Annotated in this window: 57 protein-coding genes, 2 pseudogenes and 2 riboswitches (2 of these 61 running past the window's edge); of the genes and pseudogenes, 38 read left to right on the forward strand and 21 right to left on the reverse strand. The window is 71.5% G+C overall.

The features are described from left to right. Window positions 1-2,560: the 5' portion of a LuxR C-terminal-related transcriptional regulator gene (locus BLS43_RS26700; protein ID WP_143030236.1), read on the reverse strand. Its footprint begins 119 nt before the window's first position; 2,560 of the gene's 2,679 nt are visible here — the first part of the coding sequence; its start codon is at window positions 2,558-2,560; its stop codon lies off the left edge, out of view. 171 nt (window positions 2,561-2,731) lie between these two features. Beyond that, window positions 2,732-5,431 (reverse strand): ATP-binding protein, encoded by a 2,700-nt coding sequence (locus tag BLS43_RS26705; RefSeq protein WP_093089474.1) that lies wholly within the window; start codon window positions 5,429-5,431, stop codon window positions 2,732-2,734. Between the two features lie 411 nt (window positions 5,432-5,842). On the opposite strand from BLS43_RS26705, the gene BLS43_RS26710 reads away from it, so the two are divergent. The 7 genes from BLS43_RS26710 to BLS43_RS26740 all read left to right on the forward strand — a co-directional run bounded on the left by BLS43_RS26710 (window position 5,843) and on the right by BLS43_RS26740 (window position 13,735). Further along, complete coding sequence (locus BLS43_RS26710) at window positions 5,843-7,465, forward strand: ABC transporter substrate-binding protein (RefSeq protein WP_093089475.1); 1,623 nt, start codon at window positions 5,843-5,845, stop codon at window positions 7,463-7,465. A gap of 68 nt (window positions 7,466-7,533) precedes the next feature. Then, the gene (locus BLS43_RS26715) at window positions 7,534-8,502 is read left to right on the forward strand and encodes an ABC transporter permease (protein WP_093089476.1); all 969 of its coding nucleotides are present in this window, start codon (window positions 7,534-7,536) and stop codon (window positions 8,500-8,502) included. Further along, entirely contained in the window at window positions 8,499-9,356 is an 858-nt protein-coding gene (locus BLS43_RS26720; RefSeq protein ID WP_093089477.1) for an ABC transporter permease, read from the forward strand. Before BLS43_RS26715 ends, BLS43_RS26720 begins: the two co-directional genes overlap by 4 nt. Next, a complete protein-coding gene (locus tag BLS43_RS26725) occupies window positions 9,353-10,963 on the forward strand; it encodes a dipeptide ABC transporter ATP-binding protein (protein WP_093089478.1) in 1,611 nt (536 codons plus the stop codon). The genes BLS43_RS26720 and BLS43_RS26725 overlap by 4 nt, the downstream gene beginning before the upstream one ends. Before the next feature lie 11 nt (window positions 10,964-10,974). Continuing rightward, window positions 10,975-11,862: an acyl-CoA dehydrogenase family protein gene (locus BLS43_RS26730; protein WP_093089479.1), complete on the forward strand. Its 888-nt coding sequence runs from the start codon at window positions 10,975-10,977 to the stop codon at window positions 11,860-11,862. Further along, window positions 11,859-12,833 (forward strand): MsnO8 family LLM class oxidoreductase, encoded by a 975-nt coding sequence (locus BLS43_RS26735; RefSeq protein ID WP_093089480.1) that lies wholly within the window; start codon window positions 11,859-11,861, stop codon window positions 12,831-12,833. The genes BLS43_RS26730 and BLS43_RS26735 overlap by 4 nt, the downstream gene beginning before the upstream one ends. Further along, complete coding sequence (locus BLS43_RS26740; RefSeq protein WP_093089481.1) at window positions 12,830-13,735, forward strand: shikimate dehydrogenase; 906 nt, start codon at window positions 12,830-12,832, stop codon at window positions 13,733-13,735. Before BLS43_RS26735 ends, BLS43_RS26740 begins: the two co-directional genes overlap by 4 nt. Window positions 13,736-13,739: 4 nt before the next feature. On the opposite strand, the gene BLS43_RS26745 is transcribed toward BLS43_RS26740, so the two are convergent. Beyond that, window positions 13,740-14,105, reverse strand: coding sequence for a winged helix-turn-helix transcriptional regulator (locus tag BLS43_RS26745; protein ID WP_245707855.1), 366 nt, complete (start codon window positions 14,103-14,105; stop codon window positions 13,740-13,742). Between the two features lie 163 nt (window positions 14,106-14,268). Between BLS43_RS26745 and BLS43_RS30260 the strand changes: the two genes are divergently transcribed. The 3 genes from BLS43_RS30260 to BLS43_RS26755 all read left to right on the forward strand — a co-directional run bounded on the left by BLS43_RS30260 (window position 14,269) and on the right by BLS43_RS26755 (window position 16,558). Then, window positions 14,269-14,412 (forward strand): hypothetical protein, encoded by a 144-nt coding sequence (locus tag BLS43_RS30260; RefSeq protein ID WP_176921568.1) that lies wholly within the window; start codon window positions 14,269-14,271, stop codon window positions 14,410-14,412. Then, window positions 14,409-15,452, forward strand: coding sequence for an LLM class flavin-dependent oxidoreductase (locus BLS43_RS26750; protein ID WP_093089483.1), 1,044 nt, complete (start codon window positions 14,409-14,411; stop codon window positions 15,450-15,452). The genes BLS43_RS30260 and BLS43_RS26750 overlap by 4 nt, the downstream gene beginning before the upstream one ends. Before the next feature lie 170 nt (window positions 15,453-15,622). Further along, window positions 15,623-16,558 (forward strand): TIGR03564 family F420-dependent LLM class oxidoreductase, encoded by a 936-nt coding sequence (locus BLS43_RS26755; RefSeq protein ID WP_093089484.1) that lies wholly within the window; start codon window positions 15,623-15,625, stop codon window positions 16,556-16,558. Window positions 16,559-16,733: 175 nt separating this feature from the next. Here BLS43_RS26755 and BLS43_RS31395 read toward each other — a convergent pair whose 3' ends face one another. Then, on the reverse strand, window positions 16,734-17,162 hold the full coding sequence (locus BLS43_RS31395; RefSeq protein ID WP_245707858.1) for a hypothetical protein: 429 nt from the start codon (window positions 17,160-17,162) through the stop codon (window positions 16,734-16,736). On the opposite strand from BLS43_RS31395, the pseudogene BLS43_RS31400 reads away from it, so the two are divergent. Continuing rightward, window positions 17,067-17,738 (forward strand): annotated as a pseudogene (locus BLS43_RS31400) (ROK family protein); the annotation flags it as partial. The gene BLS43_RS31395 and the pseudogene BLS43_RS31400 sit on opposite strands and share 96 nt — an antisense overlap. A 304-nt stretch (window positions 17,739-18,042) precedes the next feature. Then, complete coding sequence (locus tag BLS43_RS31405) at window positions 18,043-18,309, forward strand: hypothetical protein (RefSeq protein WP_245707859.1); 267 nt, start codon at window positions 18,043-18,045, stop codon at window positions 18,307-18,309. A gap of 381 nt (window positions 18,310-18,690) precedes the next feature. On the opposite strand, the gene BLS43_RS26770 is transcribed toward BLS43_RS31405, so the two are convergent. The 3 genes from BLS43_RS26770 to BLS43_RS26785 all read right to left on the reverse strand — a co-directional run bounded on the left by BLS43_RS26770 (window position 18,691) and on the right by BLS43_RS26785 (window position 23,183). Further along, on the reverse strand, window positions 18,691-20,019 hold the full coding sequence (locus BLS43_RS26770; RefSeq protein ID WP_093089485.1) for an NtaA/DmoA family FMN-dependent monooxygenase: 1,329 nt from the start codon (window positions 20,017-20,019) through the stop codon (window positions 18,691-18,693). Further along, window positions 20,016-21,623 (reverse strand): ABC transporter substrate-binding protein, encoded by a 1,608-nt coding sequence (locus tag BLS43_RS26775; protein ID WP_093089486.1) that lies wholly within the window; start codon window positions 21,621-21,623, stop codon window positions 20,016-20,018. Before BLS43_RS26775 ends, BLS43_RS26770 begins: the two co-directional genes overlap by 4 nt. A gap of 112 nt (window positions 21,624-21,735) precedes the next feature. Next, window positions 21,736-21,828: riboswitch (SAM riboswitch) on the reverse strand. A 212-nt stretch (window positions 21,829-22,040) separates the two neighbouring features. Beyond that, entirely contained in the window at window positions 22,041-23,183 is a 1,143-nt protein-coding gene (locus BLS43_RS26785) for an aminoglycoside phosphotransferase family protein (RefSeq protein ID WP_342741209.1), read from the reverse strand. Window positions 23,184-23,276: 93 nt separating this feature from the next. Between BLS43_RS26785 and BLS43_RS26790 the strand changes: the two genes are divergently transcribed. Continuing rightward, entirely contained in the window at window positions 23,277-23,870 is a 594-nt protein-coding gene (locus tag BLS43_RS26790; RefSeq protein ID WP_093089488.1) for a nucleotidyltransferase family protein, read from the forward strand. A gap of 173 nt (window positions 23,871-24,043) precedes the next feature. Here the strand turns inward: BLS43_RS26790 and BLS43_RS26795 are convergent, their stop codons facing one another. From BLS43_RS26795 to BLS43_RS32190, 9 genes are all read right to left on the reverse strand, one after another. Further along, entirely contained in the window at window positions 24,044-25,165 is a 1,122-nt protein-coding gene (locus tag BLS43_RS26795; RefSeq protein WP_093089489.1) for an LLM class flavin-dependent oxidoreductase, read from the reverse strand. Then, the gene (locus BLS43_RS30265; RefSeq protein WP_176921569.1) at window positions 25,158-25,331 is read right to left on the reverse strand and encodes a hypothetical protein; all 174 of its coding nucleotides are present in this window, start codon (window positions 25,329-25,331) and stop codon (window positions 25,158-25,160) included. The genes BLS43_RS26795 and BLS43_RS30265 overlap by 8 nt, the downstream gene beginning before the upstream one ends. Continuing rightward, window positions 25,328-26,611: an NtaA/DmoA family FMN-dependent monooxygenase gene (locus tag BLS43_RS26800; protein WP_093089490.1), complete on the reverse strand. Its 1,284-nt coding sequence runs from the start codon at window positions 26,609-26,611 to the stop codon at window positions 25,328-25,330. The genes BLS43_RS30265 and BLS43_RS26800 overlap by 4 nt, the downstream gene beginning before the upstream one ends. Continuing rightward, window positions 26,608-27,669: an LLM class flavin-dependent oxidoreductase gene (locus BLS43_RS26805; RefSeq protein ID WP_093089491.1), complete on the reverse strand. Its 1,062-nt coding sequence runs from the start codon at window positions 27,667-27,669 to the stop codon at window positions 26,608-26,610. Before BLS43_RS26805 ends, BLS43_RS26800 begins: the two co-directional genes overlap by 4 nt. Beyond that, window positions 27,666-28,691, reverse strand: coding sequence for an NAD(P)/FAD-dependent oxidoreductase (locus BLS43_RS26810; RefSeq protein ID WP_176921570.1), 1,026 nt, complete (start codon window positions 28,689-28,691; stop codon window positions 27,666-27,668). Before BLS43_RS26810 ends, BLS43_RS26805 begins: the two co-directional genes overlap by 4 nt. A gap of 142 nt (window positions 28,692-28,833) precedes the next feature. Continuing rightward, window positions 28,834-28,925, reverse strand: a riboswitch (SAM riboswitch). 268 nt (window positions 28,926-29,193) lie between these two features. Then, on the reverse strand, window positions 29,194-30,585 hold the full coding sequence (locus BLS43_RS26815) for an MFS transporter (RefSeq protein WP_143030238.1): 1,392 nt from the start codon (window positions 30,583-30,585) through the stop codon (window positions 29,194-29,196). A gap of 29 nt (window positions 30,586-30,614) precedes the next feature. Further along, complete coding sequence (locus BLS43_RS26820) at window positions 30,615-30,809, reverse strand: hypothetical protein (RefSeq protein ID WP_143030239.1); 195 nt, start codon at window positions 30,807-30,809, stop codon at window positions 30,615-30,617. 218 nt (window positions 30,810-31,027) lie between these two features. Then, the gene (locus BLS43_RS26825) at window positions 31,028-31,510 is read right to left on the reverse strand and encodes an OsmC family protein (protein WP_093089495.1); all 483 of its coding nucleotides are present in this window, start codon (window positions 31,508-31,510) and stop codon (window positions 31,028-31,030) included. Window positions 31,511-31,560: 50 nt separating this feature from the next. Then, window positions 31,561-31,656: a putative leader peptide gene (locus tag BLS43_RS32190; RefSeq protein WP_425438579.1), complete on the reverse strand. Its 96-nt coding sequence runs from the start codon at window positions 31,654-31,656 to the stop codon at window positions 31,561-31,563. On the opposite strand from BLS43_RS32190, the gene BLS43_RS26830 reads away from it, so the two are divergent. The 10 genes from BLS43_RS26830 (at window position 31,634) to BLS43_RS26870 (ending at window position 40,539) form a co-directional block, all read left to right on the forward strand. Next, window positions 31,634-32,119: a hypothetical protein gene (locus BLS43_RS26830; protein WP_143030240.1), complete on the forward strand. Its 486-nt coding sequence runs from the start codon at window positions 31,634-31,636 to the stop codon at window positions 32,117-32,119. The genes BLS43_RS32190 and BLS43_RS26830 overlap by 23 nt on opposite strands. Window positions 32,120-32,230: 111 nt before the next feature. After that, entirely contained in the window at window positions 32,231-32,752 is a 522-nt protein-coding gene (locus tag BLS43_RS26835) for a hypothetical protein (protein ID WP_093089497.1), read from the forward strand. Next, a complete protein-coding gene (locus BLS43_RS26840) occupies window positions 32,749-33,018 on the forward strand; it encodes a hypothetical protein (protein WP_093089498.1) in 270 nt (89 codons plus the stop codon). The genes BLS43_RS26835 and BLS43_RS26840 overlap by 4 nt, the downstream gene beginning before the upstream one ends. Beyond that, entirely contained in the window at window positions 33,018-33,182 is a 165-nt protein-coding gene (locus BLS43_RS30270; protein ID WP_176921571.1) for a hypothetical protein, read from the forward strand. The genes BLS43_RS26840 and BLS43_RS30270 overlap by 1 nt, the downstream gene beginning before the upstream one ends. After that, entirely contained in the window at window positions 33,179-34,261 is a 1,083-nt protein-coding gene (locus BLS43_RS26845; protein ID WP_143030241.1) for a TrbL/VirB6 family protein, read from the forward strand. The genes BLS43_RS30270 and BLS43_RS26845 overlap by 4 nt, the downstream gene beginning before the upstream one ends. Beyond that, entirely contained in the window at window positions 34,258-35,718 is a 1,461-nt protein-coding gene (locus tag BLS43_RS26850) for an SCO6880 family protein (protein WP_093089500.1), read from the forward strand. The genes BLS43_RS26845 and BLS43_RS26850 overlap by 4 nt, the downstream gene beginning before the upstream one ends. Window positions 35,719-35,731: 13 nt before the next feature. Further along, window positions 35,732-37,138, forward strand: coding sequence for an ATP-binding protein (locus BLS43_RS26855; protein WP_093089501.1), 1,407 nt, complete (start codon window positions 35,732-35,734; stop codon window positions 37,136-37,138). Then, window positions 37,135-38,931: a type IV secretory system conjugative DNA transfer family protein gene (locus BLS43_RS26860; RefSeq protein WP_093089502.1), complete on the forward strand. Its 1,797-nt coding sequence runs from the start codon at window positions 37,135-37,137 to the stop codon at window positions 38,929-38,931. Before BLS43_RS26855 ends, BLS43_RS26860 begins: the two co-directional genes overlap by 4 nt. Next, window positions 38,924-39,409 carry a DUF4913 domain-containing protein gene (locus tag BLS43_RS26865; protein WP_218130026.1) on the forward strand — a complete coding sequence of 162 codons (486 nt, stop codon included), beginning with the start codon at window positions 38,924-38,926 and terminating at the stop codon, window positions 39,407-39,409. Before BLS43_RS26860 ends, BLS43_RS26865 begins: the two co-directional genes overlap by 8 nt. 41 nt (window positions 39,410-39,450) lie before the next feature. Further along, complete coding sequence (locus tag BLS43_RS26870) at window positions 39,451-40,539, forward strand: VldE C-terminal domain-containing protein (protein ID WP_143030242.1); 1,089 nt, start codon at window positions 39,451-39,453, stop codon at window positions 40,537-40,539. Between the two features lie 189 nt (window positions 40,540-40,728). Here BLS43_RS26870 and BLS43_RS26875 read toward each other — a convergent pair. After that, window positions 40,729-41,642, reverse strand: a pseudogene (locus BLS43_RS26875) (IS256 family transposase). Between the two features lie 923 nt (window positions 41,643-42,565). Between BLS43_RS26875 and BLS43_RS26880 the strand changes: the two are divergent. After that, window positions 42,566-44,893 (forward strand): tetratricopeptide repeat protein, encoded by a 2,328-nt coding sequence (locus tag BLS43_RS26880; protein ID WP_176921572.1) that lies wholly within the window; start codon window positions 42,566-42,568, stop codon window positions 44,891-44,893. A 220-nt stretch (window positions 44,894-45,113) separates the two neighbouring features. Here BLS43_RS26880 and BLS43_RS32195 read toward each other — a convergent pair whose 3' ends face one another. Together BLS43_RS32195 and BLS43_RS30275 are read right to left on the reverse strand one after the other, a co-directional pair. Continuing rightward, on the reverse strand, window positions 45,114-45,215 hold the full coding sequence (locus BLS43_RS32195; protein ID WP_218130031.1) for a tyrosine-type recombinase/integrase: 102 nt from the start codon (window positions 45,213-45,215) through the stop codon (window positions 45,114-45,116). Window positions 45,216-45,559: 344 nt separating this feature from the next. Next, on the reverse strand, window positions 45,560-45,859 hold the full coding sequence (locus tag BLS43_RS30275; protein ID WP_176921573.1) for a hypothetical protein: 300 nt from the start codon (window positions 45,857-45,859) through the stop codon (window positions 45,560-45,562). Window positions 45,860-45,984: 125 nt separating this feature from the next. Here BLS43_RS30275 and BLS43_RS26895 point away from each other — a divergent pair, with 125 nt between their 5' ends. Together BLS43_RS26895 and BLS43_RS26900 are read left to right on the forward strand one after the other, a co-directional pair. Next, a complete protein-coding gene (locus BLS43_RS26895; protein ID WP_093089504.1) occupies window positions 45,985-46,605 on the forward strand; it encodes a hypothetical protein in 621 nt (206 codons plus the stop codon). A gap of 79 nt (window positions 46,606-46,684) precedes the next feature. After that, on the forward strand, window positions 46,685-46,960 hold the full coding sequence (locus BLS43_RS26900) for a hypothetical protein (RefSeq protein ID WP_143030243.1): 276 nt from the start codon (window positions 46,685-46,687) through the stop codon (window positions 46,958-46,960). On the opposite strand, the gene terL is transcribed toward BLS43_RS26900, so the two are convergent. Together terL and BLS43_RS30285 are read right to left on the reverse strand one after the other, a co-directional pair. Further along, window positions 46,961-47,575 (reverse strand): phage terminase large subunit, encoded by a 615-nt coding sequence (gene terL / locus BLS43_RS30280; protein ID WP_342741210.1) that lies wholly within the window; start codon window positions 47,573-47,575, stop codon window positions 46,961-46,963. Next, a complete protein-coding gene (locus BLS43_RS30285) occupies window positions 47,572-48,084 on the reverse strand; it encodes a hypothetical protein (protein WP_176921575.1) in 513 nt (170 codons plus the stop codon). The genes terL and BLS43_RS30285 overlap by 4 nt, the downstream gene beginning before the upstream one ends. 504 nt (window positions 48,085-48,588) lie before the next feature. On the opposite strand from BLS43_RS30285, the gene BLS43_RS26910 reads away from it, so the two are divergent. The 12 genes in view from BLS43_RS26910 to BLS43_RS26965 are tightly spaced (at most 38 nt apart) and all read left to right on the forward strand, a layout consistent with a single transcriptional unit that may run on beyond the window. After that, entirely contained in the window at window positions 48,589-48,978 is a 390-nt protein-coding gene (locus BLS43_RS26910; protein ID WP_093089507.1) for a hypothetical protein, read from the forward strand. After that, window positions 48,972-49,829, forward strand: a complete 858-nt coding sequence (locus BLS43_RS29675; RefSeq protein WP_143030245.1) for a hypothetical protein — start codon at window positions 48,972-48,974, stop codon at window positions 49,827-49,829. Before BLS43_RS26910 ends, BLS43_RS29675 begins: the two co-directional genes overlap by 7 nt. Then, complete coding sequence (locus BLS43_RS26920) at window positions 49,826-50,452, forward strand: SAF domain-containing protein (protein WP_093089509.1); 627 nt, start codon at window positions 49,826-49,828, stop codon at window positions 50,450-50,452. Before BLS43_RS29675 ends, BLS43_RS26920 begins: the two co-directional genes overlap by 4 nt. A 38-nt stretch (window positions 50,453-50,490) precedes the next feature. Then, the gene (locus BLS43_RS26925; RefSeq protein WP_143030246.1) at window positions 50,491-51,177 is read left to right on the forward strand and encodes a CpaE/TadZ family protein; all 687 of its coding nucleotides are present in this window, start codon (window positions 50,491-50,493) and stop codon (window positions 51,175-51,177) included. After that, window positions 51,174-52,526, forward strand: coding sequence for a TadA family conjugal transfer-associated ATPase (locus tag BLS43_RS26930; RefSeq protein WP_093089511.1), 1,353 nt, complete (start codon window positions 51,174-51,176; stop codon window positions 52,524-52,526). Before BLS43_RS26925 ends, BLS43_RS26930 begins: the two co-directional genes overlap by 4 nt. Further along, entirely contained in the window at window positions 52,523-53,416 is an 894-nt protein-coding gene (locus BLS43_RS30290) for a type II secretion system F family protein (protein ID WP_093089512.1), read from the forward strand. Before BLS43_RS26930 ends, BLS43_RS30290 begins: the two co-directional genes overlap by 4 nt. Further along, window positions 53,413-54,288 carry a type II secretion system F family protein gene (locus BLS43_RS26940; RefSeq protein WP_143030248.1) on the forward strand — a complete coding sequence of 292 codons (876 nt, stop codon included), beginning with the start codon at window positions 53,413-53,415 and terminating at the stop codon, window positions 54,286-54,288. Before BLS43_RS30290 ends, BLS43_RS26940 begins: the two co-directional genes overlap by 4 nt. Before the next feature lie 17 nt (window positions 54,289-54,305). After that, window positions 54,306-54,509: a hypothetical protein gene (locus BLS43_RS26945; RefSeq protein WP_093089514.1), complete on the forward strand. Its 204-nt coding sequence runs from the start codon at window positions 54,306-54,308 to the stop codon at window positions 54,507-54,509. Continuing rightward, complete coding sequence (locus BLS43_RS26950; protein ID WP_143030249.1) at window positions 54,506-54,892, forward strand: hypothetical protein; 387 nt, start codon at window positions 54,506-54,508, stop codon at window positions 54,890-54,892. The genes BLS43_RS26945 and BLS43_RS26950 overlap by 4 nt, the downstream gene beginning before the upstream one ends. 35 nt (window positions 54,893-54,927) lie before the next feature. Then, complete coding sequence (locus BLS43_RS26955) at window positions 54,928-55,296, forward strand: hypothetical protein (RefSeq protein ID WP_093089516.1); 369 nt, start codon at window positions 54,928-54,930, stop codon at window positions 55,294-55,296. Beyond that, on the forward strand, window positions 55,293-55,718 hold the full coding sequence (locus BLS43_RS26960; RefSeq protein WP_093089517.1) for a hypothetical protein: 426 nt from the start codon (window positions 55,293-55,295) through the stop codon (window positions 55,716-55,718). The genes BLS43_RS26955 and BLS43_RS26960 overlap by 4 nt, the downstream gene beginning before the upstream one ends. Before the next feature lie 32 nt (window positions 55,719-55,750). After that, window positions 55,751-56,580, forward strand: the 5' portion of a protein-coding gene (locus BLS43_RS26965; RefSeq protein WP_176921576.1) for a LysM peptidoglycan-binding domain-containing protein. Its footprint extends 2,218 nt past the window's final position; 830 of the gene's 3,048 nt are visible here — the first part of the coding sequence; it begins with the start codon at window positions 55,751-55,753; the stop codon falls past the right edge of the window.

Here is a 56,580-nt window from a genome sequence, read left to right on the forward strand (position 1 = left end):
GGCGCGCTCCGATCTCCCGGTTCGAGTAGCCCCGGACGGCCAGACCCGCGACCCGCCGCTCCGACTCCGAGAGGGTTGCGGCCACGGCCCCCGGCGCGTCGGCGTCGGCCTGCTCCGACCCGACGGCGTGCTCCAGCTCCCGCACCAGGGGGGTGACGTGGGCGACCCGGGCGAGGTGCAGGGCACGGCGTGAGGTCAGCCGGGCGGTGCGGATCTCCTCCGCCGCGCGGTAGGCCTCGCTGAGGTCCGACAGGACGAAGGCCTGCCCGGCGATGTCACCCGCCGACTCGAGCAGCTCCAGGGCCTCGGTGAGCATGCCGATCCGACGGTCCGGTGCGGTGGCGGCGGCGAGCACCCGCAACGCGGACGCGCGCGTCCGGGGCTTCCTGGTCGAGGCCAGCTCCTGCGCGATCCGACGCGCCTCGGCGACCTCCCCCAGCTGCAGCCGGGCCGTCGCCGTGCCGAGACGCCACGCGACGGCCTCGTCCGCGACGTCGCGGCCCCAGCGCGCGAGCATGGCGCCGCACTCGGTGAAGTCCGCCAGGGCGGCCGCGGGATGGCCGGTGGCCATCCGGAAGCGGGCGCGGCCCTGGCGGTAGCGCAGTCCCGCGAGACCCACGTCCATGGCCGCGGGGACGGTCGTCACCAGCCATTGCGCCGCCACGTCGAGGCTGCCGGTGCCGACGAGCGCGTCCACCAGCACGCCCAGTGGTGCTCCGATCTCGATCCCCCAGGCCGGCACGGGCAGGATCTGGAGGGCCTCGGTCGCCCACCGGACGGCCGCCGCGAGGTCCCCCCGCTCGAGCGCGATGCTGGCCAGCCCGACCATGATCCTCGCCCGACCCGTGGTCTGCTGGCCCTTGTCGAGCAGCTGCTCGCCGCGCGCCACGGCGTCGGCCGCCCGACCCGCCCGGGCCAGCACCTCGAGGGCGAGCACGATCGCCTCCTCGGACCATGTGCTCCCGCGGCCGTGTCGGGCGTCTCGCAGCACGATCTCGGCGTGCGCCTCGACCCGGCCCGGGGTTCCGTGCTCGAGGGCGTCGGCGAGCAGGGCGACGGACTGCAGCCACGGGTCCGTCTCCGGTCGCACCCGGTCCTCGCGCGTCCGACCGGCCCAGGGCTGGTGCGGCGCCGGGATCGCCCCGGGGGCCCGGTGGTGCCCCCACGTCTCGAGCGCGGACAGGACGTGGCCGTCGATGTCGCCGCGTCGACCCAGGTCGGCGAGCAGCGCGGTGGCCTCCGCCGTGCGGCCGTGCCACACCAGCTGTCGGACGGCCTCCGCCGCGTCGTCGTGGGTGACTCCGCGGTGCAGCGCCTCCTCCAGCGGGGGCAGCGACGCGAGCGGCCGGACCCGCCACAACACGGCCGCGAGCCGGATCGCGAGCGCTGCCTCCCGCCCTGCCGGGCAGTGGTGTCCGGCCACCTGGAGGCACCGCGCCGCCTGCTCGGGCTCGTCGTCGAGCACGGCCCGGTCGGCCGCCTCGACGAGGGCGTCGACGGCCCAGGGGGCCTCCGGCAGGCACCGGTCCCCCGCCGCCAGGACGTGCTCGACGACCACGGTGGGCGCCCGGCCGGCCTCGCGCGCCACCCGTGCGGCCGCGAGGTGCAGGTCGGCTCGCCGGGCCGGGTCGACGCGATCGAGCACGGCGGTGCGCACCGCGGCGTCCGGGAACGGCGCGGCGGGGAGCCCCGCCGCCGCGAGGGTCCGCAGCGCCGCCGCCGCGGCCTCCCGAGCGACGCCCGCGACCCGCGCGACGTCGACGGCCGACCAGGCCGACCCCGCGGCCGTCTCGCCGAGCACCGCGAGCGCGGCCGCCACCTCGGTCACCACGGGCCCCCCGCGGTGGACCCCGCCCGCGACGGCCCGCGCGTACCCCTCCGACGCCCGGTCCGTCCCCTGGGCGTAGTCCTCGCCGAGCGCATCGAGCAGCAGCGGACTGCCACCCGACAACGCGACGGCGCGCTCGGCCAGCTCCTCGGCCCGCTCCGCGCCCAGCCGCGCGGTCAGGTACTCCCGCACCTCACCCGGGGAGAGCCGATCGATCCGCACCCGCTCGACCCGCAGCGTCCTGGACAGCTCGGCGACGAACGCCGCGGACTCCGCCGCGGCCGGGGCCGGGCTCTGCACCGCGGCGACGAGCAGCACCCGCCCGGCGGGCAGTCGCCGGAGCAGGAACAGCACGAACTCCAACGACTCGAGGTCCGCGAGCTGGAGATCGTCGAGGACGAGCATCAGCGGCGCGTCGCCTCCCCCCACCTCGTCGATGAGGTTCGCGGCCGGCGTCTCGAACCCGAGAGCCCGGTCGTCCGGTCTCGCCGCGTTCGGTGACCACCGGGGGGCCAGCTGGCGGGCGAACCCGAGCGGCACGGTCCGCTCGGCACGCGATCCGGTCGCGGATAGCACCGTGTACCCCAGCGCCGCGCCGCGTTCGGCGATCGCCCGCAGCACCGTCGTCCGCCCGACGCCGATCGGCCCCTCGACGAGGATCGCGCAGCCACCACACGGCTCGCCGCCCAGCAGCTCCCCGATCCGGCGGTCCACCACATCCCGTCCGAGCACGCCCCACGACTCCTTCACGCCGTCATCGGTTCGCAGGTCCTGACACCGTGACGACTCGGACGCCGCAGGACGCCGCTGCCCTCGCCGCCGTCGGCAGACCCGCCCCTCGATCGTCGCCGACGCCGCCCACTGGACGGGAACTGTCCCGCCATCGCCCTGTTCGGTGGGTGCTCACCCGGAGAGGCGGGCCGCCGGTACCTCGCCTCGGGCGGCGGGCACCGCCACCTCGAGTCCGCCGCCGCGGAGAGCCCGCCACCGCGCCCGCCGTTCCAGCCGGTCCTGTCGGCGGAGCTGGGACACGGCCACGTGCCGCAGCAGCGGGTGCCGGAAGGCGTACACCAGCTCACCGGTGTCGGTTCGCCGCCCGCTCCGCACGAGGAGGCCGTGTCGCTCCAACCGGTCGAGGACGGCGGCGACCTCTTCCTGGTCCGCGCCGCTCATCTCGCGGACCGGCTCACCCCAAACCCGTCCGCCGATGACCGCGGCGTCCTGCAGGACGGACTTCTCGCGCTGCGGGAGCGTGTCGAGGCGGGCCGCCAGGATGGTGTGGACGGACTGTGGGAGCCGGACGCGTCCGTTCCCCGGCTCACCGGTCTCCCCGCCGTCCGCGGACGGGATCGTGAGCGTGGGGATCGCCGGCGCCCGTCCCGCGAGGTCGGAGCGCAGCATCAGGACGTACTCGCTGGCGAACAGCGGGTTGCCGCCGACGCGGTCGATGACCTGGGATCCGCAGTCCAGCGCCGGCCCGCCTCCCTCGGGTGCGGACTCCTCGCGCAGGCGGCGGTCCAGCATCCCGACCAGCTCACGGACCTCGCCGTCGGACAGCGGCCCCATGGTCCGGACCGTGGTGGCGGAGGTGCCGCCCGCCCAGGCCGGACGGCGGCGGAGCAGCTCCGGACGCGCCGTCACCAGCACGAGGACGGGCACCGGGCCGAGCCTGCGATCGAGGCCCTCGACGAAGTCCAGCAGCTCCGTGTCCGCGGTCTGCAGGTCCTCCAGGACGACGACCAGCGGCCTGCGCACCGCGGACTCCTCGACCAGACGGACCCACGCCGCGGCCACCTGCTCGACCTCGACCGGGGCGCGGGTGCTCTCGCACAGCTCGACGAGCGGTCGCAGTCCCGTCACCATCCACTCCGCCGTCCGGGCGTCGCCGACCAGGCCGTGCACGGCTCGGGTGAGCTTGCGCAGCCCGGTCGGGACATCGTCCTCGCTCGAGATACCGCAGCATTCCTTGACGACACCGGCCAGCGGGGTGACCGGCGCATTCCAGCCGAACCGCGGGGTCCGACCCGCGACGACCCGCACCTCGCCCGCCACGGCGGTGCGGAACTCGCGGACCAGGCGACTCTTCCCGACACCGGGCTCCCCGAACAGCGTCACCGCGTGCGGCCTCCGGGTCCGGACGACCTCGTCGACCAGACGGGTCAGCATCGCCGTCTCGGCGGCCCGGCCGACGAACGGGCCGCTGAACGTCGCGCTCTCGTGCTCCGGTCGTACGCCGACGACCTGACCGTCCTCGGCGTAGGTCACCGCGCCTCGGCTGGCCAACCTGCTCGTGGCGCAGACCCGCACCTCCCCCGGGCGCAGCCCGGCGAGCTGCTGGAGGCAGGTGTCGACCACCTCGCCGGTGACCTCCCCACTGCCCGCCGCCCGGGCGGTCACCAGCGCCTCCCCCGTCGCAACGGCGATCCTGACCCGCGTGCGTGCGCCGACCGACCGGATCACGCCGCCGATGGGGTCGATGCCGTCGATGTGGTCGATGTCGTCGAGCCTGCGCCGGATCGAGCAGGCGGCACGGATCGCCCGCTCGGCGTCGTCCTCGTGGGTGCGGCGCAGGCCGAACACCGCCTGCCACGTCGCGCCCAGCCGGCTGTGCAGAGTGCCGCCGAAGATGCCCACCTCCGCCTCGAGCACCGCCTGCAGCTCGCGCGCGCGCTCGGCCACCGCCTCGGGATCATCGTCGGCACGGCCCACGGGCTCGGCGCGCACCAGCAGCACGGAGACCCACTTGCGCTCGCTCACGGTCTCGAGCTCGGCAGGCGCCACGACCGTCTCGGTCCGCGCGGGGGCCTGCTCGACCGGCCGGGCCAGCGCGTCGTCGTGGTGCAGGATCGCCCGCTCGAGCTCTTGGAGCTCGGGACCGGGATCGAGCCCGTACTCGGTCCGCAACGCGCTCCGGGCCCTGCGGGCCACGTCCAGCGCGTCCGTCTGGCGGCCGGAGCGGTAGAGCGCCAGCATCAGCAGTCCACACAGCCGCTCGCGAGCGGGATCGGCCTCGCACGCGGCTTCGAGCTCGGGCAGCATCTCCTGGTGCCGCCCGAGGGCGAGTTCGGCCTCCACGCGGTCCTCGAACGCCGACAGCCGAGCCTTGCCCAGGGCGACAAGCTCCGGCCAGTCCATGCCCGCCTCGGCGAGGTCGGCGAACGCGGGACCGCGCCACAGGGCCAGGCCGTCCCGCAACGCCTGGGCCGCCTCCGCCCAGTCGCCCTCGGCCAGCTTGGTCCGCCCCCGCTCGCACAACGCCTGGAACCGCAGCAGGTCGACGTGGGTCTCCGGCACCCGCAGCAGGTATCCCGGTGCCCGGGTGAGCACCTCGACGCCCACCCCGGCACCGGCACCGACCGTCGACTCCGCACGCTCCGCCTCGGCGATCCGCTGCCGCAGACCCGACACGGCGTTCTGCAGCATCTTGCGGGCGGTCGGCGGTGGGGCGTCGCCCCACAGCGCCTCGACCAGGCGGCTCGTCGCCACCGTGCGGTTGGCGTTCAGCAGCAGGTGACCCAGCGTCGCCCGCTGGTGGACCCCGCCGAGGGCGACCGCTTCACCGGCGGCGCGTAGTTCGATCGAACCCAGGACGTTGAACTGCACCCGACACTCCCGACGCGGACTCCGACCTACCCGACGACGATCCGGGGCACCGGGCGGAGACGCCCGTGTTCCCGGTGCCGGCACATCGCGCGCGAGTCGACGTCACGTCTCGGTCCTCCCTCAGCAGCCGTGTCACAGTCGCGAGGACTCACGATAACGAGCGTCGCCTCGTTTCGGACCGGGTGGAGAACGGACTCCCGACTCGCGGAACGGCCCGCGGATGACCGGACATTGCCGAGTAGGGGCCTTTAGGGGTGCGGACAGGGGTTTCGCGGCGTCCGGTTCACGTAGCGTCGGCGCGAATTCGAGGCCGCTCACCGGCGCCGAGGGTCCCACCCAGTCCGACGGACGACGCGTCGGATCGGGCACCGATCCCTTTTCCCTCCCTTCCCGACGAGGAGATCCACGACCGTGTCCATTCGACGCGCCGCGTTCGGAACCGCCGCCGCCCTCGCGGCCGCCGCCGTCCTGCTCAGCGCCTGCTCGAGCAGGCCGTCCGACGGCGCAGCGCCCTCGTCCGGCGAACCGGTCACCGGCGGCAGGCTCACCTACGCCCTGACCACCGACCCGTTGTCGTTCAACCCGTCCGGCAACAACGCGGGCAACGACTCGTGGACGGTCACGCGCCAGCTGTTCGATTCGCTGCTGTACCTGGATCCGAACAGCAAGCAGCTCGAGCCGTGGCTGGCCAAGAGCTGGTCGAGCAACGCCGACGCCACCGAGTTCACCTTCGAGCTCCGAGACGACGCCACGTTCTCCGACGGGAGCAAGGTCACCGCGGACGACGTGAAGGCGACCTTCGACGACCTGGTGGCGAACAAGGCGAAGAGCCCCGGCACCGCGAGCTTCTTCACCGGCTACGCGTCCACCGAGGCCGTCGACGCGGACACCGCCGTGGTCCACTTCTCGACCCCGAACGCCGCGTTCCCCGTCAACACCGCGGGTGTGATGCTGGGCATCGTCTCGCGGTCCACGACGACGATCCCCTATGACGAGCGCGCGACCGGCAAGGGTGTGGTCGGGTCGGGCCCGTTCGTCCTGCAGCAGTACACCAAGGACGTGTCGACCACACTCGTGCGCAGGCCCGAGTACGCCTGGGCCCCCGCCGGGTTCGCCACCACCGGGGCCGCGCACCTGGACGCGATCGACTTCACGGTCGTGCCCGAGTCGACGGTGCGGTCGGGCAGCCTGGCCTCGGGCTCGGTCGACGTGATCAACGGTGTCGACCCGACGGCGGTGGGCGAGCTCGAGGGATCCGGCGAGGTGGTGACCCGCTCGACACCGGGCTACGTCAACGGCCTGTACTTCAACGTGTCCCGCCCGGCGACGAGCGACCTGGCGGTGCGGCGGGGCATCGCTCACGCGGTGGACGCCACGCAGATCCGGGACACGGCGGTGACCGACAAGTTCACGGTGGGCACGAGCATCCTGTCGGCGGCGACCCCGGGGTGGGCCGACGAGAGCTCGTCGTTCGGGTTCGACGCGGCCGCGGCCGGACGCGACCTCGACGCCGCCGGGTGGGTCGCCGGGCCGGACGGCATCCGCGTCAAGGACGGGAACCGGCTGTCCCTCAAGGTGATCTACATGAACACCTCGGGGCAGACCCAGAGCGCGGTCGAGGTGTTGCAGCAGCAGCTCCGCACCGCCGGCGTCGAGCTGACGCTCTCGGGTGGGGCGGCTCCCGACTTCCTGGCGAAGTGGCAGAGCGGCGACTTCGATGCGGCGTGGATCGCGGGCGGCGCATCGGACGCGGACATCCTGCGCACCGTGTACGCCAAGAGCGGCACCAACTTCTACAAGGTCGACGACCCGCAGCTCGACGAGCTCTTGACCCGCCAGCTCGGCACCAGCGACCAGGCCGCCCGTTTCGGCCTGCTCGCGGACGTGCAGAAGCGGATCGCCGAGCAGTACTACCAGGTCCCGGTCTACGAGAACACCGGGCTCGTCGCCACCACCAAGGGGGTGCACGGCGTGGTGTTCGGCGCGGACTCCCGCCCCGACCTGCTCGTCGGCGCATGGAAGGACCCGGCCTGATCGATCACCGGCTCCCCGACCCCGGGAGTCGGTGCTCACCTGACGGTCACGAGCTGGGAGCGCTCCACATGACTCGCTACGTCCTCGGCCGCCTCGGGCAGGCGCTGCTCGTGGTGTGGGCCGCCTACACCATCACCTTCGCCGTGCTCTACGTGCTACCCGGCGACCCGGTCTCGCTGATGGCGGGCACCAACCTCGGGTTCCTGACCACGGCCCAGCTCGACGAGCTGCGCCACGAGTACGGGTTCGACCGACCGCTCGTCGTCCAGTACCTCATCCGGCTGGGCGCCGCGGTCGTCGGGGACTGGGGGCATTCGATCGTCAGCAGCCGTCCGGTGGTCGACGTGGTGGGCGAGGCGCTCGTCTCGACCGTGCAGCTGACGGCCGTCGGGTTGGCCGTCGCGATCGTCGGGGGCACCACGGTGGCGCTGGCCACTGTCTGGACGAAGCGGCGATGGCCTGCCCAGCTGCTCGCGCTGCTCCCACCGCTCGGGGTCGCGGTGCCGGCCTTCTGGTTCGGGCTGTTGCTCATCCAGTGGTTCGCGTTCGGGATCCCGCTGTTCCCGGCCTTCGGAGCACAGGGCCCCGCCTCCCTCGTGCTCCCGGCGGTGTCACTGGCCATCCCGACGGGAGCGACGATCGCCCAGCTGCTGACCCGCAGCCTCGACGCCACCCTCGCCGAGCCCTACATCCAGACGATCCGCGCCCGGGGCGCCGGGACGGGGCGGGTGTTGCTGCGCCACGCCCTGCGCAACGCCGCGCTCCCGACCGTGACCATGACCGGACTCATCGTCGGCGGGCTCCTGTCGGGGGCGGTGGTCGTGGAGACCGTGTTCTCGCGGCCCGGCCTCGGCCGGGTCGTCGCGCAGGCCGTCGAGCAACAGGACGTCGCGGTGGTGCAGGGCGTCGTCGTCCTCGCGTCGATCGTCTTCGTGCTGGCGGGTCTGGCCGTCGACCTGCTCTATCCGGTCCTGGACCCGCGCATCCGCGCGGCCGGCAGGCGTCCGGTCCGCTCGGCGCTGGGAGGTGCGGCGTGACCGTCGCCCTCGCGAAGGCCCCCGTCGAGGCACCCTCCGGGACCGGGCCCCGACGACGGCGTGGGCCGCGGATCGGCCTCGCCCTGGCCGCGGTCTGGCTGCTCGTCGTGGCCCTGGCGGTGTTCGTCCCGCACCTGCTCGCCCCCGGGGACCCCCTCGCCGGGGTCCCGGCGCTCAAGCTGCAGCCCCCGTCGGCGCACCACTGGTGGGGCACCGACGAGGTGGGCCGGGACCTGTACACCCGGGTGGTGCACGGCGCGGGACTCACCATGAGCACCGCGGTCCTCGCGGTCGCGATGGGCGTGCTCCTCGGCTCCGCGCTCGGGCTGCTGGCCGGGCTGGCGGGCGGGATCGTCGATGTCGTCGTCATGCGGGTGGTGGACGTCCTCTTCGCCGTGCCGGGGATCCTGCTGTCCCTGGCGCTGATCACCGTGCTCGGGGCGGGCACCGCGGCGGTCGCGTTCGCCGTCTCGGTGGGCAGCATCGCCGGCATCGCCCGGGTCCTCCGGTCGGAGGTCCTGAAGGTGAGGACCTCCCCGTACGTGGAGGCCGCGCAGGTCAGCGGCAACCGACCGCTGCGGCTCACGCTGCGCCACGTCCTGCCCAACGCGGTGACCCCGCTGCTCGCCCTCGCCGCCCTCGAGCTCGCCGCCGCCATCCTGTCGGTGTCGGCCCTCGGCTTCCTCGGCTACGGCGCCCAGCCCCCCGCCCCGGAGTGGGGTGCCATGGTCGCCTCCGGCCGCGACTCGCTGCGCACGGCGTGGTGGCTGACCACCGTCCCCGGTCTGGCGATCGTGGCCACGGTGCTGGCCGCGAACCGGGTGTCCCTGCTCGGCGGGCGGAGGCTGCGGTGAGCCCGGTACTGACGGTCGAGGGTCTCGCCGTCCGCTACGGCGCGGTCGAGGCCGTACGCGGTGTCTCCTTCCACGTCGACCCGGGCGAGACGGTGGCGATCGTGGGTGAGTCCGGCTCCGGCAAGTCCACGCTGGCCCATGCCGCCCTCGGGCTGCTTCCCGCCGGCGCGACGGTCACCGCGGGCCGGGTCCTCCTGCGCGACACCGACCTCGCCGCGGCGGACGACCGAGAGCTGCGCCACCTGCGCGGTCGCACCGTCGCCCTCGTCCCCCAGGACCCCGGCGCCTCGCTCGATCCCGTCATGCGGGTCGGGCCGCAGGTCGCCGAGGTCCTCGAGATCCACGGCCTCGCCAGGGGCCGCGCAGCGGCCCTCCGCGCCCGTGAGGCGCTCGCCAGGGCCGGACTCCAGCCGGAGCAGGTCGCCGACCGGTACCCGCACGAGCTGTCCGGGGGCATGCGCCAGCGCGTCCTCATCGCGGCCGCGCTGGCCGCCGATCCGGCGCTGATCGTGGCCGACGAACCCACCAGCGCGCTCGACGTGACCGTCCAGAAGCAGATCCTCGACCATCTCACCGCCCTGACCGCGAAGAGCGGCACGAGCCTCCTGTTCGTCACGCACGACCTCGCCGTGGCGGCCGAACGGGCGGACCGGGTCCTGGTCATGCGGGCAGGCGAGCTCGTCGAGTCCGGGCACCCCGCCCAGGTGTTCGACGCGCCGCGACACCCGTACACCCGAGAGCTGGCGGCAGCGGCGCCCGGGCTGGACGGCCCGACCGCCCGGGCCGGGTCCACGACCGGGGCGCCGCTGATGGTGCTCGAGGGGATCGACAAGACCTACCCGTCCCGCGGCGGGCGGACGGTCGACCGGCCCGCGGTCGACTCCCTGGACCTCGCCGTCTCCCGCGGCCGCACTCTCGCTCTGGTCGGCGAGTCCGGGTCGGGGAAGACGACCGTCGGCAGGCTGGTGCTGCGGCTGCTCGACCCCGACACCGGTCGCATCCTGTTCGACGGCGCGGACGTCACCTCCGCCCGCGGCTCCCGGCTGCGTGCGCTACGCCGCCGGGTGCAGCTCGTGCAGCAGAACCCGTTCACCGCGCTCAACCCACGGCTGACCGTCGAGGCGCTCATCGCCGACCCCCTGCACGCCCACCGCATCGGCAGCTCCGCCGACCGCCGACGACGCGCGGCCGAACTCGTCGAGGTCGTGCGCCTGCCCGCCGACACCCTCCACCGGCGGGCGGCCGAACTCTCCGGCGGGCAACGCCAGCGGGTGGCCATCGCCCGCGCGATCGCGCTCGACCCCGAGCTCATCGTCCTGGACGAACCGGTCTCCGCGCTCGACGTGTCCGTGCAGGCCCGCATCCTCGACCTGCTCAGGGGACTGCAGCGCGAGCGTGACATCGGGTACCTGTTCATCACCCACGACCTCGCCGTGGCCCGCGAGATCGCGCACGACGTCGCGGTCATGCGCGCCGGGCGGCTCGTGGAGCGCGGGCCCGCCGCCACCGTCCTGAGCGAACCGCGGGACCCGTACACCCGGGCACTGCTCGACGCCGTGCCCGACCCCCGTCGCCACCGACCGGTGACGACGCCGGCCCACCCCTGAGGAGGACACCCGTGCCCCACATCGTCGACGACGCCGCCCGGTGGGAGAAGGTCGCCCGGTCCTTCGCCGAGCGCCTGCCGGACGCCGACGGCGCCGCTCGCAGGCGACACGCGGTGCGCGAGCTCGCCGACAACGGACTCACCACCCTGCTCGGTCCCGCCCGGCACGGCGGCGCCGAGCAGCCGTGGCGCGTCGCCCACCGGGTCGTCCGGGAGATCGGACGCGTCGACGTCGAGATCGCCGAGCTCCTCGGCCGCCACTACGTCTGGTACTGGATCGCCGAGTTCATCGGCACCGACGAGAAGATCGACCACATCGGCGAGGTCTCCACCCGGGCGCGCTGGTTCTACGGCGGCGCCACCGACCCGGGTGCCGCCGAGCTCACCGTCGTCGACGACGGGGACGTCATGCTCTTCACCGGGCGCATCGCCCCCGCCGTCGGTGCGGACGTCTCGACCATGACGATCCTCCAAGGCACCCGTCCCGATGTGGCGACACCGATCAGCGCGCTCGCCTACACCTCCCACACCGGCATCAGCGTGCCCGGGAACGACGGTTCCCGGATCGAGGTCACCGCCGCCGACATCCCCTGGACCGGGGCGCTCGGCCACGTGGACAAGCGCTTCGAGCCGCGCCCCTACAACGGGCTGCTCGTCCCCACCCTCGAGCTCCTCCTGCTCGACATCGCCCTCGCCGGCCGCAGGACCGACGACGAGGCGACGGCGGCGGCCACACGGCAGGCCGACCACGTCGTCGAGCACGCCCAGCAACTGCACGACCACCGCAGGACGATCGGGGACGCCGATGTCCGGGCCCAGGTCGCCCTCGTCTCCGGTCTCGCCGCGACGGTCCGGGCCCTCCCCCACTCCCCCCAGCTCGTCGAGGGCCGCGGCCGATGATCCCGCTGTCCCTGCTCGATCTCGCCCCGGTCGGCGACGGGCAGCCACCGGAACAGGCGCTCGCCACCACCGTCGACCTCGCCCGCCGCGCCGACCGGCTCGGCTTCGTCCGGTTCTGGGTCGCCGAGCACCACGGCATGCCCGGGATCGCGAGCTCGGCCCCCGAGGTCCTCATCGCCGCGGTCGCCGCCGAGACCCGCACCCTGCGCGTCGGGTCCGGCGCCGTGCTGCTCTCGGGTCGACAGCCGAGAGCCGTCGCCGAAGCGTTCGGGGTCCTCGGCGCGCTGTTCCCCGGCCGCATCGACCTCGGGGTCGGTCGTGGCGGCGGCGCCGCAGGCTCGCTCGACGCGCAGCTCGACCAGCTCGGCGCCCACCTCACCGACCCGTGCGGGACGGCGCTGCCCCACGCGGCCGACCCTGCGGAGACCTGGCTGGTGGGATCCAGCACCGCCAGCGCACTCGTCGCCGCCGAGCGCGGGCTCCCCTACGCCTTCGCCCACCACTTCTTCAGCCCCACCGACGCCGTCCGGGCGCTCGACCTCTACCGAAGCCGTTTCCGTCCGGGCCCCACCCGTGCCGTCCCGTACGCCGTGCTGACCGTCCACACCGTCTGCGGGGAGGACGACGCCCACGCCCGCCGGCTCGCCGCGCCCGCTCTCGTCCCCGCACTCGGCGTCGGGGGCCTCGGTCCGCGGAACCCCTTCCCCACCCCCGAGACCGCGGCGTCGTTGCCGTGGACGACCGAGCAGCTCGAGGACGCCGGGCGGCTGCTCGGCGAGCAGGCGGTCGGGTCACCGGCCACGGTTCGTCGCCGCCTGCGGGATCTGGCGGAGAGCACCGGTGCGGACGAGCTGATGCTCACCTCCAACCTGACCAGCCGCGAGCACAAGCTGGACGGTCTCGACCGCATCGTCACGGCCCTCGCCGACGTCGAACGGCCGAAACCCGCCACGGCGGGACTGCCGCGATGACCACGACCGTGCTCGGCGCCGACGTCCTGGGCACCCCGACGACCACCTACCGGGCGGGGTTGATCGGTTCCGGCATCAGGACGTCCGCCTCACCCGCGCTGCACGAGACCGAGGCGGCGGCCCACGGCATACGGGCCCGGTTCGCCCTCCTCGACCTCGACGAGCTCGGCCACGGTGTCGAAGTCCTGGAGGCGCTGCTGCGCGAGACTCGGCGAGCGGGCTGGCAGGGCGTGACCGTCACCCACCCGGCCAAGCAGACGATCATGCCGCTGCTCGACGAGGTCAGCGCCGACGCGGCGGCGATCGGTGCGGTCAACACCGTCGTCTTCGACCGCGGCCGCGCGATCGGCCACAACACCGACTGGTCCGGTCACGCCCGCAGCCTGCGCACGCTCCTGCCGGGAGGCCTGTGCGAAGCCGACCTGCGGTCCGTCGTGGTGGTGGGCGCGGGCGGGGCGGGTTCCGCCGTGGGGCACGCGCTGCTGACGACCGGCGTCGCACACCTCTCCGTGGTGGACGTCGACGTCCGCCGGGCGTCCGCGCTCGCCACGGCTCTGCAGCAGCGCCATCCGGAACGGACCGTGCGGGCGGCCGGGCCCGGCGACCTGCCGTTCCTACTCGCCGACGCGTCGGGTGTCGTGAACGCCTCGCCGGTCGGCATGACCGGCCACGAGGGACGACCCGTTCCGTCGACCGCGCTCCGCCCCGACCTGTGGGTCAACGACATCGTCTACCGACCACGCCGCACGTGCCTGCTCGCGGCGGCCGAGCGCGCCGGGTGCCGGGTGCTCGGTGGTGGTCCGATGGTCGCGCTCCAAGCGGCAGACGGATTCGCGCTGCTCACCGGCCTGCGCGCCGACCCGGACCGGATGCTCGCGACGTTCGAGGCGACCCAGCCCTGAACGGTCAGTGGGTCTCGTCGTAGGCGACGCGGGACGCCTGGACGTGCGCTTGATGCCGCTTCGCCCAGTCGGTGAGAAGCGACAGAGTCTGCGCCAACTCCTGCGCGGCCTCGGTCAACCGGTACTCCGTCCTCGGCGGGACCGTGGCGTAGACCGTGCGCGTCAACAACCCGTCCCGTTCCAGGTTCCGCAGGGTCAGGGTCAGCATCCGCCTACTGATGCCCGGGATGCCACGCTCGAACTCGGTGAAGCGGACGACCTCCTCCGCCCCGGTCAGCGTGAGCACGCCGATGGCCCACTTCCCGCTCACCCGGTCCAGCACCTCGTTCAACGGGCAGATGTGACGGACCGCCTCGTGCACCCCGTCCAAGCCGGCATCACTGACGCCTGTCGAGTCCGGACCCACCCCTGAGTTACTCGTCGTCACCTCTGGCATCGTACGTAACGGTGCACGGCGAAGCACAGCCAGAAGCTTCCGGCACCGTGCCGCACGTGACCGCGACCTGCCTGTCTTCGTCGACGAGGTCGTCCCGGTGCTGCAGCGCCGCGGCAGCTACCGTCGCGAGTACCCGGGCACCACCCTGCGCGCCAACCTCGGGATCGAGCTGCCGCGCCCGGTCACCGAGGGACACCGCGCCCCCCGCACCATCGCCCCGAGAAACGGAGTCGCCGTATGAGCGCCAGGGAGTTCCTCTGGTACCTGCCCAACATGGTCCAGCCCGGCCACCGCGGAGACGACACCGTCGACGGTTGGGGCAGCCTCGACTACTCCGTCGAGCTCGCCCGCTCCGCCGAGGACCACGGCTGGGGCGGCGCCCTGATCGGGACCGGCTGGGGACGACCCGACACGTTCGCCCTGGCCACGGCCGTGGCGGCGCGAACCCGGACGTTCGCCCCGCTCGTCGCCGCACGACCGGGCTACTGGCAGCCCGCCCACTTCGCGAGCGCCACCGCGACCCTCAGCGCGCTCACCGGCGGGCGGGTGCTCGTCAACGTCGTGACCGGACGCGACGACCTGGCCGCCTACGGCGACACCGAGGCCGACTACGCCCGGCGCTACGACCGGACGCGGGAGTTCCTCCAGATCGTCCGCAGACTCTGGACCGAGCAGGACGTCACCTACGACGGCGAGTTCTACCGGGTCGCCCACTCCACCGTCGTCCCGCGCCCGGTCGTCCCACCGCGACTGTACTTCGGCGGGGCCTCCCCCGAAGCCGAAGAGGTCTCCGCCACCGAGGCCGACGTCCAGCTGTTCTGGGGCGAGCCCCTCGAGGGCATCGCCGGGCGGATCGACCGGCTGCACACCCTCGCCGACAAGCTCGGCCGCGAGCACCCGCCGTTGGAGTTCGGGCTGCGGATCACCACCGTCGTCCGGGAGACCTCCGACGAGGCCTGGCGGGTCGCACAGGCCCGGGTCGCGGAGATGGCGAAGACCGGAGAGGTGCAGATCGACGGCCACCGCGGCTCGGTCGGGCAGCGCCGCCTGCTCGACCTCGCCGACCGGGGCGAGGTCCTGGACAGCTGCCTCTACACCGCCCCTGGCCGCTACGGCGGCGGTGGCGCGGGCACGACCTGGTTGGTCGGCTCGTTCACCGAGGTCGCCGGGGCCCTGGAGCGCTACGCCGAACTCGGCGTCACCCACTTCGTCCTGTCGGACACCCCCTACCGCACCGAGGTGGTCCGGATCGGCGACCGCCTGCTCCCCCTGCTTCGCTGACCGGCTGCCCCCGCACCCAGCCGCGGCGGGTGAACGGGCGGGATCGTCGCGACCTCGGCGGGGTCGAACAGGAGGCCGACGGGATCCATGCAGCTCCGCTTCACCGAGCCACCTGCCTCGCGCTCCCGGAGTCCCGGAAGTGATCAGGGCCGGGGGTGGTTGTCCGGGACATGACGTTCGGAGTCGCCCTCGCGGCGAGCACGGATCCCGCCCACACCTCGAACTACGTCGACGCCGTCGTCGGGCTCGCCCGCGACGCCGCCGCGGCAGGCCTGCAGACGGCGTGGTTCGGGCAACGCTTCGACTACGACTCCACGACCCTCGCCGCCCTGGTCGGCCGGGAGGTCCCCCAGCTGACGGTCGGCACCTCCGCGATCCCCATCTACGGCCGACACCCCCTCACCGTCGCCGCAGCCGCCGCCACCGCGCAGGCCGCCACCGCCGGCCGATTCCGACTCGGCCTCGCCCTCGGCGCGAAACCACTGGTGGAAGACCCTTACGGGATCCCCTACGACCGCCCGATCGCCACCCTGCGCGAGTACCTCACCGCCATCCGACCCGCTCTCGCCACCGGCCGGACCCGGTTCCGCGGCGAGCTGCTCACCGCCGTCACCCCCGATCTGATGGGCGGCACGCTCCCCGGCGCGACCCCCGCCGTACCGCTGCTCGTCGCAGCCATGGGACCACAGGCACTAAGGGCAGGCGGCGAACTCGCCGACGGCATCCTCCCCTTCCTCGCCGGCCCGAAGGTGCTCGGCGAGCGGATCGTGCCGACCCTCACCGCCGCCGCGGAGACCGCCGGGCGGACGACCCCGAAGGTCGTCGCGTTCGTCCCCGCCGTCGTCACCGACGACCCGGACACCGTGCGCACGACCGCCGCACAACAGATGGGCTTCTACGACCGCATCCCCTCCTACGCCGCGGTCATCGCCGAAGAGGGCGTCGCCCGCGCGGGCGATCTCGCCCTCATCGGCGACGAACGCACCATCCTGGACGGGCTGCGCCGCTACCGGGACGCGGGGGCGGACGAGATCGTCCTCGCCCAGACCAGCCTCGGCGGGCCCGCCGCACAGCTCCGGACCTGGGCCGTCGTGGGCGCGTCCTGACCGCCGCCCCCTGTTACCGGTCGGGACGTGACCGGGTCGGAAGTGGTGGCGCAGGCCGCCGGACTGCGCGAGCGGCGTCACGTCGACCTCCGCTGGCAGGCGAGCGCGATGTGTTCCGGGGACCGTCCCGTCTGAGGCCTCCCGCGCGGGGCCCGTCCCGCCCATCCGGAGCACGTCAGCCGTGCCCCACGACAGACCCGCCGTCCCCACACCCCCCGGCGAGCGCCGCACCGGCACCGCCGCCGTCGTGTTGCAGACGATCCTCGACCACGGCCCGGTCGCGCGCAGCACCATCGCCCGCGGCACGGGCCTCAGCAACGCTGCGGTGAGCAGACAGTGGGCCGAGCTGGCAGGTCTGGGCCCGATCCGCGAGCGCCCCGTCCGTCCGCCACGCAGCGTGGGCCGCCCGCACGTGCCGGTCGACCTCGACCTGCGCCACCACGTGGTCGTGGGTGTCCACATCGCCCTGCTGCACTGGACCTTCGTCCTCGCCGACCTGCGTGGGCGGGTGCTGGCCGAACACCGCACCCCGCACGCCGACCCGAACCCGGAACGGGTGCTCGCCGACATCGCCACCCGCACGCCCGGCCTGCTCGCCCGGCACCTCGGCGCGGCGTCACCGGTCGGGATCGGAGTCGCGACGGGCGGCTGGGTGAATCCGGCGAGCGGCACCGTCGTGCGGCACAACCAGCTCGGCTGGAGCGAGGTCGCCGTGGCCCCGGTCCTGGAGCAGGCCCTCGGCCTCCCGGTCCGGGTCGAGAGCCATTCCCGCGCGCTGGCCCGTGCCGAACAGCTGCTCGGGCACCACCGTGGCCGCGCCCGGCGCAGCCTCGTCCACCTGTTCGTCGGGAACGTCGTCGACGCAGCCATCGCAACCGGGGACACGGTGCTGCACGGACCCCGGTCCGCCGCGGGCGGCGTCAGCCATCTCCCCGTGGGGATGTGCCGGTGCGGGCGGGTGGGCTGCGTCCAGGAGACGGTGCCGGACCGGTCGGTGGCCGCCACCGCGGGCAGGCCCTTCACCGCGGTGCTGGCCGCGCTCGAGGAGGGCCGGGACTGGGCGGTCGAGCTCGCTCGGGACCGGGTGCGGCTCGTCGCGCACGTCGTGGCCCTGCTCCTCGACGTGATCAACCCCGAGGTGCTCGTGGTGTCCGAGGCGGGGATGGCACGCAGGCCGGCGCTGCTCGGCGACCTCCACGCCGAGGTGGCCCGGCTCTCGCACGCCCGCCCGGACGCGGAGCGCGCCGTGGTCGCGGGGTCCTTCGGCACGGGCACGCTCGGAGTGTCCGCGGGCGCCGTCGTGCTCGGCGAGGTGTACCGCCATCCATTGTGGATAGGCTCACGTTCGGCCGTCCCACAAAGCGCGGGCCGCGGGCTTCGGCCGCGACCCCGAGCACGTCAAGGGGCTGCCCGGGATCAGCCCGTTCATCGAGGGGCCCGAGGCGGCGGCGCAGGCCCTGGAACGCGAGTTCGACGAGCTCACCGTGCCGGCCCACGGCCTGCACCAGCTCGAACGGATGGTGGGCGCCCCACTCCGCGACATCGACCTCGACGGGCCGGTCCCGCTGGAGCTGTTCGCCGACGCCGGGGACGTCACCGACAACCGTCGCAGCCGGCGCCAGCTGGTCGCCGGGATCGTGCAACGGGAGCGACCGAACGTCCGACGGCTCCTGCACCGGCTGGCGGGCGCCCGCGGACACCGGGTCGCGGCGGGCACCCCGGAGCAGATCGCCGACACCGTCGAGGAGTAGTTCACCTCCGGCGCCGCGGACGGGTTCAACGTGATGCCTCCCTCCTATCCCGGCGGCTTCGACGTCTTCGTCGAGACGGTCGTGCCGATCCTGCGCGACCGCGGGCTCTTCCGACGCGAGTACACGGGCACCACCCTGCGCGATCACCTCGGCCTCCCCCGGCCCGCCAACCCGTGGAACCGAGGCGAGGAGCGCGTCGGTGAGCGCGTAGGAGCGCCTCGTCAGGACCGGCACCGTCGCCAGAGTGTGACGGCGCGCTCGTCGGCGCCGAGTCCGCCCGGACGACCACGCCGGTCGACGAGGCCGCCGGGCCGGCCGCAGAGCTGGTCGCCATGGCCGCGCACGACAGCGGCGCCGGAACCGACAGCTGAACGCCCGGGCTCAGCCGGTCGGGGCGATGAGGCCCCGGGATCGCGGACGAACGAGGGGTAGGCCCAGATTCTCTCGCAGGGTCGTCCCGGTGTAGTCGTCCGCGACGATCCCGCGGCGACGCAGCTCGTGGAGCAGGCCGTCCACCACGAACTCGTGCTGGCGGGGATCGGCCAGGCCCTGCAGCGAGATGACGTCGATGACGCCGGCTCGGAACCGTTCCTCGACGGCGTCGGCGAGCTGTTCGGGGGTACCGGCCGCGGCCCAGTGCCCGGTGTCCTGCGCCGCGACCACGAGCTCGCGCAAGGTGTACCCCTCCCGGACGTAGCGGGCGAAGATGCCCACCCGGCCGCGGCGCCGGTTCACTGACCGGACGTCGGGCAGCAGGGACTCCGGGATCGGGGCGTCGAGCGGCAGCTCGGCCAGCGCGGCGAGCTCGATCCCGCCGAGCATGTCGGCCACCTGTGCGCGGCCGCGGTCGAAGTCGATCGCCTCGCGCCGCTCGCGCACCGTGCGCAGGGCCTCCTCCTCGGTGGCCCCGTAGGTGGCGTGGAACGAGCTGAAGATCAGCGGCAGCCCGCCGGGACGCCCGAGCCTGCCCGCCTCGGCGCGGATCGCGCGGGTGAAGTCCAGTGCGATGTCCAGGGTGGGCAGCGAGGTGAAGACCACCTCGGCGTAGCGCGCCCCCAGTGCCCGACCCGCCTCGGACTGCCCGGCCTGAATCTGCACCGGCCGCCCCTGCGGCAGCGGCGGGATGTTGAGCGGGCCTGCCACCTCGAAGAACCGGCCGGCGTGGTCGATCGGGTGCACCCGGTCGGGGTGCAGCACCGCGCGGCCGTCCGGGCCGCGGGTGAGCGCGTCGGCCTCCCAGCTGTCCCACAGGGCGTTGACGACCTCCAGGGTCTCGGCGGCGCGGGCGTACCGGTCCTCGGGGCTGGGCAGCCCACCGGGCCCGAAGTTCTCCTCGCCCAGCGACGAGGTGACGAGGTTCCAGGCCGCGCGCCCCTTCGACACGTGGTCGAGCGTGCCGAACAGGCGAGCCAGGTTGTACGGATGGTGGAACGTCGTCGAGACGGTCGCGATCAGCCCGATCCGGGAGGTCACCTGGCTCAGCGCCGACACGAACACGAGCGGCTCCTGTGACCCGATCGCGCCCTGGGCGCCGAAGCGGAGCAGGTCCGCGGTGAACAGGGCGTCGATCCGGGCGGCCTCGGCGAGTTCCGCGACCCGCACCGCGGTGTCCAAGGTGGACCGCTCGGGGTCCAGGGCGAGGTCATAGGTCTCCGCGACGCCGCCCGCACCGGTCACCGTGCGGAGCGTGCGGGGCGGACGGGCGCTCACCGGGACTTCCAGGCGTCGTGCAGCTGGATGCGGGAGGAGGCGTCGTAGGTGATGCCGTGCACCGACGAGGCCACGCCCAGCACCGTGGTCAGCTCGACGACCGGGACGTGGAACCGCTGCTCCAGCAGGGTCCGCTGGGCCTGCTCCACGATCTCGGCTCGCTTCGCCGGGTCCGGCTCCCCGGCCTGGGCGATCAGCAGGGGCTCCAGCGCGGTCTCGGGGAGACGATAGTTGTTGGCGCCGGCGACGGAGAAGGAGCTGCGGAGGATGTCCGGGTCCGCCCGGGTCAGGTTGCCCCAGAGCGCGGTGAAGTCGCCGCTCTGTTGGATCGTGGGCACCTGGCTGATCTGCAGCTCCTGCACCTGCAGGTCGATGCCCGCGGCCTTCACCTGCTGCTGCAGCAGCTCCAGCGTCGGCTTGTTGCTCGCCGCGTTGCTGGCGAACGCGAGCGGGATGGTGAGCCGCTGCCCGTCCTTGACGCGGATGCCGTCCGCACCCGGCACCCAGCCGGCCGCGTCGAGCACGGACCCGGCCTTCGCCGGGTCGAACGCGACGAGCGCGGACTGGTCGGCGTAGCCGGGGGTGGTCGAGGAGAGCACGCTCGTCGCAGGCTTCGTCTGCGAGGTATAGACCCCCGCCACCACCTCCTGGCGGTCGATCGCCAGCGACAACGCCTCTCGAACCGCCGGATCGGACACCACGGGCTTGCTCGCGTTGAAGCCGATGCCGAAGGCGATGCCCGGGTTCGGCCGGGCCAAGAGCTGCGCGCCCGCGCCGGTCAGCGGCGCCTCGTCCTGCTGGCCGATGTTCCCGATGGCGTCGACCTCACCCGACTGTAAGGCGCCGGTGCGCACGCCGGACTCCGGCACGATCCGGAACTCGACCGTGTCGAGGTAGGCCTCGCCCGGGTGCGCGAACAGCGCCGAACCCCAGTCGTAACCGGGGCGCTTGGCCAGCGTGAGCGAGGCGTTCTTCACGTACTCCCGCAGGGTGAAGGGCCCGGACCCGATCGCGGACGCGCAGCGGTCGTCGTCGGACTTGGCGACCGTCGCCGGGGACAGGATGCCCAGGCTGTGCGTCGACGTGCCCTGGAGGAACTGCACGTTCGGCTGCTGGAACGAGACGGTGAACCGGGTCGGGGACTCGACAGTGGTGCCCGCATAGCCGGCGAGGTAGCCCTTCGGCAGGGTGCCGCGGGCGCCGATCTGCGGGATCCGGTCGAAGTTGGCCTTGACCGCGTTCGCGTCCAGCGGGGTGCCGTCGGAGAAGGTCACGCCCTCGCGCAGGGTGAAGGTGTAGCTGCGCGCGTCCTGCGAGGTCTCCCAGGAGGTGGCGAGCCAGGGCTTGAGCTCCCCCGTCTGCGGGTCCTGGTCGGTCAACGAGTCCACGATCTGGCGCAGCGAGTAGATGGAGTCGTTGCTGCCGACCTGCTGCGGGTCGACACAACCCGCGTCGCTCGACACGGCGAACCGGAGGGTGCCACCGGGCTGCGGGGGTCCGGCGTCCGCAGCGGAGTCGGTCGCCGACGAGGCGCAGGCGGCGAGAGCGAGGGTGGCCGCGGCGAGGAACGCGGGCACGAGGGCACGGCTGGATCTTGCGGACATGACGGTCCTTCGGTCGTGCGGTCTGGGGCGAGCCGTGGTCAGCCCCGACAGCACGCCCCCGACGTGCGCACGAAATCCACGTGGCGGCGCCGCGCACCGACGAACATCCTGTCCTCCATCGTCCCGGGCGGTAGCACCCGCACCCGAGGTCGGGGGGTTGCTGCGGCGTCGTCGAGCCAGGTCTCTCGGCCGCTCTGGATGGGCACCTCGACACAACCCGGGCGGTGCGCCGATGTCAAGACGGAGTGACGATCACCGTACGGTCACCGCGGAGCCGGAACGTCGTGGAGGAGACCGTCATAGGGACGACCGGATCCAGCCCGAGGTGGGGCAGCCGTCCTTCACCCGCGTCGGCGACCTCGCGATGGTCGCGTTCGTCCCTGGCCGCGATTCGGCCCTCGGCAGCTGCCGCGGAGGTCACCGGCGCCCCACAGTGCGGTGGTCGGATCGGCTGATCCGATGCTGGACCCATCCGAGCAGAGCCTCCCCCTGCTCGCGCTGGAACCGACGCAGCCGAGGCAGACCGGGCGGAGACGGCCGGCGCGCCGCGTCGAGGAAGTAGCCGACGAAACCCGCCAACACCGCCGTGAGATCGGCGGGGTCGATGCCCCCAGTCGTCGGCAGCGACGACAGGAGCGCGTCGACGTCATGACCGCCGTGACGCTCGACCTCGATCAGCAAGAGCAGGGTGTCCAGCCAGACCGGACCCGCGCACGCCCACGGCCAGTCCACGAACACAGCCCCGCGCTCAGTGATCAGGATGTTGTCCGCCCGCAGATCGGTGTGGACGAGCGTGCGCGCACCGTCTCGAGCGAGGACGTGCCGGGCCCGCTCGGACAGCGCACACAGCGTGTCGAGGGACTCGACATTGGAGCCGTCGGCCGCCAACCGATCGGCCCCGCGCAGGTCATGATCGAGAGCTGCGCCGGCATCCGGTACATCGACGACCGGACACGGCGTGGCGGCGAGCGTGGTCAGAGCGCCTAGCACCGTGTGCAGGTCGTCGCCCTGCCAGGGCAGGCATGGTGGGCGACCGTCGACGTCCTCCTGGACGAGGACCACCCAGCAGTCGACCTCAAGCACGCCGAGCAGCCGCGGCACCGGCAGCCCCTCCGGCAACTGCGCACAGATCCGAGCCTCCGCTCGATGCATGGCCGGCGTATCCGGGTTCTGCTCCGCCGACACCGCCTTCACGAAAGCCCGACCGCCCTTGGCAGTCCTCACCCGGTCGGCCGAGCCCGGCGAGAAGCCACCCGCCTGCGACCACGCATGCGTGACAGCAGCCCCGAGTAGCTCACCGACGCCGCGCCGGACCACTGCCGGCAGATCAACCCAGCACAGCCGGTGTCCTCCCGAAGCGACCACACCGCCACACTGACAGACGGCCGCCGGTCCCACGACCGAGTTCGGCTGCACGCGTCGCAGGCCCGGGGCGCGCGCCGGAGGTCGACCACCGGAGCGAGAATCCGCTGCCGGCCCGCACAATCGCCTGCATGACCGACGTCCCCGACCCCGAGAGCGCCCGATCACCCTCGAGCGGCGGCGCATGCGGGCCCTCATCCTGGTGACCTCTCGTACCTGTCGAACCGAGCGGACCGCGCTCAGAATCTCCCTCTCAGGTGCCTCCGGACCTGGTCAGTAGGGTCGCCTCTCGTGGACAGCCGCTCTCGCTTCCTCGACCTCGCCCTGCAGAACCCCGTCATCGTCGCGGTCCTGGAGCGCGCACCGGCCTTGGGCGTACCGGACTGGTGGCTCGCAGCCGGGGCGCTCTCCCAGACCGTGTGGAACGTCCTGCACGGCCGCGACCCCGGTGCAGGCATCGCCGACTACGACCTCGTCTACTTCGACGACACCGACTTGTCCTACGACGCCGAGAACACCGTGATCGGCAGAGCGACCGAGGTGCTCGGCGACGTCGCCCCGTCCCTCGAAATCCGCAACCAAGCCCGCGTCCACCTCTGGTACCAGACACACTTCGGCGAGCCCGGCCTGCGGTTCACCAGCAGTACCCACGCGATCGACCACTTCCCCACGACCACCACATCGGTAGGACTCTCCCGCACGGCCGGCGGCGAGTTCACCGTGTACGCGCCCTTCGGGCTCGACGACATCCTCGCCATGCGGGTCCGCCCGAACCCCCGACTCGCGCCCCGCACCGTCTACGAGACCAAGACCCGACGGTGGAAGGCCGAGTGGCCGAACCTGCTGGTCGAACCCTGGCCCGAGCCCGACGACCGGGCCGGCTGACGTGGATCGAGACCACGTGGACTCGTGCTGTGGCGCGGCCGATCGCCGCGCGCCGGCGCTGCCGGCCCCGAGCTGGAGCAGGCGCCGTGCGGCCGGCTCACGCCTGCCGCGTCCGAGCCCCGTGAGTCACTCGTCGCCACCTCCGGCATCGTTCGTCACAGCAGGCCCCGACCTCACCCACGCCCTTCCGGGCTGTCACGCCAAGCACGGGCCAGGAGGTCCTGTGAGGCGATCCGGTCCCGGTGGTCATGGGTGATCGTGGTGACCAGCAGCTCGTCGGCGCCGGTCACCGCGGCCAGCGCGGTCAGCTTGCTGCGGACGGTGTCCGGCGACCCGACGATCTGGGTCCGGACCCGGTCGTCGACCAGCGCGCCGGCCTCGGCGGACCACGGGTAGGCGCGGGCGGCGGCGGAGTCCGGGAAGGGGATGGCGCCCGCCCCGCACCGGATGCTGTGCACCCAGGGGCCGTATCCGGCGGCGAGGTCGCGGGCCGTCGCGTCGTCCGGTGCGACGACGACGTCCGCCGAGACCATGACGTAGGGCTCCGCCAGGCGCGCGGACGGCCGGAACGCCTCGCGGTAGGCGGCCACCGCGGACAGCACGGTCCCGGGGCTGACGTGGTAGTTCGCGGCGAACGGCAGGCCGCGCTCCCCCGCGACGATCGCACTGTCCCCGCCGCTGCTGCCCAGGACCCAGGGTTGGACCGCGGCGCCCTCGCCCGGCATCGCGTGCACGTCGACGCCCTCGGCGGTGCGGTGCTCCCCCGCCAGCAGCTCCAGGACCGCCGAGACGATCCGGTCGTAGGCGGGCGGCTCCCCACCCGGCTGGCGCAGCAGCTCGAGCTGAGCCCGGATCCGTGGCCCGCGCAGCACCGCGGACGGTGAGAAGGGCCGCGGGATCAGCACGCCGTCGACCACCCGCTCCTCGGCTGCGGCCGGCTCGGTGTGCGTGCGCGGGCCGCCCGACCGACCGAGGCCGAGGTCGATCCGGCCGGGGAACAGCGCGTCGAGCACGCCGAACTCCTCCACCACCGACAGCGGGGTGCGGTGCCCGGTCTGCACGGCTCCGGACCCGACTCGGATGGTCGACGTGGCCGCCGCGACCGCGCCGATCAGCAGCGGTGGCGAGGCGCCCGCCACCCCGGGGTTGAGATGGTGCTCGGCGAGCCAGAACCGGTCGTAGCCCGCCCGCTCGGCGTGGCGGGCCAGGTCGACGGTGTTCGCGATCGCCTGTGCCGCAGTGGATCCGGCGGAGATCGGGGTGAGGTCGAGCACGGACAGCGGGATGTCAGGCATCGTCGAGCCCCCGGGTGCGCAGGCTCGACAGCGCGTCCGCCTGCGCCCAGGCCTGGTCCGCAGAGTCCCGGGTGATCACGTGCGGCCGGATCCCGAACCGCGAAGCCTGTCCGCGGTCTGGGGCGAGCTCGCGGCGCCGCGCGGACAAGCGCTCCGGCGCGCTCATGCGGGCGGGAGGTCGAGGTGCTCGCGCAGGGTCGTGCCCGCGTACCCGGTGCGGTACACGCCGCGATCCTGCAGGGCCGGGACCAGCCGGTCGACGATGTCGTCCAGCCCGTCCGGGGTCAGGTAGGGCGAGACGTTGAACCCGTCGACCGCGCCCTCGCGCACGAAGTGGGCGAAGCGGTCCGCGAGCCCGGACGGGGTGCCGACGTGCCCGCGCTGCGGGCCCAGCGCGATCACCGTCTCCCGCAGGCTGAGCCCTCGCGCCTCCGCCGTCTCCCGCCACCGTCGGACGATCGCGTGCCGGTCCTGCCAGCGCCTGCTGCCCATCTCCCCCGTCTCCTCCGGGACGACCGGGTCCTCGGTGGGCAGCGGACCGTCCGCGTCCCGACCGGTGAGATCGAGACCCCAGACCTGGCCCGCGATCGCCAGCGCGGTGGCCGGCGTCACCTGGTGGAGCCGCACCCAACGGGCCTTCTCCTGCGCCTCGGCCTCGGTGTCGCCGAGGATGATCTCGGTGCCGGGCAGGATCCGCAGCGCGTCGGGCGCCCGGCCTGCTGTCCGCAGCCGGCTGCGGATGTCCTCGGCGAAGGTCAGCGCGTCGGTGAAGTCCGACCCGTGGGCGCTGAAGATCACGTCCGCGTTGCGGGCGGCGAAGTCTCGGCCCTCGGCGGAGTCCCCGGCCTGGAAGATGACCGGGCGGCCCTGCGAACTGGGCGGCACCAGCGGGGTGATCTCGACGTCGAACTGTGTCGTCAGGGCCGTGAGTGCCTTGGGGTCCGGCTCCCAGCCGGCCCAGATCCGCCGCGCGATCGTGAGGAACTCCTCCGCGCGCACGTAGCGGTCGGCGTGGTCGAGGTAGCCGCCGCGGCGGAAGTTCTCCCCGGTCCAGGCGTTGTCGGTGGTGACGACGTTCCAGCCGGCCCGGCCCTGTGACAGCAGGTCCAGCCCGGCCAACCTGCGGGCCAGGTCCGCGGGCTCGTTGTAGGTCGTGTTCTGGGTGGCCACCAGGCCGATCCGGCTGGTCAGCCCGGCCAGCGCGGCGAGCTGGGTGATCGCGTCCGGCCGGCCTGCGACGTCCAGGTCGTGGATGCGCCCACCGGACTCCCGCAGCCGCAGGCCCTCGCCGAGGAAGAAGGCGTCGAACAGGCCGCGCTCGGCAGTGGCGATCATCCGGCGGAAGGACGAGAAGTCGATCTGCGACCCGCTCTGCGGGGCGTTCCAGATCGTCCAGTGGTTGACGCCCTGGAAGAACACGCCCAGGTGCAGCTGCCGCTCGCTCATCGGACCGTCTTGAGGAACCGGTTCGCCGGCCTGCCCAGGCCGAGCGTGGAGCGCAGCGACGAGCCGGGGACGGGCCGGGTGGCGATCCGCCCGCGGAACAAGCCGGGCAACACGCGCGCGGACAGCTCCGGCAGGTCCTCGTCGAGCACCGCCGGGTGGATCCGCACCCCGTCCGCCACCCCGGCGAGCTCGGTGAGCAGCGTGACCAGGCCCGCAGGCGGACCGGCGTAGCGCAGCCGGGCACCCGGCTCCCAGCGCAGGTGTGCGTCCAGCTCCGCGAGCCGCTCCGCGGCGGACCGGGCGGGCGTGTCCAGGAGGACCTCGAGTTCGACGAACCGCAGCCCCGGCCGAGGAGCCGTCACCGGCTCCGGTCGGCCCTCGACGAGCTCGACGTCGGCGAGGCGGGCGGGCAGCAGACCCGCGGGCGCGAGCACCACGACCTGCCCCTGCGGCGGCCGCGGAACGATCGCAGGACCCTTCACCGAGTAGGTCTCGCCCACGAAGTCGATGTAGTGGATTTTGTCCCGGTCCAGGTAGCGGCCGGTGTCGACGTCCCGGATCGCGGCGTCGTCCTCCCACGAGTCCCACAGATCACGCGCCACCCAGACCGCGTCCCGGGCCTCGCGGCGCAGCGCCTCGGCCCCCTCGACGAGCGGGCGCCCCCAGGCCCGTGCCGCCGCCGGGTCGGCGGTGGTCCCCACCAACCATCCCGCCCGGCCGGTCGCGGCGAAGTCCAGGGACGCGAGCTGCGAGGACACGTGGAAGGGCTCGTGGTAGGTCGTCGAGAGCACCGGGACCAGACCCAGGACGCTGGTGTGGACCGCTGCGAAGGCGGAGCGCTCCACGGCCCCGATCCGGGCGACCGGGCCGACCCCACCGGGCGGGAGCAGCGAGTCGTCGAACGTGGCCAGGGTGAAGCCCGCGTTCTCGGCGACCTGGACCACCGCGCGGACGCGCTCCGGGGCGAGTAGCGCCGCCGGCGCCCGGGACGCGCGGCGCCACGCGGCGGGATGGGCACCTGCACCGTCCAGCTCGACGGCAAGGTGGAACGTACTCACGAGAACACCCTGTCTTCCACATCGGTGACGAGGTCGGCGAGCAGCCGACCGAGTGCCGGGGCGAGGGAGAAGCGGTGACCGGCGAACCCGGCGCCCACTGCCACCGGACTCGCGCCGGCGAGCACGACCGCCCCGTCCGGGCTGGTGGTGTAGGTCCGGTCGTGGGGGTCGGGGGTCGCAGCGACCCCCGGGAACCACCGCGTCGGGACCGGCGCGGTCACGTTTCCTTCCCGCCCGATCTCGACTCGCCCGTCCGGAAGTGGGAGGGTGTACTCCACTGACCCGGCGATGTGGCGTGTGACGACGGGGCCCGACGGCAACCCCGTCACGTGCAGAACCCGCTCCTGCACCAGCCCCAGCGGCGGCAGGACGACGCGGCCCGCCACCAGACCGATCGAGGCGGCCCCGACAGTGGCGACCACCCGACGCGCCCGGACTGTCCCGCCCTCGGTGCGGATGTCCACCCGGTCCGCGCCGCGCACGTCAACCGCCTTCACCGTGGTCCGGTAGCGGATCCGCGCACCCCACCCGACCGCGGCGGCGGCGAGCGCGGCGACCGCCTCGTCCGCCGCCAGCCGCCCGGTCCAGTCCCGGCGGTGCAGCACCGGGCCCTCGAACTCCCGGCCCGGCCAGCGGACCGCCGCAGCTCGTGGCTCCAGCCACTCGACTCGTCCGCCCCGCACGGCCGCGGCCTCCGCCAGGGCCGCCACGACCGCCCGATCCCCGTGGTCGACGGCTCCGGTCACCGTGAGCAGGCCCGCACCGGTCTCCCGCTCGAGCTCGCGCCACCAGGACCAGGCCTCGGCGGCGAGCGCCGGATCCCCGTCGCCGACGCGGCGGTACTGCGGGACGCCGGTGCGGCCGTGGCCGGGGCCGAACCGCTCGAGCACCAGGACGTCGTGTCCACGGCGGGCGAGCTGCCAGGCCGCGGCGGCGCCGGCCACCCCGGCCCCGACGACGACGATCTCAGCCGACTCGGCGGGGCGGGGACAAGGAGTACGGGGACGGGGAACCAGTGACATGGCACACCTCGGAGCAGAGGGGACGAGACCGGACGACATCGACCGCTCAGCCGCAGAGGTCCGCCCGCATCCGGCAGAGGTCGAGATGCCACCGCCGCGTCAGCAGGGTTGCCTCGCCCCCGGCTCGGCTCCACATCGCGTGCTCCCATCGCACCCGGCGGTAGCACCCTGCACGCGCGGTGCGGGTTGCTGCGGCGTCGACGAGCCGGGTCTCTCGGCCGCTCTGGATGGACGCTTCGTACTCAACCCGTCGCTCACCGCCGCTGTCAAGAGCATGAACGCGCAACCGAATGTCCGGTCAACGCGCCCGGGCACTGCGGCTCCAGCCCGTGTGTGCTGCGGAGGCGTGAGGTCGCACCCCAGGCCCGGACGGTGCCGGCCCGGGCAGCGGTGACGGTGCCGGTCACCCGCCGCCGTCCCGGCCGCCGACCACCCCGGCCGCCGCTGCCGTGGGTGGCGAGGTCCAAGGCGGCGGACCCAGGTGGGAGGGTCGAACTGGCGGTCATGACACCTCCGAGGGGATGCGTCGGTCGAAGGTCGAGGCCGCGGCGGACAGCACCGTCGCGGCCACGGTGAGGACGACGGCGATGCCGAAGGCCGCGACGAGCCCGATCCGAGGGTGGGTAGCGCTCGCGACGACGCCGGTGCAGGCCGCGATGCAGACGGTCGACGAGATGCGCTGGGCCACCTGGAAGAAGCCCGCGGCGAGGCCGTGGGCGCCCGGCGGGGCGAGTGCCAGGGTGAGACTCTGGTTGGGGGCCGTGACGAGCCCACCCGCCGCGCCCGCGAGCAGTTGACCCGCGGCCAGGGCGAGCGGGAGAGCCTGCTGCGGCAGCGTGAGTAGGGCGGCGACCGAGCCCGTCAGGACCGCCGCCAGCAGGCCGAGCGCCCAGGTCACCGAGAGACGCCCCCAGCGACCCACGACCCGCCAGCCGACCGCCGAGGTCACCCCCATCGCGACGGCCGAGGGCACCAGACACAGCCCGGCCACCAGTGGCGAGAGCCCGAGCCAGTCCTGCAGGGACAGGGTCAGCGCCACGCTGAGGCCGAGCGCTGAGCCGAACCAGCACATCGCGACCAGCGTGCCCAGGACGAACCCTCGCGAACGAAGCAGGGTGGGCGCCACGATCGGTACCCCGCCGCGGGCGCCGAGCCTGCGCTCCCACAGCACGAGGCCCCCCAAGGCCGCGACCGCGAGGGGAAGCCAGATCGCGGGCCACCCGGCGCCGGCGACGGGCAGCAACACGCCGAGAACCACCAGCGAGAGCAGCGCGACGCCGGGCAGGTCCAGGTCGACCCGCCGCTCTCGCGCGGGCCGAGCGAACGAGAGCGTGCGCAGTGCTACCGCACAAGTGAGTAACCCGAACGGAATGTTCACCGCCACGACGAGCCGCCAGCCGAGCCCCGGCCCGGCCACCGCGAGCAACACCCCGCCGATGAGCGGGGCGACGAGCCCGGACAGTGAGGCGACCGCCGCGTAGGCACCGAGCGCCCGGGTGCGGGCGGACCCGCGGAAGTGGTCCTGGATCAAGGCGATGACCTGCGGGTTCGCCGTCCCCGCCCCGACGCCCTGGACGACGCGGGCCAGGATCAGCATCCACGGGGCGATCGCCACTGCGCCGACGAGCGTAGCTGCGGAGAACAGTGCCAGGCCGCCGACGAGCAGCCGCTCCCGGCCGAGGAGGTCCCCCAGCCTGCCGGCGGGCACCAACGCCAGCCCGAAGGTCAGCGAATAGACCGCGAGGATCCATTGCAGGTCGGTGGCGCCCGCACCGAGGTCCGCCGCCAGCGATGGCACGGCGACGGTGAGGATCGCCTGGTCGATCAGTGTGGCGAAGCCGGTGCCGAGGCAGATCGGAAGGACCGCCCGGGAACGGACCTCCTGCCCGGTCACCGACCCGCGTCCGAGGTCGTCCCCACTCGTCAGCGCAGCCGCGGGATGCGGCTCGGTACCGACCAGGCCGCGGGCAGGTGCCCGGCGACCTCGTCGGCGATCGGCTCGCTGGGCGCCGCGACGGCGTGCACCGGCCGGGCGCCGTCGACGAGGAAGTCAGGAGAATCGAGGAGCCGGTCCCCGATCTCGGTGAGCCGGTGGTCGTAGGTGAACGGCAATGACACGAATTCTCCCTGCTGACAGGCTCGGGACGGGCGACGAATGACCGGCAGAGCGCGGCCTGCGACAGAGGTCCACCTGCCGCCACCTCGTCCATAGACCGGACGCGCGGCACGGACCAGGTGTCTAGCCGGGGATTCGCCACCCGGACGACTCACCCCCGCCAGCAGCCATCACCGCGACGCCCCCTCGCCGCCGCGGGTCCGGTGAGCGCGGGGAGCCGTCAGCTGCCGACGGGCAGGGGCGCGCGGCTCCAGTCGTTCACGAACTCCAGGCCGCTGCGAACGAACAGCTGGGTGACCGGGCAGCGCCGCTCGGTCTCGGCGACGAGCCGGGCGAACTGTTCCTCGGACGCGTCCGTCTCGACGGAGGCCCGGACCTCGACCCGGTCGAAGTTGGCGTTGCCCTCGGCCCCGCCGACGAGGACCGCGGTGTCCAGGTCGCCCTGGATGTCGAAGGTCCACGCGCCGAGGGTGATGCCGAGGTCCTTCGCGACGAGGCTCGCGGTGACCTGGTTGCAGGACGTCAGGGCCCCAAGGGCGTAGAACAGCGGGCTCGGCGCGGAGTCCGAGCCGCCGAACGCCGGGTAGGCGTCCGCATGGAAGACGTGGCCGGCGTCCCCGGCGGCGGTGAGGGTCTGGGCGACCCCGGTGCCCTGCGCGTGGACGGCGAACGGAACGACGGTGGCCTTGGGCTGCAGTGCCATGGGTGTGCCTCTCGGGCGAGTGGTGTCGGAACGGGTCGAGGAACCGCGTCTCAGCGACAGCCGCACGAGGTGATCCGGCACAGGTCGACGTGACGACGACGCGTCAGCCTAGCGGTGATCACGATGTCGAGCCTGCGCGGCGCCACCCCGCGTGTCAACCCGAACCTCCACGACGAACGTCTCTCCTTCCCTGGGCTCATCGCAATCGCCGTGTACGAGCCCGCGGCCGAGTTCATCTACTTCATCGGCTTCACCTACCTGTCCACGACTGGGTCCAACCAGCCCGGCGAGGTCACCACCGTCCTGGCCGGGCTCGTCGTCCTCATGCTCGCCCTGTTCGCGATGCCCGCGCTCATGAAGTTCTTCTCCTGGTCGGGCACGCAGATCGGCGGGCAGGGCCCGGTCGGCCCGCAGATGCTCGGCGCCCTCGGCGCCGCTGCAGCGCTTCCGATGCGTACCCGCGCCGTGCAGCGTTCCGCGGCACAAGCCGCCACCGGCCCGGGTCCGCGCGGCTCCCGCCCCCGGGGAGGGGGACGCACCGGAAACCAGTCAGCGCCCGCCGTCATCACGGTCCAGCCAACCAGCACACGCCGACCATTGCTGCACTGACGCCTCCGCGCTCGACCACTTCGGTCAGGCCTCGTGCAGCACGGCGCTGCACGACAACGCCCTCAAGCGAAACAGAGCCTGTAGCCCTCCTCATCGGAAGGGCCACAAGCGATGCAGCACGCCCCATCTCTCACCGCTCCCCCGACTCGGCTGGCTGTCGCCGGGGTCTCCGGGGGCGTCGGCACCACCGCCGTCGCCGTCTCGGTTACCGGCATCGACGCGCGCGTCTTCACCGGCCGAGCCGCCGACGTCCTCGTGTGCCGCACGACCACCGAATCCCTTCTCCGCGCCTCCCGCGCGGCAGCGTTCCTCGGCCAGCGGTTGGGTGCTGTCGCGGTCAACTCACTCGACGGACACCGACCATCACGCCCGATCGCGGCGCGGATCCGATTGTTGGAAGGCTCGGCCACCACGGTCGTCGTCCCGTTCGTTCCCGCGCTGCTCGCCGCCACCGACCCGCACGCCCTGCTGCGCTCCGCCTTACAGACCCCGGAGTCCGACCTCAGCAGGCCGCTTCGGCAGTTCCTGAGCGCCATCCGGAAGCTGACTGACGCCACGCGCCAGCGTCCCATCGAGGCTCGGGCACCTCGGACGGTCATCGCAACACCTCGGCCGCGAGGATTGACGCGATGAGGGGCCTGCCTGCCGGGGTGCCCAACCCGGCGCCCATCGCTCCCCCGGGCTTGGCCGGGATCGCCGACCAGATCCTCGGCTGGCTCAAGTGGGGTGTCCTCGCCGGCGGCGTCGCCGGCCTGCTCATCTGCGCCGCGATGATCATCTGGGGGCGTCGCAACCGCTCCGCGACCGCGATGGAAGGCCTCGCTGGCTCGGCCTGGGTGCTCGGCGGGCTCGCCCTCGCCTCGGTCGCGGCGGTGCTCGTCGGCGCCTTCCAAGTCTGATGACGGCCTACAGCCAGCGCGGCCGCTCCGGCACCCCGTGGCTGATCGTCGCGCTCCTCGCCCTGACCACGGCCACGAGCGTCGCGCTCATCGGGGTCCTGTTCTGCCTCGACACCCGCCCGGAATCCGCCTGCCCCGTCCATGTCCAGGAAGGATCACCATGAGCGCCGCACCTCCGGTGGACTGCGGGATGTTCGACGTGTCCTGCCAGACCGCCCAGGCCGTCGAGTCCGCGTTCGAGGGCGTCACCCGTTCCATTGCCGAAGGCGCCGCCGACCTGATCGTCCAGACCTCGACCTGGTGGGCCACCTCCGACAGCGTCGACCCCACCGACCCGGTCGTCGTCACCGCCCAAGGCGCCACACGGCAGATCGTCCTCGCGATCCTCGTCGGCTCCGTCCTCGTACAGGCCACCCGCCTCGTCATCTCACGCAAGGCCGAGCCGCTGGCGATGGTGGCGACCGGGCTCGTGAGGTTCCTGATCGTCTCCGCGCTAGGGCTCACCCTGCTGCACTTCGGGCTCCGCGCCGGGGACGCATTCAGCCGCGACGTCCTCGACGACGCCACCGGCCGGTTCGCCACCTTCATGGAACAGCAGCTCGCCCGCGGGGAGATCGACAACGTCATGGTGACGCTGCTGGTGTCGCTGCTCTCGGCGGTCCTGTCCTGCGTCCAGTGGCTGCTCATGATCATGCGGCAGGCAGGGCTGCTCGTCATGGCCGCGATGCTCCCGCTCGCCGCGTCCGGATCCCTGACGCGCTCCACCCGCGGCTGGCTGGGCCGGCTCATCCCCTGGATCCTCGCCGTCGGGATCTACAAACCCGCCGCGGCGTTCATCTACTACATCGGGTTCTCCTACCTGTCCTCCTCGGCCACCCGGGTGTCCAGCCAGGTCGCCGTCCAGCTCTCCGGGGTCATGGTCCTGCTCCTCGCCGTCCTGGCCATGCCCGTCCTGCTCAAGTTCTTCGCCTGGACCGGCGGCCAGATCGGCGGCTCCTCCGGCGGGTCCGCGGTCCTCGCGGCCGCGGGTGCGCTGGCGATGACCTCCGGCGCCCGCAGCGCGGTCGAACGCGCGCGGCAGCAGGAGCTGACCGGGCCCGGTAGCGGTACTCCCCCACCTCAGGGCGCCGTCCCGACCGGTGCTGGGATGGTGCATCCGGTGGCGACCGCGGCCGTGCTCGGCTCCCAGATTGTCGGGATGGCGGGGCGCGGCATGACCGGCGACGGCCGGGAGTCCCGGTGAGCGGCGACGAGGCCGGCCCGCGGCTGTACGGGAACTGGCGCCCCGAACGCGGATGGGGCATCGGGTCGCTGTCGACTGGCGTGACGATCACCCTGTTCCTCGCGCTGCTCGCCCCGCTGCTGGCGCTGTCGACTGCCCCGATCTCCGCGCTGCCCCTCGCCGTCGCGTCCGCGCTGGTGATGGCCGGGATGCTCGTCCGAGTCGGCGGCTCCACCGCCGCCGAGTACCTGACCCGGGTCACGCGGTTCCGCCGGGCCCGCGCCGCCGGCTGGACCGAGCTGTCCGGGGGTCTGCTGACCGACCACCCCCGAGGCGCCGACCTCCCCGGTGTTCTCGCCCCCGTCGTCCCGGTCGAGACCGACGACGGCCGTGGTTCCCGGCAGTGCCTGCTGTGGGATCGCCGCAGCGGGCGGCTCTCCGCGGTGCTGCGGTTGTCCCCGGTCGGGCTCGACCTCGCCGACCCCGATCAGACCGACGTCTGGGTCGCCGGGTGGGGCTCGCTACTCGCCGACCTCGGCTACCACCGCCTGGTCACCGGCCTGACCGTCACCATCGACACCGCCCCCTCGGGCGGCACCACCATCCGCCAGCACGTCGCCCAGTCACTGGACCGCGCCGCCCCCGCGGTCGCCCGCCGGATCCTCGACGAGCTCGTCGCCGCCACCCCCGCCACCGCCGCGGAGATCGACGCCCGCGCCACCATCACCGTCGACCCCCACCGCGCCACCCCGCGCCCCACCGACCTCGTCGAAGCGTGCGTCGAGACCGTCCGCGGGCTACCGGCGATCGAGAACGGGCTCGCCTCCAGCGGCGTCGCCGTCCTCGGCCGCGCCGACACCGGCTACCTCCTCGGCCGCATCCGCGCCGCGTTCGACCCGACGGCACGCCCGTGGCTGTCCACCGATGACGAGCTCACCCGCTGGGCCGACGCCGGGCCCGTCGCCGCCACCGAACGCTGGGACAGCTACCGGCACGACTCCGGGATCTCCGTCACTTGGGGCATGCGCGAAGCACCCCGCCAGTCGGTCGCCGCCCGAGTCCTCGCCCCGCTGCTCGCCCCGGGACAGTTCCCGCGCCGGGTCACCCTGGTCTACGAGCCCTACGCCGCCGAGCAGGCCGCCGCGAAGGTCGAAGCCGAGATCACCAGCGGGCAGATCCGCCGGGCCTGGGCCGAACGCACCCGACGCGACGAGACCCAACGCGACCGCGACGACCGCAGCCGCGCCCTGCAGTCCGCCCGCGAAGAAGCCGAAGGCGCCGGCGTCGGCCGCTTCACCCTCTACGTCACCACCACCGTCACCGACGAACGCGACCTGCCCGCCGCCGTCGCCGACGCCGAGAACCGCGCAGGCCAGGCCAAGATCCGCCTCCGCCGCCTGCGCGGCACCCAGGCCGCCGCCTTCGCCGTCGCCCTCGGAATCGGTGTCGCCCCCACCGACAGCACCCGCCGCCGCTGAGGAGGAAACCCCCGTGATCCCCAAACGCCTCGGCTGGGCCGTGCCCGGCGGCGGTCGCGCCGCCGGCATCGAGCCCGCCACCCGCTACACCGCCACCACCAGCCAGGTCTGCGGCCTGTTCCCGTTCGCGATCTCCTCCGGCACGACCGTCCACGGCGTCCCCCTCGGCCGGCACATGCACACCGCCGAGCCGCTGGGCCTTGATCCCGCCGAGTGGCTGCGCACCGGACTCGTGTCCAACACCGGAGTGTGGGTACAAGGCCAACCGGGCATCGGGAAGTCCTCGATCACCAAACGCATGCTCGTCGGGCTCGTCGGCTACGGCATGACCGCCGTCATCCCCGGCGACGTCAAAGGCGAGTACAGCGCCCTGGTCGACGCCCTCGGCGGCTCGGTCTGGCGCATCGGCCGCGGCGCACACTCCCTCAACCCCCTCGACGCCGGCCCCCTCGCCGCCACCCTTGCCGCCGCCGTCGGGACCGAACGGGAGCGGATCGCCGAGACCATCCGAGCCCGCCGCATCTCCCTGCTCGAAGCCCTCACCACCATCGTGCGCGGCGCGGACATCTCCGTGACCGACCGCCGCCTGCTCGGGGCCGCGCTCGACGCCGTCACCGCCGTCCGCGACACCACCGAGCCGCTCGTCCCCGACGTCCTGCACGTCCTCGCCGTCGGCATGGACGACCTCACCCGCATCGCCGCCACCGAGAGCGGCGCCGACTACCGCCGGACCACCCGGGATCTCGTCAACACCCTCGGGCTGCTGTGCGAAGGCAGCCTGCGCGGCATCTTCGACCGCCAGTCGACCGTCCGCGCCACCCCCGGCTCCCCCGCCCTGTCCCTGGACCTCTCCGCCCTGGACGAGGAGGACGACGACGCGGTCGCCGCGGCGATGCTGTGCTCCTGGGCCTGGGCCGCCGGCGTCACCGACGCCGCCACCAGCACCGGCACCCGCCGCAACGTCGTCCAGGTCCAGGACGAGCTCTGGCGCGCGCTGCGCGTCGCGCCCGGGCTCGTCGAACGCTCTGATCGCATCACCCGGCTCAACCGCCACCGCGGCATCGTGTCTTTCCAGGTCACCCACTCCCTCGACGACCTCGAAGCACTCCCCACCGAAGCCGACCGGGCCAAAGCCCGCGGTATGGCCTCCCGCAACGGCATCCTCATCCTCGGTGGGATGGCCGAACGAGAGCTCGACGGGCTACGTCGCATCACCACGCTGACCAGCGGTGAAGCCGCGCTCATCACCTCCTGGGCCGCGCCACCCACCTGGCACTCCGGTCGCGCCCACCCCGGCCGCGGCAAGTACCTGATCAAGTCCGGGGAGCGCATCGGGCTGCCCGTCGAACTGACCCTCACCCCCACCGAGACCGGCCTCTACGACACCGACTCCGCGTTCCAGCGCCAGGACCGGTCATGACCCGCGACATGGCCGGACCGGTCTCGGTGATCGCGCTCGTCCTCGGCTCCGCGCTGCTGTCCGGGAACGTGTGGTTCGCCCTCTCCTACCTCGCCGCCGCCGAAGACGGCACCTGGACCGCGCCGGAATGGACACCCCTGCTGTGGGCGCAGGTCGCGGTCCACTGGTCCGCCGACGGGATGCCAGCAAACGTCGATCTCCCCGTGTTCGTCAGCATCCTCACCGCGTCCATGCTCCTGGAGATCGGCGCCGCGGTGATCCTCGTGCTCCGCTTCCGGCCCTTCGACGACCCGCAGCGGCGAGGACTGCTGCGACGCCGGGAGCTCGGCGACCTCAGCGGACGAGCCGCGGACCAACGTGCACGAAGCCTGCGTGGGCTCCCCACCCGCGAACCGGTCGCCGACTCCGACCGGGGTATCCGGCTGCTCGAGGTCGCCGGCCGCGACGTCTGGATGTCCTGGGAGGACGTCGCGCTCGTCATCATGGGACCTCGCTCCAACAAGACCTCGGCCATCGCAGTGCCCACCGTGCTGTCGGCTCCCGGACTCGTGCTGGCCACCTCGAACAAGGCCGACCTGTGGGCGTTGACCTCCGGGCTACGTGCGCAGGTCGGGCCGGTGTGGACGTTCGATCCTCAGCAGATCGCCCACGCGCGCCAGACCTGGTGGTGGGACCCGCTGCGGGCCATCCGCGAGGCCGACGACGCCCACCGCTACGAGGCCGCCACCCGACTCGCCGGCCACTTCATGGGCACCATCGGTGGCCAACGCCGCGACCCCTTCTTCCACGCCGCCGGAGAACAGGTCCTCGTCGGCACGCTCCTCGCCGCCGCACTCTCCGGCGGCAGCCTGCGCGAGGTTCTGCACTGGCTGCAGTACGGCCGCCGCGACGCCATCTCCGCCCTCGACCGCGCGGGCGCCGACGTCGAGGCCGCCGACCTCGAGGCCTCCCTCGCGGGCGCCGACGTCACGGCCAAGGGCATCTTCCAGACCGCCCGCACGGCCACGAAGTCCCTGACCTCCGAACGGATCCTGCGCTGGGTCACCCCACCCCACACCTGGCGGAGGCCCGGCGACGACACCTACGCCGAGCTCGACCCCTGGGACCTCGTCATCGACAGCGAACACCACCCCGTGACCGCCCACCTGCTGTCCAAAGAGGGCGCCGCGACCGCGGCACCCGTCGTCGCCGCGCTCGTCGACCGCGTCCTCGAGGTCTCCGAGCTCCGTGCCCAAGCCGCAGGCGGGCGGCTCGAACCACCGGTCGTCGCCGTCCTCGACGAGGCCGCGAACATCTGCCCCATCCAGGCACTCCCCCAGCTCTACAGCCACTACGGGTCCCGCGGCATCCAGGTCCTCACCATGCTGCAGAGCTACCAGCAAGGCGTCGGAGTGTGGGGCAACCAAGGCATGGACGCGCTCTGGTCCGCCGCCACGATCAAGCTCGTCGGAGCCGCCGTGGACGACCACGCCTTCCTGCAGAAGGTCACCGGCCTCATCGGCGACCACGAGGTCCCCAAGGTCTCGACCACCCACTCCCGCGGCAGCGGCCTCAGCCGCCAGATCTCCCACGCCCGCCAGCCGCTCCTCCCTCCCGACGTCCTGCGCGCCCTCGACCGCGACCACGCCGTCCTCTTCAGCACCGGCCGCCGCCCAGCCCTCGGCCGCCTGCGCCCCTGGTACCGCGAACAGATCGGCCACGACATCCGCACCTACGCCGACCAGGCACTGCACGAACTCCGCGCCGCAGCCGCACGAACCCTGCCCACCCACAAGGACCGCCCCGGTGACTGACCTCGACGACCTCCGCGCCCGCATCGAACGCCTCGAAGGCGTCACCGCCCACCACACCGACCTGCTCGACGACCTCGTCAACGGTGTCATCGGCCCCCGCCCCGAACCCACACCCTCCCCACCCGCGCCACAGCCCTCCAGAGCCATCGACCCCGAGGACCTCGCCGCCTGGGTCCAACGGCACGTCACCTCGGTCATCGCCCGCCCGATCCGCGGCGAACTGCGCTGGTGCCCCCGCTGGTGGGAGCACGCCGAAGCCCTGTTCCGCTTCGAAGCACTCCACCGCGCGTGGACCGAGCTCGGCGGCGAACCCGGGACCGCCCTGTCCGTGTGGATCCGCGACCACCTCGACCCCTGCCTGCGCGAGCTCCTCTCCCCCACCGGCCCCTTCGCCGACTGCGACCTCACCGAACGATTCGGCATGCGCGGCGACCACCTCCCGCTGAGCACGCTCCACACGGTGCCCTACCGCAGCTGATGCGCCTCGCGACTGGGATCGGCGGCGTCCTGATGGCCGGGATGCTCGTGCTCGTCATGGGCCTCGCCGGCCTGACCGGAGGCCTACTCACCCAGCCACCGGCATCCGGGATCGCCGTCGACCGACTGCCGACGCTCGCGCGGCAGCTGCTTCCCGACGTGGAACGGATCGTCGCGGCAAGCTGCCCGGAGCTCCCCGTAGTGTGGGTGCTCGCGCACGTCCAGGCCGAGAGCTCCTGGAGACCGGAAGCCTTCCGCGGCGACCGCAACGGCGGCAGCGCCGGGCTCTACCAGCTCAACCAGCAGAACTGGATCCTCACCGGCGGCACACCATGGGCATCGACCCCGCCGCCCGCAGACGCCGACGTCCTCCAACCCGTCGACCACCTCACCCGCGCGGTCCCCTGGGTCTGCCAGAACCTCCGCACGATGACCGCGCACCTCGCTGCCACCGGCAAGCCCACCAGCCCACTCGACGCGATGCTCGTCTGCCACATCGCCGGATGCAGCCGCGTCGCCGACTCCGCCACCGGAGTCCCGCAAGCAGGCGAAGCAGGCTGCGGCGCCGACTGCGCCGAGCTCATCCAGAACTACATCGCCGCCGTCCACCAGCTGGTCGAGACCTACTCCGCACCCGCCGGACCAGCCTCGATCGCCGGGCTCCGAGCACCCGCACCGTTCACCGGGCCGTCAGCGGGCTGCACAGAGGACGACCCGACCACCACTGGCTGCCTCACCTCGCGAACCAAGGACCTCTACGACGAACTGATCGCAACCTTCGGCCCACCCGGCCCCGATCACCCCATCCGTTCCATCACCTGCTGGGACCAACACGCCTGGAACCCGACCAGCGACCACCCCAAGGGCAGAGCCTGCGACATCTTCCCCACCCGAGCGGGCACCTTCCCCCAAGGTGCCAAGCTGCAGGTGGGGTGGGCCGTGGCCACCTGGCTCCGCACCCACGCCGACGTCCTCGGGATCGACTACCTCATCTGGCAAGGCCGCTACTGGTCCAGCCAGTCTGGCGACGTTTCCGGCGAATGGGGAACGCGATACACCGGCAGCGGGATTTACGACACCTCCAATGCCACCGGAGGTCACTACGACCACCTGCACGTCTCCGTGCGTTGACCCGGAACACCGGCTGGCAGGGTCTGAATCGGAGCGGAGCTGCTCCAGACTCGCCTGAACTGGCCGCTCGCTTTGGGAGCGAGGGGCCGCCGCCGGTTCAAATTCCGCCATGCCGAACAGGCCAGGCCGGTACTGGTCAAGTCCGCTGGCGTGGTGTGTGACGACTACCGCGTGATCTTCTAGTTCTGGTTAGGCGCTGAGCCCCGGGATTGTGTCGGTGGCGCTCACCTCCTCGTCGCTGCTGGCGGTGTCGGGGACTGCGGAGGCGCGGGAGCGGGTGAGGACCTCCAGGCCGAGGTAGCGGCGACCTTCGAGCCATTCGTCGTGCTGTTCGGCGAGGACGGCGCCGACGAGGCGGATCAGGGAGTCGCGGTCGGGGAAGATCCCGACGACGTCGGTGCGGCGGCGGATCTCGCGGTTGAGCCGCTCGCTGGGGTTGTTCGACCAGATCTGGCGCCAGACCTCCTTCGGGAAGCTGGTGAAGGCCAGGACGTCGGCGCGGGCGGTGTCGAGGCGCTCGGACACCTTCGGCGGTTTCTCGCAGAGGGCGTCGAGGACGCGGTCGTACTCCGCGTGGACACTCGTCGCGTCGGGTTGGTCGTGGACCGAGTGCAGCAGCGCCCGCACCGACGGGGGACGGCGTCGGGGTCGCTGCCATCAGGTGGGCCGCGCAGTACGTTCTGCAGCGTGGCCAGGCTGCGCCGGGCAACGTCGCCCCGATCGCCTGGACGAGTTCGGCGTGGGCGTCAGAGGTGACCAGTCAGACCCCGGTCAGACCGCGAGCGGTGAGGTCGCGGAAGAACCCGAGCCAGCCGGCGCCGTCCTCGGCGGAGGTGACCTGCAGGCCGAGGATCTCCCGGTGGCCGTCGGCGTTCACGCCTGTGGCGAGCAGGGCGGGCGTCGAAGTCGCGGTGGCGGTAGCCGTTGCGGGTGTTCGTGCGCGCGTCGCTGCGCTCGCCCCAGGCGGCGCCGCACACCGCGTCGGCGTCCGCAGATATGAGGGTGTTGATGAATGTGGTCAGCATCTGACGCGGCAGGTCCGGGCTCGCCTGGGATAGCTGTTCGTAGAGGAACTCGGCGGGGATGCTCCTATGGGCTGTCAAGCGAAGCGAGCCCATGCGGGAGTGCGCGGTAGACCTCTCGCGCGACGTAGCGTTTGAGGCAGCGCATGATCTCCTTTGTCCGCAGGCTCTGCGCGCGGCGACGAAGGACGTAGTCCCGGGTCCGGGGCTGACTCGTCTCGTCGAGCACGACTGTCATTGCGGCGGGTGGGAGCCACAGAGCATGATGCTCAAAGCGATCTCCGGAGGGCGTCTCGACGTCGATCAGGCTGACCCTTGCCCACTCGCTGCGATAGACGTCGCGGCTGCTGCGGGCTGCCCAAGGTGCTCCTGTCGCAACCCGAGGGTAACTAGTTCTGGGCCCGAGTCTCGGACCGCTTGACAACCCTCCGGACCTGGACGAGCGCCCAACGTGGAGCATCGAGATGCGACATCATGCGAGGGCTGGAGGATCTCCGCGTGTCGACGGAGCTGCGCATCCATGCCTTGCTGTTGGAATAAACGATGCAGGTCGACATACTCGACATGTGCCCCCAGATGACCGACCACCATCTAGCCTTCAGGACATACTCCGCCGTCGCAGTGGAAACTTTGTTGGTCGAGCTGAGCAGACGCGGGAGTATCGGGAGAACATAACTCGCGGCGTTGACGAGGACGACCGGGTCTTCCTGTACAGCATCACAGGTCAAGCCGGTGTCGGAAAATCCTCTTTAATGCGTCAGTTCTTGCGAACTGCCGAGAGTCACGGCGCGATCAGCGCATGGACCGACGCGGCAGATGATGAGATCATCGATCCTTTATCAGATATTTGTCGACAGCTCCAAGATGCAGGTCTAGATTTTCGACGAACCCGGAAGAAGATCGATCGCTATCTCGTTCGTCGCACACTTGTGTTACGCGCCTCGGGCGCACCCATAGGAACCGCGGCACTACTTCTATCGGCCGCCATACGCGCATCTTCAAAAATGGCCAAGCCGCTGCCCGTGGTAGGAGAGATTGCGGAAGCCGTCGCCGAGTCAGCCTCACAGGAGAATATTGAGGCCGCAGGAGAGTTCATAGCCAAGATTCTAAAATCGAAGACAGACTTGGAGCTCGTCCTCAATCCAGTACAAATCCTAACGGAACAGTTCGTCAGTGACCTGCGGAGTTCAGGCGTCGAAGGGGAGCTGATCGCAGTATTCGTTGACACCTTCGAGCGAAGAGCGGAGCACTTCGGGTTATGGCTTCGCGATCTGCTCTCCGGCAAGTTTGGCTCCATCGTTCCAAACATAGTAGTCACTATCTGCGGACAGAATCCAATCAGCGACGAAGCGTGGGCGGAATTCCAGCCGGTGCACACACACTTTCCCCTTGAAGTGTTCTCAGCGGCAGAGGCGACACAGCTACTCCAACGAAATGGGATCTTCGATAAGCGACTGATTGATTCAGTTATCGAGCTGACCGGAAGACTTCCCGTATTGGTCGGAATGCTAGCACAGAGCTCGCCTTCGACAGATGCGCTTGTCGACCCAACAGAAACGGCAGTGGACAGGTTCCTAAAGTGGGAGTCCGATGAACACCGCCGAACGGCCGCCCTCAAATCGTCCATTCCTCGGCGATTAAACCTAGACATCCTCCAAGAGCTGTCAGATGATCCCAAGGAATTGGCCGATTGGCTGAAATCTCTAGCGTTCGTCAGCAGCGATGGTGGAACACTGAAATATCATGATGTCGTCCGCGCTTCAATGCTTAAGGTCCAGCGACTGCAGCATCCGACTCGATATCACGAAGCGCACGGGCGACTCGCCGCCTATTTTAGGCGTATTCGTGCCGAGATGACCAACCGAAGAGGCCCGGATGCGCGGCAGGCGCAGGATGCCTACTGGTATCACCACATATGCGCTGCACCGAGCGAGATCACCCTTGATCAACTTGAAAGACGGACTTGCTTCATGATTTCACTCGGACCTACGTCACTCGAGGGATGGGTCTCAACTCTTCGGGAAGCTGCCCGAGACTCCGGATCTGACGTGATCCAGGCCTACGCGACTCGACTAGCTGCGGCGACAGAGGCACCACAGGACGTTGACGGCCTGATCGCCTACCTGGGACGAATTATCGATGATCCAAGGCGAGAACTTCTCACACAGCGCTCCGCCCTCATGGAGAGAGCACCACTCCTAGAGACGGTACGCAGCTATGATGCGGCGCTCGCCGACTATGAGAAACTTCGCGAGATGGCGGAGGACTCAATAATCTGGCCGATAGCTTGCTCTCGAGTCTTGATCTACGCGGGTCGATATGACGACGCAGTCAGGACGCTGGACGGCGTTACGGCGGAAGAAGGCGCCCTGCCGAGGCTACTAGAACAGAAGGCCCGCGCCCTAAATGCGACTCGCAGATTTGCGGAGGCCGACCTACTCCTGAGCGAGGCTATCGAGTTGAGCCCCACTCAAGGCTCGCTATTTTCACTGCGCTCCAAGACGAGACGCCTGCTTGGCAGGCTTGACGAGGCCCTACTGGACGCCGAACGTGGCATCTCCCTGAATCCAGAGAACCCTGCCCGCATCGTATTTCGAATCGACTGCCTCGAAGCGCTCGGGGACTATTCCGCAGCCCTCGAGTGCGCTCGACAGATTCGGGCAATGCGCCCCCAGAACCCCTACTATGCCTCGGTGTTAGCGCGAGCCCTAAGCGATACTGGGGATTACGACGAAGCTTTGGAGCTCTTCGGTCAGGTCGACGTCAATTCTCGACAGTTCGCCGATACCATGTTCAATATCGGAGAACTCCACAGATTCAACGATCGTCTGAGTAAAGCCAGACAAGCATACGCGTCCGCTCTCAGCGCGAGCGACGAAGACCTTGCCAAACGGGATTGGGTGCGACTCCGACTAGCAGAACTGGACAGATTCGAGCACCGATACGCAGAAGCCTATGAAGAATTGCTGTCGATCGACACATTAGAGGGACTAGAGGAAATTTGGAGGCTGTATACAATTATTACGACAGCGACGGTCTCCAAGGACCCACTCGACGACACGAACGAACGGCGACGACTGGCATCGATCCTACGAGACCTGCCCGATAGGCCAGACTACGAAGACACGGGGAGTTACCACTTCAATGCCGCCCTCGGGCGAATCGCTCTGGGAGAGACCGAGGCAGCAAGGTCAGAATTTGAAGCTTTCCTATCCTGCACTCGAAGCGCTTATACAAATATGCAGGCACGAGTACTGCTCACTGAGTGCGTCGCCGCCCATACCGACAGGCAGGACGTTCTCAATCGCATGCTGATCTCCTTGGAGCGCTGATTTCCAAGCTCGCCTAGACGATATTAAAAAGTCCGATCGTAACGACGCCTCGCGCGGCAGAGCAGTAGACGACCGCAGGTCGACCAAGGATCCAAAACGCTACCCGGTGTCTCCGGCTCGGCGCAGTCGCTGTGGCATGGCTCGACCAATTTGACCTGCTGCACGCTGGTCTGTCTCGGAGAACCAGGCGGAGTATGTGCGTAGCGTCGTCGTGCCGCCGCTACCCGTGGCCCAAGCGGCCCGCGACCGTTCGCGGGTCAACGCCCGCAGCAATGAGCTCCGTCGCCGAGTAGTGGCGGAGTTTGTGGTAGGTGGTGTCTATGCCGAGGCGGGTGACCCTGCGGTCCTAGCGCTGGGTCACGCTGTCCGGGGTCATGAAGGTCGAGCCGTCGGGGGCGCCGGGAAGGGGTAGGCGTTCGGTCGAAGCTTGGCGCCCAGCTGCTCGCAGCGGGCCTCCAGGCGCGCAACATGCTCCTTCAGCACCGCTACCGTCTCGTCGTCGAGGGCAATGCGGCGTTGCTGGTGAGTCTTGAGATCGCCTTCATCCCAGCCCCAGCCGGGCTCGCGGCGGATGGCTCGGTCAAGCCAGAGGGTCTCGCGGCCGGGGTGAGTCCACCGACTCCAGCTTCGCTGCGCAGAGCTCGCCGCGGCGGACGCCCGTCGTCATCACCGAATCGCCTTCTTGAACGCGCCGGACAGGATGAAATGGATATGGCGGATCGTCGTGGCCGCCAGTGGCTTGCAGCGGTGCGGGCGGCGCTCGTTGATCTGGTGGACGAAGCGGACGCGGACCGCCTCAGCCTCCTTCTCGACCTGCGGGCCCGGCCGGTCGATCTCGATCAGCTCGTGGCAGCGCTTCGACAGCGGGTCGACCCCGGCGTAGACGCGGACGCGCAGTGCGCCGCTCGGGAGCTTCTCGATGCTGCCCGTCGCGCGCTTGCTGTGGGTGCCCGGCTTGCCTGCCATGGAACGGGAGTTTGCGATTTCTTGCCATGCAGTGCTAGTCGACGAATTTTCCGTGGCCTTATCGTAACACCATCGCGGTCTTTATCGAATAAGTTCTTGTCGGCGCTGGACGCTAGGATGATCGCGTGGAGCAGGACGAGGTCACCGAGACTGATGATGAGTGGTTCGAGCGGCGTGAGGCCATCGCCGAAGCCATCATCGCGACGGAGCCGACGAGCCTGCGCGAGTACGCCGAGACTCCCAAGTACCCGGACGAGTACTGGGGAGACCTCGACTTCGAGCGCTACCTTCACACGGGGTGCTCCATCCGTGCGGGCAACTTCATCGTCAACGATCCCTGGAAGCTCGCTGCGACCCTGCGCGTAATGGGTGTCCGCTGCCCCGTGCGTGGTTGCTTCCTCGCCGATTGCTTCAGGTTCCCGACGGGTGAGGGGTCCGCGAATTTTCTTGCCATCTCCAACAACCGGCGCGGTGAGAGCAAGGGGTGCTTTCTGCTGTGGCAGTTCTCGATGCCGAGAGGCATGATGCAGTACCTCGCAGCTTCTTGTAGGTGCGGCTCGGCCCGCCTGAAGACCTTCTGGCTGCTGCGTGCGGCCGAGGCAACCTGCGGCTACTACTCAGACGTCGAGCTTGCTATTCAGCCCATGGAGATCCAGCGCGGTGTGCGGAGCGGGGTGTTCATCCCGGCGCCGGCGGCGTGGCGCCCAAAGAAGTCGTCGTCGCGGCCTGGTAACGTCCAAACCTGACACGAACAGCCGTCCGCGCTGCCTCACGGCGAGTGCGACATCCAGCTTCCACGGGGTGTCCCGCCGCAGCCTCCCGGAGATGGACGCCCGGGGACATTCCCTGGAAGGGGTCTGTTCTCCTGTGCCCGAGCTTCTGATGTACGGCATCCTCCTGCTGGCCACGGCGTTGGTCGGTGGCTTCTTCGGCTACCTCAAGTACCGCGCCTACTTGAAGTCGATCGACAAGGTCATCGAGAAGCTGGGTGTTCCCGGCCTCAAGGCCGCCGCCTCGATCGCCAAGCCCACCGCCACACCGTTGCCGAGCGTGCGGTCCCTGAAAGGGCCGAAGGAGCCACCGAGCCAGACCGCGGCGTGACTACGCGGTGCGTACCCGGACGCCCGACTTCTTCGGGTTCGCCACCCGCTCATAGATCGCTGCCCGCACGTCTGGTCCGTCGTCGTGCTTGCTCTTGCCCTTCTTCTGGTAGCCCTTCACCTGGCGGTAGAACTCCGGGTACTTGTGCTTCCAGCCCTGCGGCATGAACACGTGCCTCGTCACCCGCGCGCTCGAGGCCAGGATGCACGCTTCCTTGTTCTGAGTTTGCGGCACGGACTTGACGACGCACCGCACGCTGCCCAGCGCCTTCAGCTCGCGCTCGACGTTGCGCGCCCAGCCGCGGCCACCGTTGTTGCTCTCGATCTCGGCAACGCCGACGCCGTCCTCGTTCAGCGTCTTGGCCACGGCCGGCTCGGTCACCTCCATGCGCTTAAAAGAGGAGACGGCTACCTCGGCAAGAGCTGAGGCCGCCCCGACGCCCGGGTGGTCGATGACGAGATCGCACCCAGGACGTACCCGCATTCCTTCACGCGGCCCTCCAAGGCCAACATCTACGCAGCCCAGGGCCGACATCGTCGAAGAATCGCTCCACCCCTGCGGAGGGAGCGAAGAACTGACCTCCTCCTCCCAAACCGGCACTCCACGGCGCCTCATCGACGAACGAGGATCACAAGACCGAGCCGAGTTCGGCCGACGAGGAGAGCGGTCGCGAGGCCTGCGCAGGCGACGGCCGCAGGAAGAAGAGCGAACGCAACCACGCTGCCGTCGGTTGAGCCCTGAGGCCTTCGCTCGCAGCTTTCGAGATGGCGGCTCTCGTTCGGAGGTAATACGAGGGCCCCATCGTGCTCGTACGGACGCGCCGCGGTGGCGCCGCTCGACCACACAGCGAGGCTGTCGAAGCATCCGCCAGCCGACGAGGCAGCGGCGGCGCTTACCACCTCCCCCACGCGCCGCCCATCCAGAATCTGCCCCTCCTGAACGCAGTCCTTGACCTCCACTCCGAGCCAGACGACGTCCTGCCGCTCCTCGTAGCGGTACTCCGTGCCGCGGCAACCTGCCGCCTCGAGGGCACTGACGAGCGGGTCCGGGATGCTGCGCAGCGCGACGACGCCGAACGGCACCACGAGACAGGTGAGCAGGCCGATGACGAGAAGCACGCGCATGTCGTCAGGCTCACGGCGAGCTCGCGGCGGCGCGACTCCCGCCGAGGGATCTGTGGATAACTTTCCACTTCGTCGTTCACGATCGCGAACGCCACCGTCGTCGCGAGGCAGCTACTCCGGCAGCGACGGTTATCGCAGTTCAGACACTGTGCACGAGGCGCTCGGACTTCGTGCACAGACCACGGCGGACTGCTCCATCTGGAGCAACTCGTTCAGAAAGCCCGCGGCCGCGCACCCTGCCGTGCACGCTGCTCACCTGTTCCCGCGGAGGAGGTGTCGTCGATGGGTGGAGCACGATCTCAATACGATCGCTGCGCGAGAGTGCACGAAGACTGCGCGAGTTCGACCAGGATCGCTGTCGTGGCTCTTCCTCGCGTCGCCTCCACCACGACCGTGCGCCTCGGCGCCGTGATCCTCGGGGCTGCTGTCCTGGCAGCCTGCTCGTCCGCCCCGAGCCCGGCCCCGGAACCTCCCGCTCCTGATCCCTCTGTCGAAGCGCTCGCGGTGTACGCCGACTTCTTCAGGGTCAGCCAGGATGCCAATGCTGCCCCCACCGCACGGGATTGGACCGCCGAGCTGCGTCAGCTCGCACGAGGGCAGGCCCTCGACGCGGCGGTGCTCGATGTGCAGAACTACGCGTCGCTGTCCGCTCGTGTGGACGGGCGGCTCGGGCAGGCTCCCGCCGTCGACCCAGCCGTGCCGGCGACGAACGACAAAGTCTCTGTGCTCGACTGCCTGGACGCGACGGGCGTCCGCGTGCTGACCGCGGACGGGCGTCAACTCGGCGATCAGGCCAACCAGTCCCCTCGCTACCGCTACCGCGCGGAGGTCGTCCGCGACGGCGACCGCTGGTGGGTGGAGCGGGCGATACCGGCACCGGAGGAGCCGTGCTGACCCGGCGCGCCGCGACCGTCGCGACGATCCTGCTCATCGCTCCGGGCCTCGGGCACGCGTCCGCAGCCGCGGCACCGGGGGGCTGCCAGGTGCTTTCGGCGATGGGACTGTGCCTCGTCGAGGCGGCCGATCCTGGGCGACCAGGTGGTCCAGCGGCACCACAATCTGCGGAGCCGGGCCCGCCAGCACGAAATGCATCGGCTGCACCGCGACGCCCGAGCATCGCTCCGAGCCGGGAGATCGCCGAAGCAATTCCGCAGGACCTCGTCCAGAATCTGTTCGGCATCGCCCCGCCCGGCGAGGAACCGGTAGCGAATGCCCCTGCCGCAGGACAGGCGGCTGTCGCCGTCGATCCGGATATTCCCACCAGAATCGCCATCAACCGACTCGAGCTCCAGAAGCCGACCATCCGTCTGTCCGGCCAGGAACAGCTCTACGTCGGCGTGCCGGTATGGCTGTGGATCGACCAAGACCAGGCCGAGGACGACGTGGTGACGGCGGCCGCCGCCGTTGGAGACGCGAACGTCGTAGCAACGGCGCGGCTCACCGGAGTGGAATGGTCGATGGGGCCACCGGATTCGGCCGTCCTCTGTGCCGGACCGGGCACACCGTGGACCGGCGAGCCCGGGCCGTCTCCCGACTGCGGATACACCTATTCCGAGCGCTCGCTGCCGGACAGGACCGCGGGCGTCGGCAGCTGGACGGTCGTGGCGACGGCCGTGTGGCAAGTCCAGTGGGAGGGCGTCTCAGGCGGGTTGCCGGTCGCCGGCGCTGAAGAAGTCCGCCTGGCATCCGAGGTGGAGATCCCCGTGGACGAGGTTCAGGTGCTCGTGAGCGGAGGCGGCCGGTGACGCTGCGACAGCAGACTGCCCGAACCGCCCAGCCCCCGGCGGCGCTGCGCGAGTCGCCGCGACGGCGAGGGCGCCAATTCTACCTCAGCCTGGCCGCAGTCCTGGGTGTGGTCGGGCTGCTCGCAGGCGTAGCCGCCATCTCAATGGTGCGCGAGTCGGAGACAGTGATCGCCGCCAATCGAGACGTCCCCCGCGGTGAGCCGCTGACGGCCGCCGACCTGGTCCAGGTCCAGATCCCCACCGGCACGGGACTCGCGTCGGTTCCGTGGACGCGTCTGCCCGACGTGGTCGGCGTACCGGTCACGGCGTCGGTCGAGCGAGGTCAGCTGATCACGCCGGGTCTTCTGCGGGCCGCGGTGTTCCCTGCGCCGGGGATGGCGGTCATGGAGGTCAGCGGACGTGAGGGCCAGATCCCGACGGAGAGTCTGGGCCCCGGCGACCGTGTACTCATCGTCGATGGTGCCGATGGTCCGGGCGAGTCCGTCGACGGCGAGATCGTTCGGCTGGGAGGGACTGCGGACCGCAGGACGGCGCAGGTGCTGGTGCGAGTGTCCGACGCAGCTGCGGTGGCGCGGACGTCGATGGCGGGCCGTGTCGTCGTCGTCCTGGTGGAGGATCGATGAGCGTCCTGAGCTTCGTCTCGTTCAAGGGCTCCCCCGGCGTGACGACGACGGTGCTGGGGCTCGCGGCGAGCTGGCCTCGCCCGGTCATCGCCCTCGATCTCGACCCGCAGGGTGGCGACATGCTCGTAGGGCTCGGCGGCGGCCGTGTCTCGGCGACAGGTGGAGTCGTCGATGTTCTCGCTGAGGCGCGGCTCGGCGATCTCGCAGGCGCCCTGGGCCGTCACGTAATCCGCCCGGTCAAGCACGGCCCGTTGATGCTGGCCGGGTTCGGCTCCTCGCAGGCGGCGACCGCCGTGGACTGGCGTCGAACGGCCGACCAGCTGGGGTCCTTCTGCGGCGCGGATCTTCTCGTCGACTGTGGGCGGCTCGCACACGGGCACCCGAGCACCGCGATCCTGGACTGCTCGGCAGCCGCATTCGTCCTGACCCGGTCGAACCTCGCCGCAGTCCGGCACGTCGCACGGTCCGCCCCACTCCTAGAGACTTCGGCGGCGCCGCTGCGCCTCGTGGTGGTGGGGCCCGGCCAACCGTATGACGCCGACGAGATCGCCCGTGCCTGCACTCTGCCGATCGCCGCGGCCCTGCCCGACGACCCCGCGGGTGCGCGTCACTGGAGCGGCGGGGTCGAGCCCGGGGCACGGTTCCACCGGGGAAGGCTGCAGCGCGCGTTTCTGCTCGCCGCCTCGAGGCTCGCCGCGCCCGACCACGCCGGGCTGCAGGGATGACCGCGGAGAAAGCTGTCGTCGACGCGATCCGTGGACGGGTGATCGCGAAGCTGGCCGAGCGATCGGCCCGCAGCGGGATGACGGCAGAGGACGAACGCCAGGAACTCCGGGCCCTCATCGAAGAGGAGCTGGAGACGGAGGCGCGTGCGCGTCTCGGCCGCGGACACCCGGTGTTGGCCCGGGAGGACGAGGCCGAGGTCCTCCTGGCCGTCGAGCGCGGGATCTGGGGCCTCGGCCAGTTGCAGGCGCTTCTGGACCTGCCGGATGTCGAGGACATCTACCTGGTGGGTTCCGAGCCGCCCATGGTGCGGCTCAGCAGCGGCGAGATCCGGGTCGCGCGGGATGCCGTCGCCACCAGCGATGCCGAGCTCATCCAACAGATCCAGCACATCGCCGCACACCATGGGACGTCCGAGCGGGCCTTCACCCCCGCTCAGCCGTGCCTCAACATGCAGCTGCCGGACGGCTCGCGGCTGGCGGCGGTCCGGGACGTCGTACCTCGGCCGACCGTGACGATCCGCAAGCACCGACTGCTGGACTTCACGCTCGACGATCTCGTGGCCATGGGGACGCTGTCGGCCGAGTCCGCGCGGTTCATCCGTGCTCTGATCGTCGCCAAGCAGAACATCCTGGTCACCGGCGAGCCCACCTGCGGAAAGACCACCCTGCTCCGCGCCATCGCCCGCGAGATCCCGCCACACGAGCGGATCGCGACACTGGAGACCGAATTCGAGCTCCGCCTCCACCTACTCCACAACGCCTCCCCGTTGATCGTCGCGATGGAGGCCAGACCCGGCTCCACAGAGTTCTCGGGGCGCGGCGGCGAGCGGGCAGGTGAGATGACGCTCTCGGCTCTGCTGCACCAAACCCTCCGCCTCTCCGTGACTCGGGTGATCATCGGCGAGGTCCGCGGTGAGGAGGCGCTCGCCATGCTCGAAGCGATGAACGCTGGGATGCCCGGTTCCATGTGCACCCTCCACGCGGGCTCGTCCGCCGAAGCTCTCGAACGACTCGCCACCGCGGCGCTGAAGGGAGCCGGTTCGGGCTGGTCGGACCGCTTCGTGACCCGCCTCGTGGCCCAGGGGATCGACTACGTCATCCACATGCGCCAACTCGACCACCCGTCTCTCGGTGGACGACGGCGTTTCGTCTCGGAGATCTCCGAGGTCACCGACGTCAACGAGGTCGGACGCATCGCCGTCAACCGGATCTTCGCTCCTGACCTCGGGTCCGAGGACCCACGACCGCGGCTGCAGATGCCCCCGCAGAAGCGGCGGGCCTTCGAGGAGGCCGGCGTCGACCTGGGCTTTCTCAACCGCAGCAACCGGAACGGGGCCGTGCGGTCATGACGTGGGCGACGGTTCTCGGCGGCCTGGCGGGAGCCAGCCTGCTCACCGGGCTGGCCCTTGGGATCGCCGGAGCCCGCGATGTCGCCTTGCCGGCGGCGCGCCGAACGTCCTTGCTCGCGGCCCGGCTCAGGGCGGTCACCTCCGCAGCTCGAGCCCCGGGAAGGGACTGGCGTACCGATCGGGTTCGCATCCTCGCGTGGCTCGCTGCCGGTACAGGGACCTGGCTGCTGTCGGGTTGGCCGGTCGCCGGACTCGCGGTCGCCTGTACCGGGACCTGGCTGCCCTGGCTCCTCGGGTCCGGTCGGGTCGCCCGCGAGCAGATCGACGTCGTCTCCGCGCTGGCGACGTGGTGTCGGCGGATGGCGGACACTCTCAGCGGTGGCGGCGCGGTTGGTCTCGCCCAGGCGATCGTGGTCTCCGCACGCACCGCACCGGAGCCGATCTCCGTCCCGGTCTCCGGGCTGGCCGCGCGTCTCGAGAGCAGCCATGCCGACCAGGACGCCGCGTTCCTCGACTTCGCCGAGACGATCGGCGACCGCGTCGGCGACACCGTCGCGGCCGCACTCGGGCTGGCCCTGCGCCAGCAGAGCACCGGGATCGCGACTGTGCTGCGGCAACTCGCCGACGGTGTGGACCGTGACGTCCGAGCCCGCCGGGAGGTCGAGGCTGACCGGGCCGAGTCGCGACAATCGATCACGACCCTGCTGCTGATCCAGGCAGCGGTCTTCGTCCTCCTGATGTTCGTTCCCGGCTTTGCGGCCGACTACTCGACCGCAGCGGGGCAGGCCGTGATGGCCGTCCTGGTCATCGCGTCTCTGGCGCTGCTGGTCTGGATGCGCCGCATCGCACTCGGGCGACCCGAGCCACGGCTGCTGAGTAGGCCGCGGTGAGTCCACTTCTGCTCGGGGCGCTCTGCGGCGGCCTCCTCGGACTGGCGACCGCGCTGCTCGTGACCGCCCTCCGACCATGGCACCCGAGGCTGGACGACGGCCTTCAGATGCTCGATGACGAACTCCGCCCCACACGTCGGGTGCCCGGCCAGCACGGCGGCCTCCTTCGAAGCTGGACACAGCGGATCCCCACCGGTGTCGACGCTGCAGACCTGACGATCGCATCGACGACCCGGGAGGAGTTCGTGCTCCGGCGGCTCGTCTCGACCCTGAGCTACGCCGCCGCTGGTCCTGCGCTGGCTCTCGTACTCTGGCTGGTCGACGCTGAGCTGCCGGCGGTCGTGCCCGCGACGATCACGATTGCTGCGGCGACGGCCGCCTGGACCGGCGCGGCCCGACAGCTCCGGGACCGCGCCGACGATCTGCGGGACGAGATGCGCTACGCCCTCGTCGCCTACCTCCAGCAGGTCAGCCTGCTGCGACGGGGTGGGGCAGGCGTCGCCACCGCGCTGCTGCAGCCGGCCGGCTACCTCGAGTCGAGCTGGGCGATGCGACGGATCACGCACCATCTCGAGATCGCCACACGTTCCGGCCAGATGCCGTGGTACGGGCTCGGGCGACTCGCCGAGGAGATCGACCTCCCCGAGCTCGACGACCTGGCGGATACCGCGCGCAGCGCGGGCGACGACGGTGGTGCGGTCATCGACACCCTGCTCGCCCGAGCCTCCAGCCTGTCCGACGAGCTCCGTGCGGACGCCCGTGCCGAGGCCAACCGCGCGAGTGTCCGCCTCAGCACCCCCGGGGCGATGCAGGTCTTCCTGATCGCCGCCTGGGTCCTCTACCCCGCCACGACAACGCTGCTGACCAGCTGATTCTTGAGGAGGCTCCGATGAGGTCGCTCTATCACCGTCTGTCGCTGTTCGTGAGCGAGGCCTTCCTCGCCCTGCACGATCGCATCGGGCCCGTCGACGAACGCGGCGGGGGCCGCAACTCCGACGAAGGGTTCCACATCGGAGCGGGAGCCGTGATCGGCGCTGCGATCGCGGCAGGTGTCGGCGCCTACATCGCCAAGAAGATGGGTGCCCTGGAGTGACAGCGCTCGAGCGTGAACGTGGCGGAGCCGTCAGCACCCAGTTGGCGCTGCTGTGGAGCGGAACGCTGACACTCGTGCTGGCCGGGGTGCAGATCTCCCTCTACGCCTTCGCGTCGCAGATGGCGATGACCGCGGCCGAGGATGGTCTGCGGAGCGGGCGCTACTACGGCATCGAGTCCGCGGCAGAGGCCGAGTCCACTGCACTTCGGTTCCTGGAGCGATCGGCGTCCCGTGTCCTGCTCGAGCCCCGCGCGGAGGCTGTCATCCAGCCCGACGGCTCCCTCGACGTCACCGTCAGTGGCAGCGCTCTGACGGTGCTTCCCCTCGTGGATCTCGCGATCGCTCGGACTGCCCGGGGCGCCGTCGAGAGGCCTGCCGCATGATGCCTCCTGATCATGAGCGGGGCGGTGGGCCAGCTGTGGAGGCCGCGCTCGTCGCGGGCGTCCTGGGTCTTGTGCTGACCTTCGGCATCGCCACCATGCGGCTGACCTTGGCCGAGGCGACGACCGATCACGCGGCCCGCGCCGCCGCGCGGCTCGCCTCGATCCAGCGGAACCCGGCGGGTGCGGCTACCGAAGCCGCCGACGCCGCACGAGCCGTCTTCGACGATCGCGGGATTCGTTGCCGCACAGTGGATGTGTTCACCTCCGCGACGGGCGGCTCCGTCCGTGCGGTCGTGCGTTGCGAGGTCGACTGGTCCGACCTTGCGCTCCCCGGCGCGCCAGGAAGCTTCACCACCGAGGCGACCGCTGTCAGCGTGATCGACCGATATCGGGAGGCGCCATGATCGCAGCGGACGACCGGGAACGCGGCGGGGGCGTCATGACCGCCCCTGCCGCGATCCTCGTCCTCGCTCTGGTCCTGTGTGTCGGGCTCGGCGTGGACGGCGTGCGGAAGGCCCAGCTGCTCGCCGCTGTCACCGCTTCCGCTGAGGAAGCCGCACGGGCAGGCGGCCAGGAGCTCGACACCGTCGCGCTGCGCCGCGGCCTCGTCGAGCTCGACGAGGACCGCGCCCGTGCCGCGGCGCTGAATCATCTCGCCGAAAGCGGCGTCACGGGAGCGATCACCATCGTGGACGGCGGCGTCCGCGTCCGGGCCACTGGGACGCGTCCCGCGGTCTTCCTGGGACTCATCGGCATCGGCGAGCTGACCGCGGAAGGGTTCGGTGAGGCACGACCGGTCGTCATCCCCAGCGGAGACGAAGGATGATCGCCCGGCCCTGCCGAGGGCTGGTCGCGCTCGTGCTCCTCGTCGCGATCCTGGCCGGGCTCCCGTGGGCTCTGCTCGCGCTGGGCATGCCATACCTCCCCGACCACCTGCCGAGCGTCGCGGAAGCCTCCGCCGCTCTCTACGGCATCCAGGACGGTCGGCTCCTTCTCGGCGCGCTCGTCGTCGGGGGCTGGCTGGCGTGGGTGTACCTGGTCGTCTCGACGGTCATCGAACTCGTTGCTGCACTTCATGACCAGACCCACAGGCCCCGGCCCGGACGTCGGAGGGCAGGGCGAGCGCTCACTGGTGTCCTGGTCATGTGGCTAATGGCGGCGTTCACCTCCCAGGCGGTGGCCGCACCCGCCCTCGCCGCGCCCGTCACGAGCACGGCGCCCGGCCGGCTCGACGCCGAACATGAACAAACCGCGGGTCCGCAGTACACGGTGAGAGATCGAGACACGTTGTGGGACATCGCCTCCCGCGAGCTCGGCGATCCTCTCCGCTGGCGCGAGATCCTCGAGATCAACGTCGGACGAGAGCAACCAGACGGCGGCCGACTGACCACCGGAGCGCTCCTGCGCACCGGCTGGATCCTCGAGCTACCGGTCGCTGCGCCACCGCCCGACGTCGTGACCGTTCGGCGCGGCGACACCCTCGCCGCGATCGCGGCACGAACCCTGCACGACTCCGCCCGGTTCCCCGAACTTTTCGACGCGAACGTCGGCAGGCCCCAGCCCGACGGCCAGACGCTGCGCGACGCCAACGTCATCCGCCCGGGCTGGCTTCTCCGCATCCCCCAAGCCGGACCCCCCGGGACGGTCGACATCGTGCCGCCACCTCATGAGCAGCCGAGGACCAGCCA

This window comes from Pseudonocardia oroxyli, from assembly GCF_900102195.1.
Lineage (GTDB): Bacteria > Actinomycetota > Actinomycetes > Mycobacteriales > Pseudonocardiaceae > Pseudonocardia > Pseudonocardia oroxyli.

Excerpts from the sequence above, each read along its gene's own strand:
- BLS43_RS26715 (WP_093089476.1), top strand. The coding sequence starts at position 7,534 with ATGACTCGCTACGTCCTCGGCCGCCTCGGGCAGGCGCTGCTCGTGGTG.
- BLS43_RS26735 (WP_093089480.1), top strand. The coding sequence starts at position 11,859 with ATGATCCCGCTGTCCCTGCTCGATCTCGCCCCGGTCGGCGACGGGCAG.
- BLS43_RS26740 (WP_093089481.1), top strand. The coding sequence starts at position 12,830 with ATGACCACGACCGTGCTCGGCGCCGACGTCCTGGGCACCCCGACGACC.
- BLS43_RS26750 (WP_093089483.1), top strand. The coding sequence starts at position 14,409 with ATGAGCGCCAGGGAGTTCCTCTGGTACCTGCCCAACATGGTCCAGCCC.
- BLS43_RS26755 (WP_093089484.1), top strand. The coding sequence starts at position 15,623 with ATGACGTTCGGAGTCGCCCTCGCGGCGAGCACGGATCCCGCCCACACC.
- BLS43_RS26775 (WP_093089486.1), bottom strand. The coding sequence starts at position 21,623 with ATGTCCGCAAGATCCAGCCGTGCCCTCGTGCCCGCGTTCCTCGCCGCG.
- BLS43_RS26785 (WP_342741209.1), bottom strand. The coding sequence starts at position 23,183 with ATGAGGGCCCGCATGCGCCGCCGCTCGAGGGTGATCGGGCGCTCTCGG.
- BLS43_RS26795 (WP_093089489.1), bottom strand. The coding sequence starts at position 25,165 with ATGCCTGACATCCCGCTGTCCGTGCTCGACCTCACCCCGATCTCCGCC.
- BLS43_RS30265 (WP_176921569.1), bottom strand. The coding sequence starts at position 25,331 with ATGAGCGCGCCGGAGCGCTTGTCCGCGCGGCGCCGCGAGCTCGCCCCA.
- BLS43_RS26800 (WP_093089490.1), bottom strand. The coding sequence starts at position 26,611 with ATGAGCGAGCGGCAGCTGCACCTGGGCGTGTTCTTCCAGGGCGTCAAC.
- BLS43_RS26810 (WP_176921570.1), bottom strand. The coding sequence starts at position 28,691 with ATGTCACTGGTTCCCCGTCCCCGTACTCCTTGTCCCCGCCCCGCCGAG.
- BLS43_RS26825 (WP_093089495.1), bottom strand. The coding sequence starts at position 31,510 with ATGGCACTGCAGCCCAAGGCCACCGTCGTTCCGTTCGCCGTCCACGCG.
- BLS43_RS26830 (WP_143030240.1), top strand. The coding sequence starts at position 31,634 with ATGTCGAGCCTGCGCGGCGCCACCCCGCGTGTCAACCCGAACCTCCAC.
- BLS43_RS26835 (WP_093089497.1), top strand. The coding sequence starts at position 32,231 with ATGCAGCACGCCCCATCTCTCACCGCTCCCCCGACTCGGCTGGCTGTC.
- BLS43_RS26840 (WP_093089498.1), top strand. The coding sequence starts at position 32,749 with ATGAGGGGCCTGCCTGCCGGGGTGCCCAACCCGGCGCCCATCGCTCCC.
- BLS43_RS30270 (WP_176921571.1), top strand. The coding sequence starts at position 33,018 with ATGACGGCCTACAGCCAGCGCGGCCGCTCCGGCACCCCGTGGCTGATC.
- BLS43_RS26845 (WP_143030241.1), top strand. The coding sequence starts at position 33,179 with ATGAGCGCCGCACCTCCGGTGGACTGCGGGATGTTCGACGTGTCCTGC.
- BLS43_RS26860 (WP_093089502.1), top strand. The coding sequence starts at position 37,135 with ATGACCCGCGACATGGCCGGACCGGTCTCGGTGATCGCGCTCGTCCTC.
- BLS43_RS26870 (WP_143030242.1), top strand. The coding sequence starts at position 39,451 with ATGCTCGTGCTCGTCATGGGCCTCGCCGGCCTGACCGGAGGCCTACTC.
- BLS43_RS26880 (WP_176921572.1), top strand. The coding sequence starts at position 42,566 with ATGGCCAAGCCGCTGCCCGTGGTAGGAGAGATTGCGGAAGCCGTCGCC.
- BLS43_RS30275 (WP_176921573.1), bottom strand. The coding sequence starts at position 45,859 with ATGGCAGGCAAGCCGGGCACCCACAGCAAGCGCGCGACGGGCAGCATC.
- BLS43_RS26900 (WP_143030243.1), top strand. The coding sequence starts at position 46,685 with ATGGACGCCCGGGGACATTCCCTGGAAGGGGTCTGTTCTCCTGTGCCC.
- terL (WP_342741210.1), bottom strand. The coding sequence starts at position 47,575 with ATGAGGCGCCGTGGAGTGCCGGTTTGGGAGGAGGAGGTCAGTTCTTCG.
- BLS43_RS30285 (WP_176921575.1), bottom strand. The coding sequence starts at position 48,084 with ATGCGCGTGCTTCTCGTCATCGGCCTGCTCACCTGTCTCGTGGTGCCG.
- BLS43_RS26930 (WP_093089511.1), top strand. The coding sequence starts at position 51,174 with ATGACCGCGGAGAAAGCTGTCGTCGACGCGATCCGTGGACGGGTGATC.
- BLS43_RS30290 (WP_093089512.1), top strand. The coding sequence starts at position 52,523 with ATGACGTGGGCGACGGTTCTCGGCGGCCTGGCGGGAGCCAGCCTGCTC.
- BLS43_RS26945 (WP_093089514.1), top strand. The coding sequence starts at position 54,306 with ATGAGGTCGCTCTATCACCGTCTGTCGCTGTTCGTGAGCGAGGCCTTC.
- BLS43_RS26960 (WP_093089517.1), top strand. The coding sequence starts at position 55,293 with ATGATCGCAGCGGACGACCGGGAACGCGGCGGGGGCGTCATGACCGCC.